This window comes from Mesorhizobium sp. M0136, assembly GCF_040322515.1.
Lineage (GTDB): Bacteria > Pseudomonadota > Alphaproteobacteria > Rhizobiales > Rhizobiaceae > Mesorhizobium.
Genome location: NZ_JAMYTP010000034.1, coordinates 1 through 44,279, shown reverse-complemented (window position 1 = coordinate 44,279; position 44,279 = coordinate 1). Strand labels below are relative to the sequence as shown.

Sequence of the window (44,279 nt, the reverse complement as noted above, 5' to 3'; positions counted from 1 at the left end):
ACGGCGACAAGCTGAAGGTGGTCGATCCGGGCGCGCTGATCCTGCGCCATGCCTGCACCGGCTGCGGCGTCCACATGCACGGCCCGGTCGAGCGCGACCACGCTTTCAAGGGGCTGTCCTTCATCCATCCGGAACGCTTCCAGGAGGATGGCTGGTCGCCGCCGGGCTTCACCGCCTTTGTCTCGTCGATCATTGAATCCGGTGTCGATCCGAGCCGCATGGACGGCATAAGGTCACAGCTGAAGTCGATCGGGCTCGAACCTTATGATTGCCTCAATCCTGGCCTGATGGACTATATCGCCACCTGGACGGCCAAGAGATCCGGCGCGTTGCCGGCCTAGTAGCCGCTCGACTATCATCGATCGAGCCGGGCGACGCCGCCCGGCACGATCACGTGCAGGTGCGGACGGTGGGTCATCGCGGAGCCTTGCCTGTGAAGGACGGCGGTGATGCCGATACGGGGCGCCGAGAGCGTAGGCCTCGACGCCCTAGTTTTCAGGCATTGCCCATTTCAATCGCCTCGACTGCGCCATTGGCCTGCGCCCAGCGCGAAGATCGGCCACGGCTTTTGGTCGAGGGAATGGGCAATTGGATCCCATCCTATCGGCGGAGAGATAGACACTCGAAGATCGGGCCCATTAGACTAAGTTTTATGGGCCTGATAGATAATGATTATCATGAGCTGCCAATGATCGGCGAGCATGCCAGTGCGGTGGAGGGGCTTCCACCCATCCACAAGGACCCCTTCGATCGGATCCTGATTGCTCAATCGATTGTGGAAGGCATCAGATTGCTGACCGTCGACGATCTGGTCGCGCAGTATCCTGGGCCTGTCCGTCGTCTCTGACCGAGGTGGCCCGAGCGGTGGGCTAGGCGGTTGAAGTCAGCTATCGCTTCAGACCACCCATGAACGCCTTTACGCGAGCAGAGTCGACCTGGTTCCACCAGACGCCGTCGTGCTTCAGCGCGCTGGCGATGATGACCCCGTCGACAATGGCGAGGATGTCGTTGGCATTGTCCGGCGTCACGCCGCTTCCGACCAGCGTCGGCAGGCCGGCGGCCTGCTTGATCATGCTTATGTAGCCCAAATCCGCGGCGTGGCCGGTGCGCTGGCCGGTGGCGATGATGGCATCGGCATCGAAGAAGACCAGGTCCTTGACCAGTTCCTCCACCGGACGGTCGGCGACGATGGCATGTGCGCCGTGTTTGACATGGGCATCGGCGAAGATGCGGATGCCGTTGGCGCGCAGCCTGGCGCGGTAGCGCGCCGCGCGGCCCGACTCGCCCTCGACAAAACCCTCATTGGCGACATAGGCGTTCGCCCATTGATTGACGCGGACGAAACCGGCGCCGGCAGCGCTGGCGATCGCCAAGGCCGGGATCGCGGCATTGGCCAGCACGTTGATGCCGACCGGCCTGCCGAGCTCACGGCGGATGCGGTCGGAAACGACCGCCATATAGGCCGCCGTCTCCGGCCCGATATCGTCAGGCTTGGCGAAAGGGATGTCGCCATGGTTCTCGACGATGACGCCGTCGCAGCCGCCGTCGAGATAGACTTTGGCGTCATCGAGCCCGCGCTGGTAGATCACCTCCACGGCCTCGCCGTCATAGCGCGGCGCGCCGGGCAGGGGCGCCAGGTGAACGACGCCGATCACTACCTTGGTGCGGCCGAAAAGGTGCAAGAGCGCGTCGCCGCCGGATTGGCCGATCTGGATCATGAGAGCTCCATTTGCTCGATGAGCACCGCCATCTCGGAGGCGGAAGGACAGGATGCCAGCGTGCCCGGCCGTATCACGGCGATTGCGGCGGCCGCCAGCGCAAGCTCCAGCGCCGAGGTGACCAACATGCCCCGCGCAAGCCCGCCGGCGAGACAGCCGCAGAACACATCGCCGGCGCCGCTGGTGTCGAGCGCCTCGACCTGCGGGGCCGGCAAACGAAGCGGCTCTTCCTGGCCCGGGCCAAGCACGAGACAGCCTGCCGCGCCGAGCGTGATGATGACGGTGCCTGCACCTTTGGCCACCAGCGCGTCGGCGGCTGCTGTCATGTCATCCCGGCCGGTCAGGGTTTTCGCCTCGGATTGGTTGACAACCAAAAACTCCGCCAGGCCAAGATCGGGAACGGATGCCGCATCGATCGGGCTGGCGTTGAGAACGGTGCGTGCGCCGTTTTCCTTTGCTGCTCTGAGGCTGGCATCGGTCGCGGCGGCACGCAAATTTCCCTGGCAGACGAGGATGTCGCCGGGAGCGATCCAGCGGACAAGTGCTGTTTGCGCCACCGGATCGAACGCTTCGCTGCAGGCAACGCCGCTGACGATGAAATTCTCGCCGCCTCGATCGACGACGATGGTCGAGCGGTCGCTCGGCAGCTCGAATTCGCTGACCTCGAGGTCTGACAGTTCGCTGTCGAGGCGGCTCCTGATCCATGTGCCTTCGCGGTCCTTGCCGAGCGCCGTCCAGAACGTCACCTCTGCACCAGTCCGCGCTGCTGCGACCGCTTGGTTGGCACCCTTGCCGCCGAGCCCGTCGGCATAGCTCACGGCATTCAAAGTCTCGCCCGCGGCAGGGAGGCGGCCGACGCGAAACATGGTATCGATGCAGGCATTGCCGACGACGTGGACATGCATGGCTCAGCTCTCGCCGGTCGCCCAACCCAGCATCTGTTCGAACAGGGTCTTGTAGCCTGGCCAGGCGATGAACTGCGGCGGCAGCCAATGCGGCCCGACATCGGATGTCCAGGCCACGGTGCGGCCCTTGCCGTAATGGCCGGTGACAAGCAGCGGCAGCGAACCATAATCCGACGATACGCTGGCCAGAACTTCCACATCGTCCTTCAGTGTCACCTCGTTGAAGCCGAGCAGGATCGGCCAGTCCGAACCGAGGCCGCTGAGGATAGGATGTGTCGACCCTGGTTTCGGCACCGGGGCAAAGCCTTCGGGAACCTCGACGCGGTCGTCGTAGGCCAGGCAGTTCACCGGCAGCACGTCCTCGATTGGCGTCTTGCGGTAGCGCGCGCCGCCATTGATGCCCTGGAAGCTGTAGTAACCGCCGAACATTAACAGACCGCCGCCGTCGCTGACGTAATCGCGGAGCAGGCGCAGGCGGTTCGGCGTCGGCTTGGAGTGGACCCAGGTGTCGGGATGCAGCAGCAGGGTGTTGGCGCCAATGTCGGAGAGCACGACCGCGTCATAGGCCGACAGCGCCTCCATCGTCTGAGGAAAGCCGCGCTGCGCCTCGTGCGCCGGCATGAAGGTGACGTCGAAATCGGTCGCCTTGAGCGCGCCCAGCAGTTCGTCGGCGCCGGTGTGATAGGTGACAGTCGGGAACTGGTCGAAACCCTTGATGTGGGTCGCGGTCGACACCCAGGATTCGCCGGCAAGCAGGATCTTCTTCTTGGACATTTGAACTCCCGTGTAGTTCCAGGCCGCTTAGAGCCGCGCGAACACGCTTTTCGGATTGGCGATCAGCATGCGGTCGATGGCCGCCTGCTCGACGCCATGCCGTTTCAGGCGCGGTATGAAATGCTTCAGGATATAGCCATAGCCGAAGCCGCCGAAGCGCGTCAGCATGATCTTGAGGAACACATCCTGCGACAATAGCAGGCGGTCGCCGAAGCCGGCCTCGACAAGGGCGGCGATGGCGCGTGCGTTCTCCTCGTCGGAGGGCGATTGCGCATCCTGGTCGGCATAATAATAGTCCATGCCGATCATGTCGTATTCGAGGAACGCGCCGCGCCGGGCGAGGCTTTTCTGGTAATCGGGATCGTCGTGGCTCGGGTTCATGTGGCAGAGCACCGTGTGGCGAAGATCGGCGCCCTCGGCCTCGACGATATCGAGCACGTCGTGCGCCAGCCGCTCCCAGCCAGGCAGATGGATCGACAGCGGCACGCCGGTGATGCGCGAAGCGCGCGCCGAAGCTCGTAGCGACTTGCGTTCCTCTGCGGTGAAATCCTTGCTGACGCCGACCTCGCCGATCAGCCCGGCCATGATCGGCGGCTGCGTCTCGCCGCCGCCGACATCGTTGACGATGAACTCGGTCACGGCGTCGACATCCATGGCCTTCAGCCATTCGGGATGAGTATGCTCGAGATAGAACCCGGTGCCCATGACGATCTTGAGGCCGGACATGCGGCTGATGCGGGCGAGCTGTTCGGGGTCACGGCCGATGCCGATATTGGTGGCGTCGGCGACGGTGTGGCCGCCCAGCGCGCGATAGCGCTGCAGTTCCGACAGCGCCAGGTCGGCGTCGTCGAGCGAGACATTGTCGCGGTTGACGTAAGGGTTCATGCGCAATTCGCCGATGATCTCGATGTTCACCGGCTGCTCGGCGATCGCCATGTCATTGGGATGGCAGGGGCATTTCCAGCTGCGCGCGCCGTCGAGCAATATGTGCTCGTGCATCAGCGTGATGCCCATCTCCTCGACCGGAACCGGGCCGAGCACGGTCATCACTTGGCCGGTTTCGACCCCGATTGGCAACCGCTGCCTGGGCGCTGCGTCATCGAACAGACCACTCATCGGCTCAACGGCTCCGCACGGCGCCGCGGAACAGGCGGAAGTTCAGCCAGATGGCGATCAGGATGATCGTTCCGGTGACGATCGGCGTCAGGAAGGGCGACAGATGCGCCAGGATCAGGCCGTTGCCGATGACGGCCACGGTCAGCGCGCCGAGCACCGTACCGATGATCGTTCCACGGCCGCCGAACAGGCTGGTGCCGCCGAGCACGACGGCGGCGATGACTTCCAGCTCGAAACCCTGTCCGGCATTTGAAGATCCCGATCCAAGCCGGGCAGCAATGATGATGCCGGCAAGGGCCGCCGCGGTGGCGGAAATCACATAGACGAAGAGCGTCGTCTGCCGCGTGTTGACGCCGGCACGCCGCACCGCCTCGGCGTTGGCGCCGATGCCGGTGACATAGCGGCCGAACGGCGTCTCGTTGAAGGCGAGATAGGCGATGGCCAGGATCGCCAGCGCGATCAGCGCCGGCACCGGCACGCCAAGAAACCAGGCGCGGCCGAGCACGGTGAAAGCGCTTCCGGGCTCGATGGGGATGGAATAGCCGCCGGTGATCAGCAGCGCCACGCCCCGGATCACCGAAAGCCCGGCAAGCGTGACGATGAAGGACGGGATGCCCTCATAGGCGACGAAATAGCCCTGCACCGCGCCAAGCAGGGCACCGAGCGCGAGCATCACGAGGATAACGACTGGCCACGGCAGGTCAAACTGCAAAAGTGTCGCCGACAGCGTCGCCACCAGCGCCAGCACGGAGCCGACCGAAAGATCGATGCCGCCGGTGGTGATGACGAAAGTCATTGCCGCGGCAACGATCAGCAGAGGCGCCGACTGCCGCAGGATGTTCAACAGATTGGGCGATGTCAGAAACGCGTCGGTCGCAACCGAGAAGATGATGCATACGACCAGAAAGAACAGCGCGATCGAGACGACACTGCCATTGGCGAGGAGCGCATCGCGCCAGGTGCCCTTGCGTACACGTGAGGGCTGGGCGGCGTGGATCGCGTCGCTCATGCCGGCGCTCTACCGCGGTAGCCGTTGGTGGCGGAACGCGCATTGAACTTGCGGCCGACGATCAGATTCACCACGTCCTCGATGTTGGTCTCGCCGATCAGCCGCTCGGCTACGTTGCGCCCTTCGTACATGACCTGGATGCGGTCGCAGACGAGGAACAGATCCTGCAGCCGGTGGGTGATCAAAATGACGCTGACACCGCGCGCACTGACCGCGCGGATCAGTTCGAGCACCGCCTCGACTTCGGCCACGGCAAGCGCTGCCGTCGGCTCGTCCATGATCAGCACGGCCGGCTCGAACGAGGCGGCACGGCCGATCGCGATCGACTGGCGCTGCCCGCCGGAGAGGTTTTCGACCTTGAGTCGCGTGTCGGCAATGACAATGCCGAGCCGATCGAGCATCTGGCGCGTCTCGTCATGCATGCGCTTTTTGTCGAGAAAGGAAATGCCTGCGATGCGGCGGCGCGGCTCGCGGCCGAGAAACAGATTGCCGGCGACGTCGACCGTGTCGCATAGCGACAGGTCCTGGTAGACCATCTCGACGCGCGCCGCACGTGCGTCCGCCGGCGAGCTGAAGATCACCGGCTTGCCGTCGATTTCGATGGTGCCGGCGTCGGGAACCACTGCCCCCGACAGCACCTTGCTCAATGTCGACTTGCCGGCGCCATTGTCGCCGACCAGCCCCAGCACCTCGCCCGGCTTCAGCGTCAGCGATACGTCATCGAGCGTCTGGATGGCGTTATAGCGCTTTGAGATGCCGCTCATTCGCACCCGATAGGTCTGGCCACTGCTCATCTGGGATTCCACGCGATTGCAAGGTGCCCGCGGCGCAGCCTCAGGCGACGCCGCGGCCCGGTCGCCGACGCAGTTTACTTGAACATCGCGCGGTATTGGTCGACATTCTTCTTGGTCACGATCGTCACCGGGATGTTGATGATCGGATCGATTTTCTCGCCCTTCTTGAGCTTGCCCAGCGCTTCGACCGCAGCCTTGCCTTCGCCGGCTGGATCCTGCTGCACGACCGCGACCACCCAGCCGTCGTCGATGCCCTGAACGGCCTGCTTGGTCAGATCCCAGCCGAATACCTTGACGTCGCCGGTGCGGCCCTGGCTGGTCACGGCCGAAACTGCGCCGAGCAAGGCCGGCTCTCCGGTTGCATAGAGCGAGTTCATGTCCGGATTGGCAGTCATCAGGTTTTCCGAAGCGCTCAACGCGGTCTCCTGAACGTTCTGGCCGTCGACCGTGTCGAGGAAGGTGACGGCCTGGCCGCTTTCGGTCACCGCCTTCTTGAAGCCGTCGAGCCGCTGGTTCTGGATGAATGAATTGAGTGCGCCCACGATACCGATCTTGGCCTTGCCGCCCATCTCGGTCTTCACATAGTCGGCGTAGAATTTTCCGATGTCCTCGCCGGCCTTGGTGTTGTCGACGCCGATGAACGAAATATTGTCGCCGTCGGGGATCTGCGCGTCGATGGCTATGACGGGAATGCCGGCCGCCTTGGCTGCGGTGATCGCAGGCTTGACGCCGTTGACGTCGATGGCGACTAGAATGATGCCGTCGACTTTCTGCGTGATGTAGTTCTCGATCGCGTCGTTCTGCGCGCTCGGCACATTATTGGCGTTGAAAATGACCAGCTTGGCGCCAGCCGAGTCGGCTGCCTTTTGCGCACCCTCGTTGATCTGGTTGAAGAACAGGGCCTGCTGGTTGATGTTGACGAGAGCGAACGTATCGGCAAGCGCCGATCCCATGGCTGCCGAGCCCATGGCAATGGCGGCGGCACAGCCGGCGAGAAGTTTGAACAGACGCATTTCGGTTCCCCTTGCTTGCGGACCAGACCTCTGCTGGTCCCGTTGGTGCTACAGCACGAGGCAACCATTCAAGAGACTTGAATATTTGTCAATCCAAATGAACGCCGAGCGTTGCTCAGAAAGTCGCCGGCGTGTTGACCCAGAAAATGCTAGCGCGTTCCTCGCCGATGTTGCGGTAATGATGCGGCAGCTCCGACCTGAACACGAAGGCATCGCCCGTGGCGAGAGCATGGCTCTTGCCGTCGACGATCAACTCGATCCGGCCGGCGAGCACATAGCCGACTTCCTCGCCGGCATGCTGGATCGGACCTTCGCTCGAGCCCTCTGCCTCGATGTGATGGATGTTGCATTGTAGAAGGTGGCCAGGCGAATACGGAATGATGCGTTCGAGCGAAATTCCTTCGCCACGCCGTAGCGCGTCGAGCGCAATCAAAGGCCTTGCGCCCGCCCGGAATACGATCGCCTCGTCGTCATCGACTTGCTCGAACATCCAGCCGATGTTTGTGTCGAGAACCTCGACCAGACGGTGAAGCATGGGCAGGGACGGCGAAGCCTTGCCGTTCTCGATCTTGGACAGCAGGCTTTCCGAGCAATTCGCAGCCTCGGCCAGCGTCTTCAGCGTCATGCCGCGTGTCTGGCGGGCGAGGCGCAGCCGAGTTCCAAGTCTCGCGGCATTTACGGTGGCGTCCGTTTCTGACTCTGGCCGCCGTCGATCGATTTTGTTCATCTGTTCGCCAACCATTCAACGGTCAAGGGCAACTATCGCGCGAGCAAAAGACCTCGGCCGAGGATTTGCAAGTGCTGATGCATCAAATTCGAGACTGCAGCCGCAGCTACCGCATCCGGCGAATGCCGCTGCCGCATGAACCGTGCTGATGATCCCGCGCCAGTAATCCCCTATCGCTTGGCTGCCCATCGGGGCCGAAATCGTCACCACTACCGCGTTGCGTCACGTGGCGAGTGGGACTTGGGCAATGCGGGCGAGGCGGGCCACACAGCCAATCTACACAACCACGGCCGTGCCGACACGATAAAATCTAGACTGTCACCGAATTTGCGGAGTCCGCCAGAAGTCACCCGCGGCAGCGCCCCTGGAGTTACGCGCCGGGGCGCGCTGGCTCTCGGTAGCGGCGATGCACTCAATGAAATCCCTGGGGCAGTCGCGCACCGCCTGAGCTTCGACAATTTTGAAGAAAGTCCGACAGAATTAATGGACTAGACCTTGCGGATGTGGATTGCGGAAGCGACGCGCGGCTAATGCTTTAGAAGTATAGACACATCGACACGAGGTGCGAAGAAGCAACGCCAATACAGCTGATTGGTTACAGCATATTTATTTTCGCATATGTGGTATTGACCGTCCGGGGATTCCTGTACACGGTCCCGTGGGATGGTGAAATTATGCGGCAAATAGGTGTACCCGCCGTCTACCCTGGACCGCACCGAAGACCGAGGTATGGCGCGGCAATCTGAACCGCCGCAGCACTTGAATTTGGTCTGCGGGTCAATCTTATCTTCGTACCAATCATGGGCGTTAGCGGCTGTAGCGGCGGCGATACACATCGCCGTGAAGATGAGCCTTCGCATGGCATTCCTCAAGTATCTGGCAGGCGCTGCTCGTTGGGGTTTCCATGTATATTAGCGTTCCATTGAAAATACCATTGGCCTCCGATCGACTTAACGCAGCTCCAGCCAGCGGCGTCGCAACGGAAGACCGCGTTGCGTCACGTCAGGACGACATTTGCGCCGAACAAAGGTCTGCTCTTGTCGCTCCGGGTTTGAAAGCCTACCGTCTGCTCTGCGCCGCATGTCGGCCGCAGAGATCAGCTTCCCCGCGTCCTGAAGCAGACATCGCAAGCGAGGACTCCGGAGGTCGCGGTTGCGCCCTTAAGCCCCGCCTGGCCGACCAGATAGAAGATCGCATTGGCCTCGCCGCCCGGCATCGTCTCGCTGGATGCGGCTGTTGGGCTGGATTGCTGGCTCAGAGCGAGCAAGGGTCTCCGCTGTACCTCGACGCCGAGGTCGCGCAGATGGTGGCCGTTGCCGCGCCGCGCCGATTTTCTGGAGTGATAAGCCGCGCCCGACGCGGCGAATTCGTAACCCTACTCGGCGGCCGTCTCCGCTGGCGCCCCTGCCGGCCGCGAAGGCTCGGCCTCGGCACGGGGCTTGCGCCGTGAAAACAGCGACCTGAGCGTGACGTAGAACACCGGCGTCAGGAACAGGCCGACGAAGGTGACGCCGAGCATGCCGGAGAATACCGCGGTGCCGAGCGACTGGCGCATTTCTGCGCCCGGGCCCGTTGCGATCATCAGCGGCACGACGCCGAGGATGAACGAGAAGGCGGTCATCAGGATCGGCCGCAGCCTGAGCCGGCAGGCTTCGACGGCAGCCTCGGCGGCCGACAGCCCGCGTTCCTGCGCCTGCCGCGCGAATTCGACGATCAGGATCGCGTTCTTGGCGGCAAGCCCGATTAGCACGATGAGGCCGATCTGCACGAGGATGTTGTTGTCCAGCCCTCGGAACGACACGCCGAGCAACGCCGCGAGCACGCCGAGCGGCACCACCAGCACAATGGCGAACGGCAGCACCAAGCTTTCATATTGCGCCGCCAGCGCCAGGAACACGAACAGCACCGAAAGTCCGAAGATATAGAGAGCGGCATTGCCTGTGTTGCGCTCCTGATAGGCGAGCTCGGTCCATTCATAGGAGGTACCGGCCGGCAGCGTCTTTGCCGTGATCCCTTCCATCAATGCCAGCGCGTCGCCTGTGGAAACGCCGGGCGCGGCGTTGCCCTGCAGCGGCACCGAGACGTACATGTTGTAGCGCTGGACCAGCGCCGGGCCAGTGGCGTCGCGGATCTCGACCAACGTGCCGAGCGGAACCAGCGCGCCGGTCGCGGAGCGCACCTTCAGTTTCAAGATGTCGGCGCGATCTAGGCGGAACGCCTGGTCGGCCTGCGCCCGCACCTGGTAGACGCGCCCGAAAGCGTTGAAGTCGTTGACGTAGGCGGTGCCCAAATTGATCGACAGCGTCTCGAAGATGTTGGGGATCGGCACGTTCAGGATGCGCGCCTTGTCGCGATCGATCGCCAGGAAGAATTGCGGGCTCGACACGGAGAAGGTGGTGAACACGCCCGTCAGCCCCGGCGTCTTGTTGGCCTTGCCGGCGATTTCGTAGGCAAGCGCCAGGATCTGCCGCATGTCGGCGCTGTTGCGCTCCTGGATCTGCAGCTTGAAGCCGCCGGCATTTCCGACGCCGCGGATCGGCGGCGGCGGCAGTGCGATAATGAAGGCTTCCTTGATGCTTTGCAGGCTGCCGAACAGATTGCCGATGACCTGGGTCGCCGACTGGTCGGCTTTCAGTCGCTCGTCAAACGGTTTGAACCTGGCGAAGATCACTCCCGCATTGCTGGCGTTGGTGAAGGTCGCGCCGGAGAAGCCGGCGAAGGCGACTGCGTAGTCGACGCCGGGCGTTTTCTGGATGATCTGCGACGCCTGCTGGATGACCGCATCGGTCCTCGACAACGAAGCGCCGTCCGGCAACTGGACGACGACGATCGCATAGCCCTGGTCAAGCGACGGAATGAAACCGCGCGGCACCGCCTGCACCATGTAGACCGTGGCGTAGATGAGGCCCGCGAAAACGGCCAGCATGGCGGCGATCGTTATCCACGAGCCGATCAGCACGCGGATGATGCTCGAATACCAGTGGGCGACCCTGTCGAAGCCGCGATTGAAGCCGTCGGCGAGCGCCCGTCCGAACCGCGCCAGGAAAAAGCGCGGCGGCGCCGCCGCGGCGTGGTGCGGCTTGAACAGCAGTGCGGCCAGCGCCGGCGAAAGCGTCAGCGAATTGAATGCCGAGATCGCCGTCGACACCGCGATGGTGATCGCAAACTGCAGGTAGAACTGCCCAGAAATGCCGGGGATGAAGGCTGTCGGTACGAACACGGCTATCAGCACCAGCGAGATCGCGATGACCGCGGTTCCGACTTCGTCCATGGTCAGGTGCGACGCCGGATTGGGCGCCAGCCCTCTGGCGATATTGCGCTCGACGTTCTCGACCACGACGATCGCATCGTCGACGACGATGCCGATCGCCAGAACGAGGCCGAACAGCGTCAGCATGTTGAGCGAGAAGCCGGCGGCGTAAAGCACCGCCAGCGTGCCGATCAGCGACACGGGGATCGCCACGATCGGCACGATCGCCATGCGCCACGATTGCAGGAAGACGATAATGACGATGATGACCAGCAGCATCGCTTCCAGGATTGTCTTGTAGACCTCCTGGATCGACTCGGCGACGAACTCGGTCGGATTGTAGACGATGTCGTAGCTCAGCCCCTTCGGGAAGTCGCGGGAAAGCTCCTTCATCTTGTCCTGGATCTCCGCGGCTGCGGCAAGCGCATTGGTGCCCGGCCGCTGGAAGATGGCGAGCGCCACCGCCGGTTTGCCGTTGAGATAGGAGTTGGTGACGTAATCCTTGGCGCCGAGCTCGATGCGCGCCACGTCCTGCAGCGAGATCAGGCGGCCGTCGGCGGCCGATTTGACGATCACGTATCGGAAATCGCGTGCGTCCTTGAAGCGGCCTTGCGTGGTGACCGTGTACTGGAACGCCGTGCCGGTGCTGGTCGGCGGCGCGCCGATCGAGCCACCGGACACCTGGACGTTCTGGTCGCGCAGCGCCTGCACCACATCGCCCGAGGTCATCCCCAGGGCGGACAGTTTTTCCGGATCGAGCCAAATGCGCAGCGAATATTCGCGTTCGCCGAAGATGATGAGGTCGCCGACGCCGTCGAGTCTGAGCAGTATGTCGCGCACCCGCGAGCGGGCGTAGTTCGAGACGTAGAGCTGGTCGTAGGTATTGTCGGGCGACAGCATGTGCACGACCATCATCAGGTCGGGCGAGCTCTTGGTGGTGGTGATGCCAAGGCGCCGGACTTCTTCGGGCAGGCGCGGCTCGGCGACCGACACGCGGTTCTGCACCAGCACCTGCGCCTGGTCGAGATCGGTGCCCAGCTTGAATGTGATGGTCAGCGCCATCGCCCCGTCGCCCGACGAATAGGACGACATGTAGAGCATGCCCTCGACGCCGTTGATCTCCTGCTCGATCGGCGTTGCCACCGTCGCTGCGACCGTCTCGGCGTCGGCGCCCGGATACTGCGCGCGAACGACGATGGTCGGCGGCGCGATCTCGGGATATTGCGCGACCGGCAGCTGGGTATAAGCAATCCCGCCGAGGATCAGCAGGACGACCGAAACGACCGATGCGAAGATCGGACGGTCGACGAAGAAATGTGCGAACCTCATTGCTGCAACTCGGCGATCTCGGCCTTGGGCGGCAACGTTACCATCTCGACCTTCACCTTGGTGCCGGGCCTGGCGTGCATCAGCCCGTTGACGATGATCGTCTCGTTGCCGGTCAGGCCCCCGCGGATCACCCGGTAGCCGTCAAGAAGCGGGCCGGTGCGCACGGGCTTCGCCGACACCATCCCGGCCTCATCCACCAGGAACACGATGCGGCGATCCTGATCGGCGCCGATCGCCTCGTCGGGCACCAGCACGCCGCTATGCGGCAGCGACCCCGGCACGTTGATGCGCCCGAACATGCCTGGCTGGAGAATGCCGTCGGTGTTGGGAAACCTTGCACGCACCCGCATGGTGCCGGTCGCGTTGTCGATCCGGTTCTCGGCAAAATCGAGCTTGCCTTTGAATACCGCCTCCGTGCGGTCGGCGACGCGAACCACCACCTCGAGCCCGCCGGCGCCTTCCTGCATGCTGCCGCCGCGCTCCTTCGCGTCGCGGGCGTAGCTGAAATACAGACGCTCATCGACGTCGAAATAGAAGTCAATCGGATCGCGCGTAACGATGGTCGTCAGCAAGGTGGAATCCGGCTGCACGAGGTTGCCGACCGACACCAGCCGGCGGTCGATGCGGCCGGACAAGGGCGCCTTGATCTCGGTGAATTCCATGTTCAGGCTGGCCGTCGTCAGCGCAGCCGTCGCGCCCTGCATCTGCGCCTGCGCCGAAAGGTATTCCCGCCGGCGGTCGTCGAGCGTCGCGGTTGAGATATTGCCGGTCTTGGCGAGTTCGTCGGCGCGATCCAGCTGCATCTTGGAGAATTCGAGCAGACTCTTGGCGACGTCCACTTGCGACTTGGCGGCATCATAAGCCGCCTGGTACGGACGCTGGTCAATGGTGAAGAGCAGGTCTCCCTTGTTGACCAGTGCGCCGTCCTGGAAGCTGACCTTGTCCAGATAGCCGCTGACGCGCGAACGGATGGCGACCTGGTCGACGGCTTCGAAGCGCCCGACGAACTCGTCGTCTTCGACGATTTCACGGACCACCGGCTTGGCCGCCGTCACCACGGGTAGCTGCTGGTCCTGCGCAAACGCAGTGCTGAAAGCCATGCCGAGCAGGAATGTCGCCGACACGGCTGCGCGGGCAAGCCAGTCGGCCGATCGACGGGCTCGCCCGCCCGCGTCGCGATGCAATTGCCCATTCTCTAGGGTGTCCATTTGCGTCCCCGCTCGCTGGACCCGGAGGCCGGTTGATCCGCTTCTACGTTCAGGCTACTCGTCGAAATCAGAGCACTGCAGTGTTGTGCATGGCAAGATGATCATTTTCCATGTGAGCTGAAATGTCCACCCTGTGGCTGCTCCGCCACCCAGGACTGGCGACGCAGATCCACCGGGCGATCCGGGATGGCATTGAGACGGGGAGCGGCTAGACCTGGGAGCAGACCTTGGTCCCGTCGGGCTGAACGTCCGCAATCCTTCTTCAAACGTTAAAGCCGCACCGCTTCCGGCCCGAAACGGTCATTCCGGATGACAGGCTGCGTGAAGCGGTCCGCGCGGTGCAGGGTGGCGCAAGACCATGGTTCAGTCGAAGAAGCCCGCATCTTCTTCCCGGAGATACTTCCTGGCTGCCTCGGCGTCGATATCGAGGCCCAGCCCCGGCGCTTCCAGCAGGTCCACCATGCTGTCCTTCACGATCTGCGACGGCAGGCCGATTACGAGGTCCTCCCACCAGGGGTCGGAAGCGCTCGGGTATTCAAACGCGAGGTAGTTGGCGGGCAGGGTGGCGCAGACATTGATCAGCGCGCCGAGACCTAGAAGGCCGTTCGCGGTGCCGTGCGGTGCCATCAGGATCGAGTGCATATAGGCGTGCTCGGCGACCCATTTGAGCTCGGCAATGCCGCCAATATCGGCCGGATCGGGGCCGATGACGCGCACCGCCTGCGTTTCGATCAGCTCCTTGAAATTGTGCCGCAGATAGATCTGCTCGCCGGTATGAATTGGCGTCGAGGTGGAGGTGGTCAGCTCCCGATAGGCCTGCGGATTGACCCAAGGCACATAGTCGCCGGTCAGCATGTCCTCGAGCCACATCAAATTGTACTTCTCGACCGCGCGAGCGAACTTGATCGCATCGGGCAGCATCCAGCCAGGGCCGCAGTCGAGCGCCAGGCTGACCTTGTCGCCCATCACTTCCTTCATCGCGATCACGCAGTCGAGCATGTGGTTGAAACCGCGTTCGCTGATTACGCCCTGATCCATGGCACCGTGATAGCCAGCCTTCTTCTGCGTCACGCCGTAATGGAAGCCCTCGACGGTGTCCTTCATGTTGGAGTGGAACGAGATCCCTTGCTTGATCATGAAGAAGTTCTGCGGCTGCTCCATCATCCATTTCACGTCAGCGGCGTAATCCTCCGGCCGGTCCCCCGTTCGCTTCTGGCGGATCGAGCCGTTATAGACGCGCACCTTGTCGCGCACCTTGCCGCCGAGCAGTTTGTAGGCCGGCACGCCTGCGGCCTTGCCGGCTATGTCCCACAGCGCATGCTCGATAGCGCTTACCGCCGCGCCATAGGGCTTGAAAGAGCCGCGTTGGCGGATCTTCAGCATCACCCGCTCGACGTCGGTCGGGTCCTCGCCGATCAGCGCCTCGCGGAAATGCAGCACCCAGGGTTTGAGGTAGGTCTTGGTGAACTCGACTTCGCCAAGGCCATAGAGGCCCTCGTCGGTAACGATGCGGACGATGGGATGTTTGCCGATGACGGCGCAGCGGAGGTCGGTGATCTTCATCTTCGGTTCTTTTCGCCTCAGCTCCAGGTGCGGTCCCAGGAATACTCGTTGTCCCAGTGATCCGTGGGCTGCCAGATGCCGGTGACACCTGGCTGCAGATGCTGCGAGATCACCTCGTCGACGACGTCGTCAATCCCCAGGCCAGGTTTGTCCGGAACAGTGATAAAGCCGTCCTTCACGAGCGGCTTGGGAACGCCGGTGACGATATCGTCCCACCAGTCGACATCGGCAGAGTGGTATTCGAGCGCCATGAAGTTTTCGGTCGCGGTCGCGACATGTGCCGCGGCCATTGCGGCGATTGGACTTTCGGCCATATGGATGGCCATTGCGACGCCGTGGTCCTGCGCCATGTCGCCGATCTTCTTGGTCTCGAGGATGCCCCCGCTGGTGAGCAGGTCCGGGTGGACAATGGAGACGCCGCCGCTCTTGAGCAGGGGCTCGAAACCCTCCTTAAGGTAGATGTCCTCGCCGGTGCAGATCGGCACCGTGGTGGCGGCCTGCAGTTGCCGGTACTGCTCGGTGTACTGCCATGGGATCACATCCTCGAGCCAGGCCGGCACGTATTTTTCAATCCGCCTGGCGAGCCGAATTCCGTTCTGCAGCGAGATGTGGCCGACGTGGTCAATGGCGAGCGGAATATCCATGCCGATCACATCGCGAACCTCGGCAATGTACTGCTCAAGCAGGTCGAGGCCCTTGTCGGAAAAGTGGAGGCCGGTAAACGGATGGCGGACGTTGTGCAAATCGTAGGCGGCATTGCGGGCGCGTCGCTCCTCAAGGGTCTTGACGGGGCCGCGGCCGGGATGGACGCGGTACCCTTCAAGTGAGCCGGCAGGGGACACGACCGCACCGGGGACATCCGCGATCTGCATCAGCCCCAGATCCATCTTGAGGAAGGTGAAGCCGAGCGCCATGCGCTGCTTGAGACGCTTGCCGGTCTCGGTGCCGCTCGGCACGGTAGCGTCGGTGTCGCAATAGACGCGCACCTTCTCCCGAAACCGGCCGCCGAGCATCTGGTAGACGGGCACGCCGTAGGCCTTGCCGGCGAGATCCCACAACGCAATTTCGACCGCCGAGACGCCGCCGCCTTGCCGGCCGTGCCCACCAAACTGCTTGATCCGGCGAAACAGGCGGTCGATGTCGCAAGGGTTCTCGCCAAGCAGCCGGCTCTTCAGCATCAGCGCGTAGGCGGCACTGGCGCCGTCGCGCACCTCGCCAAGCCCGACGATGCCCTGGTTGGTGTAGATCTTGAGCAGGGTCGAGGTGAACGGCGCGCCGACGATTTCGGCTACCCGCATGTCGGTGATGCGAAGCTGGGATGGCTTGGAGTTCACGTTCACCCGATTGAGCGCTTCGTCGGCGCCACCTGTCTTTGCCATGACTTATCCTCGTTTCGGCTTGTCGCCCCGCACCCTGCGCCGGCACACAGTGTTGCTAGCCCAGCTTGATCTCGTGGGCCTGCAGGTAGTCGCGGTCCATCTCAATGCCGAGACCAGGCTTCGACGTCAGCTTGAGGCTGCCGTTCGAAATGTCGAGTGGTCTGTCGATCAGGTGATCGTATTTGCCCAGGTTCCACTCCGATGTTTCGAGTTTGTAGAAGTTGGGAACAGTCATCATCACCTGCGCTCCCGCAACCACGTTGATTGGTCCCGCGGCGTCATGTGGCGAGACCGGCACGTAGTAGGCTTCGCAGAGCGCAGAAATTTTCTTGAGTTCGGTAATGCCGCCGGTCCAGGTAACGTCGGGCATGATGTAGTCGGCGAGCCTGTTCTCAAGTACCGGCACGAAATCCCATTTCGTGTGGCCGCGCTCGCCCCATGAGATAGCGGTATTGACCTTCTCACGAACCTGCTTGAGCGCGTTAAGGCTCTCGGGCGGGCAGGGCTCCTCAAACCAGTCGATCTGGCCGGCCTCCTCGAGGCTCCGACAGAGGCGAATGGCGGTGGGGACGTCGAAGCGGCCATGCGCATCGATGAGAATGTCGACATCGGGTCCTGCCGTTTCGCGGATCAGAGCCGTGAGTTCGGCGGCTTCGCGCTCGTCCTTGCGGGTCATGCTGCCGTCGAGGTAGCCGTCCCGCTGTTCGCGGGGCAGGCCATCGGCGCTGCGGCCCTGGTGGGGGTAGGGATCGAACTTGAGCGCAGTGTGTCCGGACTCGACAATGTCTAGAATTTCGCGGACCACAGCCTCTTTGCTGGTGAATTTGGCCTGGTTGGGATGAGTGTAGAGCGCGATTTCATCGCGTACCGGCCCGCCCAGCAGCTCGTAAATCGGCTTGCCGAGGACTTTGCCCCTGATGTCCCAGAGAGCTATGTCGATGGCGCTCACGCATTCGACGGCGGCGCCGCGGCTGCCCATGTAGGTGAAGCTGCGGAAGATCTTGTGCCAGAGATGCTCGATGCGCGCCGGATCCTCGCCTGTCACGGCGACGCCGATCTGCCGCAGGATCGTGCAGAGAGCGCGGTTGGCGAGCCTTGTCGTGGTGGTGATCTCTCCCCAGCCACTCACTCCCTCGTCGGTCGTCACTTCGACGAACAGGAACTCTCCCCAGTAGGAAGCATCGGACTTGATCAGCCACGGCCGAATGCTCGTGATTTTCATCTCAACTACCTTTGCCTGAAAATGGTCAGCTAACGATGTTCTGGACTGGACATTCTATCCGGCCCGAGCGGCGTTGCGCGCTCGCATCTGTTCCAGAATATGCCGGCCCGAACCCTCGACATGGCGGGAAACGAGTTCGGCCGCCTTGTCGGCCTCTCCCGCCTTCACAAGCGCGATGAGTTCGCGGTGCTCGCGCATGATCGCGGCACGTCGCGCCAGCGTGAAATTGAAACGACGGCTCACGGCTCGCAGCACTTCGCGATGCTTCCACCAAAGCTCGGCGGCGTGGCGGTTGTAGTGCCGTTGGTACATCACCGTGTGGAAAGCGGTATCCAGCTCACTATGCCTGAATGTGTCGGCGAAGTTGTTCTCTTCGATCAGGCCCTGGAGACGTTCGAGTTCGGCGATGTCCTCGCCGGTAGCCATGTTCACAAACCATCGTGTCAGGGCTGGCTCGATCAGAACACCGATCTCGTAGATATCCCGGACAAAATCCTGATCTATGGGTCGGACGCGCGCCCCGCGGTTGGCGACAAAGGTAACAAACCCTTCGCCGCGCAACAGTTGCAGGGCTTCGCGCACAGGATTGGTCGAAGTGCCGTGACGCCGGGCGAGATCGGTGACGACAAGCCGTTCGTTGGGGGCGAGCCGTCCCTCGATGATGTCTTCCCGGATCAATTCATAAAGCGAGGCGCCCTCGCTCGAGGCTCCGATGGGATCGGTCCCCACCGGTGGCATCGCTTTGAAATCGCTTGTTTCGGCCAAGGCCGGCTCCCCATTTTAATACATACCTTGCCCGATATCACACACGGCTTTCGCAAACAATGTACGATTCTGCGCGTTGACAGGCAATCCATGATCTGAAAACGTACCAAGCGATCGAGCGGATACACTGATCTGAAAGAAGCATCCTCGCGATCGAAACGAGCAAGGACCGCTTTTGGGCGGCATGGGAGAACCAGGGAGGATACCTATGACGAGAATTGCCCTCGGCAGTGCCGTCCTGCGCGGCACTGTCGCCACTGCTTTGATCGCATCCCTGACGTCTACATCGGCGCTGGGTGCACCGCCGGTCGACCTGAGCAAGTGGTCGCCGGAATATGTGCGCTCGATTGCGGGCACACAGGATTTTGACACGGCGGCCGATTGCGCCAAGGTCACCCCGCTCGATTACAAGGGGCGACTGACTTTCTGGTATCAGGGCGTGTTCGAGGGCGACCCCGACCTCCTGCGCCAGTACTACAAGGATTTCTTCGAGACCTTCCGCAAAACCTATCCGAACATCCAGCTCGAGGAACAAGCCCTCACCTATAACGATCTTCTCGACAAGTTCCGGACCGCGCTCCTGGGCAATGCCGCGCCGATGGCGGTTCGCCTGCAAATCCTGGGTGGCACCGAGTTCGCCTCAAAGGGCTATCTGCAGCCGCTCAAGCCAGAGGACGTGGGGTATTCGACCGAGGATTTCTGGCCCGGCGCCATGAAGGCCGTGACCTGGGAGGGCGTGACCTACGGCATTCCGACCAACAACGAGACGATGGCGTTCATCTGGAACGCCGACATCTTCAAGCGTGCCGGCCTCGATCCGAACAAGCCGCCGGCAACGTGGGACGACGTGGTCAAGTATTCCAAGCAGATCCACGATAAGCTCGGCATTGCCGGATATGGCCTCGTGGCTCGCAAGAATGCCGGCAATACGCCGTACCGCTTCATGCCACAGCTATGGGCCTATGGCGGCGGCGTCTTCGACGAAGCGACGCCGAATCCAACCTATGAGCAGGTCCAGCTCGATAGCCCGCAGAGCAAGGCAGCGCTGCAAGCGTCCTACGACATGTATGTTCGTGACAAGTCGGTTCCGGTTTCGGCACTCACCAACCAGCAGGCCGATAATCAGCCCCTGTTCGTCGCCGGCCAGCTCGGCATGATGATCTCGCACCCGTCCGATTACAACGTGATGCTCGACCTGCAGAAAAAGGCGACGGGCACCGACAAGGACAAGGCGCAGACGGTCATCGACAACATGCGCTACGGCCTGATCCCGACCGGCCCCGACGGTAAGCGCGCCGTCGTGTTCGGCGGCTCGAACATTCACATCCTGAAGCCCGAATATGTCGAGGGCGGCAAGGTAGACGAGCCGGCTGCAAAGGCCATCATCTGCATGTGGACGAGCCCTGAATGGTCGCTGAAGATGGCCTACGCCGGCTCGAATCCGGGCAACCTCAACGGCTTCAAGACCAAGTGGATGAAGGAACGTCTGGACAACATCAAGTTCCTCGATGTCACGACCTCGATGCTGCCATACGGCATCCCGTTCCCAGCGCTGCCGCAGGCCCCCGAGATCATGAACATCATCATCCCGGACATGCTGCAGAATGCCCTGACCGGAGCGATGACCGTCGACCAGGCAGCGGACGACGCAGCCAAGAGGGTGAGAGAGCTGATGGGCGGACTCTAGCCCAAGCCTGACCGGCTGGGCCGATGGTCCAGCCGGTTCGTTCCGAAGAATAAGGGCACCCACAGTGACGATCGTAACCGGCAAGGCCGAGGCTCGCCGAAGAGTGCAACCCGGCAGGTCCGGCGCGCTGCGCAAGATCTGGCAGCATCGCGCGGACTACGCGTACGTGCTCCCGGCGATCGCCGTGATGCTCATCGTGATCGCCTATCCGATCTACTACACGGTCGAGCTGTCGTTCTTTAAGACGCCGCCTGGCCTGCAGCTCCGCGACAAAACCTTCATCGGCCTCGACAACTACACGACCATCCTCACCAGTCAGGTGTTCTGGAAAGTCACCTGGAACACACTGATCTGGACTCTGGGGTCAACTTTCATCTCTTTTGTCTTGGGGTTTGCCACAGCGCTGGCGCTCCACCGCGACTTCATCGGCCGTGGTGTCTTGCGCGCTGTCCTGATCATCCCTTGGGTCATCAGCGCCGTCGCCGCCTCCTACATCTGGAAGTGGATCTACCATTCGGACTTCGGAATCATCGGCGCGGTGCTGGTTGGCCTCGGATTGGCCGACCAGCCGCCGAATTTCATCGACAATGTCAGCACGGTGCTGCCCTCCCTGATCGTCGTCAATATCTGGCGCGAGTTTCCGTTCGCCATGATCATGATGATGGCCGGCCTGCAGACAGTCCCTGACCAGTTGCTGCGCGCTGCAAAAGTCGACGGTGCCAATGCATGGCAGCGCTTTTGGCACGTCACCTTCCCGCACTTGCGCAACGTCTCGGTGGTGACGATGCTGCTGCTCGCGGTGGCCAACTTCAATTCCTTCATCATCCCCTGGATCATGACCGGCGGCGGGCCGTCGAATGCATCGCATATCTGGATAACCCATATTTATGAGCTCGCCTTCGGACGGCAGCGCTGGGGCGTGGCATCGGCCTATTCGGTGCTCCTGTTCCTCACACTGATGACGCTGGGCTACTTCTACGTCCGTGCGTTAAGCGGCAACGAGCGGAAAGAGGGGAGCGCATGAGCACGATTGCCGAGACAGCCCCTCGAGCCCAGGCCCGTCGCCGCATGCGCGTCGACGGATGGCGGTGGGCCGGGCGCATATTCCTCGTGTTCATGCTGCTTTATACCGCGTTGCCGATGATCTGGATGCTGATCACCTCGATCAAGTCTGGATTCGCGGCGACACAATTTCCGCCGCAATGGTGGCCGGACGAACCTACCCTCGCCAGCTACCAGAAACTGCTCGATCCGCAGAACAGCGTCGGCCAGGACTTCCTCCGCTTCTTCTGGAACAGCCTTTTCGTGTCGACCGTCACGACAATTCTTTCGGTGATCGTGGCTGTCCCTGCGGCCTACGCGTTTTCGCGCTTCAGTTTCCCCGGCCGGAATTTCCTGTTCTTTGCCGTGCTGCTGCGCAATATGTTCCCGGCGGTGATCTTTCTCGTACCGCTCTTCATCCTGATGCGCGCCATCGGTCTGATAAACACACACGGCTCGCTGATCCTCACCTATCTCACCTTCGGCCTGCCGCTGGCGATCTGGCTGCTCAAGGGCTTTTACGATAACATCCCGGTGCAGCTTGAGCAGGCGGCGCGCATTGATGGCGCCACACGGTTCCAGGCCTTCATCATGATCGTGATGCCGCTCTCGACGCCGGGGATTATCGCCACCGCAATCTATTCCTTCATCGGCGCGTGGAACGAGTACATCTACGCCTACACCTTCCTCTCCAAGAACGAGCAGTTGACGCTGCCGGTCGGCATCCAACGCTTCTTCTCGGAAAATACGACGGACTTTCCGGGCCTGATGGCGGCGAGCTTCATGATGAGCGTGCCCGTCGTGGTGCTGTTCCTGGTCCTGCAACGATACTTTGTACGAGCCCTTACAGAAGGCGCGGTCAAGCACTAGGGAGTTGCCGATGGCCCACGTGGTCCTCCAAGATCTCGTCAAGAGCTATGGCAGCTTCAAAGCTGTCAACCACGTCTCACTGACGGTCAATGACGGCGAGTTCGTTGCGCTCGTCGGCCCTTCAGGCTGCGGCAAGACAACCACGCTCAATCTCGTCGCCGGGCTGACCCCGATTACATCGGGCGACATCATCATCGGCGAGCGGGTGGTCAACGACCTCGACCCCAAGGACCGGGACATCGCAATGGTGTTCCAGAACTACGCGCTCTACCCGCAGAAATCGGTCTACAAGAACCTGGCGTTCCCGCTTCAGATGCGCAAACTCCCCAGGGACGAGATCGACAAGAAGGTCAAGGAAGCGGCGCGAGTGCTCGACATGACGCATCTGCTCGAGCGCAAGCCGCGCGAACTTTCGGGCGGACAGCAGCAGCGTGTGGCCCTTGGCCGTGCCCTCGTTCGCGACCCCGCCGTGTTCCTCATGGACGAGCCACTGTCTAACCTCGATGCCAAACTGCGCGTGCAGATGCGGTCAGAGATCAAGCGTTTCCACCAGGACCTCAAGGCGACGATCATCTATGTGACGCACGACCAGCTCGAAGCGGTGACCATGGCTGACAAGATGGCCGTGATGAATGGCGGCTACCTGCAGCAATACGATTCACCGGCGCAGGTCTTTGCCCATCCGGTGAACATGTTCGTGGCCAGCTTCATCGGCAGCCCGGCGATGAGCCTCATTCCGCTAGAGGCCTCGATGGCAAACGGCAACACGGTGCTGACCGGCGCCGAGGGCTGGCGCCTTGAGCTCTCAGCGCGCAATGCCCAGAAGGTGGCGAAAGCGACGACCCGGAAAGTCGTGCTCGGCGCACGTCACTCGACGATCAAGCTCCACAAGAGTGCGGTACCAGGCAGCGTCCCAGCCAAGGCCTACACGGTGGAGCCGACCGGAGACGTCACCTTCGTGCAGGCGTTCCTGTCCGGCGCCATCGTCAACGTCAGCGTGCCGCCAAACATTGCCGTCGCGCCCGACGAGCAGATCTGGCTCGAGTTCGACCAGGAGCGGATGCATCTGTTCGACGGCGAAACTGAAATGGCCCTCAAGGCCAACTGAGATAGGGCGAATTCGCGTGAAACGTGGGCGTGGATGACTGAGAAGCTTAAGATCACCGCGATCAAGCCCTATCCGGTGTGGGTAGGAACCCGCAATCAGATGCTCGTCAAGATCGAGACCGACCAAGGCATCTTCGGCTGGGGCGAGAGCGGCTTGAGTGGTCGCGAGAGGGCCGTGGCCGGCGCGGTCGAGCACTATCGCGAGTTTCTCATCGGCCGCGACCCGATGCAGATCGGACGGATCTGGCAGGAGGTTTACCGCAGCCAGTACTTCGAAGGTGGGCGAGTCCTTCAGGCGGCGATTTCCGCCATCGACATCGCCCTTCACGACATCAAGGGCAAGGCGCTGGGGGTGCCGGTCTATGAGCTGCTGGGCGGCAAGCAGCGCGACCGCATTCCCACCTTCGCCTCGACCGGCGACGAGGCCGAGGGCGATGTCGCCATCGAACGGGCCCGCGAACTTCGCGCACAGGGGTGGCAGGCGATCCGCTTCTTCCCTTTCGGGCAAAACAGCAAGGACATCTTCGAGCCGCGCGAGTCGATCGGCGCTACCGCGAGTATGTTGAACAAGGCGCGCGAGGCGCTGGGCGGCGACGTGGTCCTCGGCCTCGACTATCATCATCGGCTGTCGGTGGCAGAGGCGGCGAGCTTCTGCAACAAGCTCGGCCGCGGCGTGCTTGATTTCCTCGAGGAGCCGATACGGGCCGAGACGCCGGAGGCCTATGAATCACTGCGCACGATGACCGACATCCCCTTTGCCATCGGCGAGGAATTTGCCAGCAAGTGGCAGTTCCTGCCCTACATCGAGCGCGGCATCCATCAGTTCAACCGGATCGATGTCTGCAATGTCGGCGGGCTCACCGAGGCGATGAAAATCGCTGGCTGGAGCGAGGCGCATTATGTGGACCTGATGCCGCACAATCCGCTTGGTCCAGTGTGCACGGCCGCGACCGTGCATCTCGCTGCAGCGGTACCCAACTTCGCGTGGCTCGAGACCAGGGCGCCCGAAACAAAGCTGGGCTTCGACAATTCCGACTTCTTCCCCGTGCAACCACGGCTCGACGGGACCGATTACCCGATCGGCGATCTGCCGGGGCTCGGCGTCGAGGTCAACGAAGTTGCAGTCCAGGCGCAAAGTCTGCGTTTCTGGGAAGCGCCTCACCTTAGGCGCCGCGACGGTTCTGTTACGAACTGGTAGTTCCATTCAATCGGAGTCCACAATGACGCATACTTCCGACATCATGCGGCCGCCTAAAGACCTGATCGACGCACTCAGGGAGATCGGCGCCGCGACGGTTGCCGGCACGCTTGGCCACATGGGCTTCCGCAATCCGCACATGGTCGGTCCGGTGGCGCAAAACCACGGGAAGTCGATCGTCGGGCCGGCGCTGACGCTGCAGTTTCTGCCGCAGCGACCGGACCTCTTCACCGAGGGAGAATATGCCGATCCGGAGACGCAACTGCACCGGCACGTGCTCTATCACGCGCAGGAGGGCGATGTCGTCGTGGTCGACGCGCGCGGCGACATGAGCTCGGGCGTCTTCGGCGATATGATGTCGACGTATTTCAAGGGCAGGGGCGGGGCGGGTATCGTCATCGACGGGTGCATGCGCGACCGGCCCAATGTCGCAAAGCTCGATTTGCCCCTATGGCTGCGCGGCTGGACGCCAAACTATCATGTGCAGACCAGCATCTATCCCAATGCCGTCAACGTCCCGATTGCCTGCGGCGGTGTCACGGTGATCCCCGGCGACATCATCGTCGCTGACGACGACGGCGTGGTGGTGCTTCCCGTCGTGATGGCCCCGAAGGTGATCGAAGAATCACGGAAGCATCACGATTGGGAGGAGTTTTCGCGAGCGAAGCTCATGGAGGGCGGGCCGTTGCAACGGTACTATCCGCTGCATGACGATGCCCGCGGGGAGTACGAGGAGTGGCGCAAAGCAAACCGCCCCGAGAACCCGAGTTAGCGCATCGGCTACCTCGTGGCGGGCGACAGAGCTTCTGGCGGCTTCGCCACGGTGCTCCCGCAGAGGAGGTACGTGGGCGGCGAAGTGCCGCTTGGAAGACGCCTTCCCAAAAAGACAGTGCAGGCCGTGAATTGCGCCATGCATCGCCAACTCCCAAGCTGGCCCGGTCACTCACTTGGTAGGGAGGCGTGCATTTTCTGGCGCGGTACCCAGCTCCGAGCGTATCAGGCGCCTTGGTCTCATCCATTCGCTGCGCGCTTTTTCGGACAGTACCAATCCATGGCCAGGTCGATCGGGCGCATAGGCGTAGCCGTCCCGGATTTCGACGGGCTGCTCCACCAGATGATCGAAGTTCTGAAACGAATATTCCAGCCATTCGACTTCAGGAAGCGCGACCGCCATGTGGACGCCGATCTCCAGAAAGGTGTTGCCGATGCTGACCGGGATGCCGAGCTCGGCGGCCAGCCAACCGATGCGCATAACATCGGTGACTTGACCGTGGACATTCAGGATGTCGGCTGCGTGGGCTTCCAGAAGAAGCCGTTTGCCTTGAAGATCCAGATACTCGCCGCTGTTGATCTGAGTCCATGTTATTGCCTGCCTGAGCATTCTCAATCCTTCGTGGTCGTGACGCAGGATTGGATCCTCGACCCAGAGAAGATCGTGACCGGCATCGCGGATCGCCACCAATTTCATTAGCGCTTCCTTCGAAGACCATGCCTCGTTCGGGTCGATCATGATTTCCGAGCCTGCCGGCACACAGGATTTCAACAGCTCCAGGCGCCGCAGATCGCGACCGAAATCCGGGTGGCCGACCTTGATCTTGAAAGCGAAATAGCCAAGCGACGCCGCGTGGGAAAACAAGGAAACGAAAGCATCGTCGTCGAGGTGAAAATCGAGGCCACTGGCGTAGGCTTTCACACGGTTGCGACGACTGCCGAGCAGCACGTGAAGGGGCAGGCCAGCTTCCTTTGCCGCAAGGTCCCAAAGCGCTACCTGAACGGCTTCATGAAAAGGCAGGGAGTACGGCCGCTGATTGCCGCCGCGCGGGCGGTTCACCCGATGAACCAGGGCGATCGCCTTGTGTCCTTTCAGGGCCGGCCAAACCTCGTTTTCGAAAACGGTCTCAATCTCGATCTGGTCGGGCAGGGGATTGAAGAGCGTCTGGATGAAGCCCAGTCCCACCTCACCACTTTTCGAAACGAGTTCCAGCGCGGCGACGTTTACATCGTCGGCTCGAACCTGACTGTCCCCGATTACCCGGTCGCGGGCGAACTGAAATCGGGTTATACGAAAATGCGAAAGGCTCATCACAGGGGCTTTCTGATCGTTTAGTTTAGGAAACTGATCTATCAGTCTACATGTCTCAGTACCGAATCAACGGAGGTGCCGCAAGTGGCGGGCAAAGCAAAAGCCATCTCTCATACCCCGGGGGCGGCCACCCGTATGAGCGATGTTGCCTATGAACGAATTCTGGAACGCTTGTTCGACAGGCGCGTTCCGGTCGGGGCATTCGTTTCGCAGAGCGAACTGTCCGCGATCGTCGGCGTGCCCGTCGCCCCGCTTCGTGACGCTCTGCGCAAGCTTGAAGCGGAAGGAATTCTCACCATCCATCCACGCTCCGGAATCCAGTTCATAAAACCTGGCATGGAGCTCACGCGCGCCACCTACCAATTCCGCGCCATCATCGAGCGCTCGGCAATTCGCGTCTTTGCCGAGCAGGGCGATGAAGCCATCATGAATGCCTTGGAAATGCGGCACTCCCGGCTGGTCCGGCGCATCGAACGGGAGGGTGTGGGAAAGGAGCAACTAGAGGAGATGGATGCGCTTGAGGGAGAGCTGCATGGCGCAATCATCGGCGCGCTGCGCAATCCCTTGATCGACAGCACCTACCGGCGCATGCACAATTATCTGCGCCTGTTGCGGCTGGACAGCAAACTCACCTCGCCGATCATGATCCGGACGCTCAAGGAGCACCTCGACATCCTTGAGGCTTGCAGCACCAGGAATGCCGACGCTGCAGAAGCAAAGCTGCAGTCCCATTTCCAGGCGGCCATGCAGCGGAACCTTGGTCTGGTCTGACACGTCGTCGTTTGCCATTTGCCTCTCCCGCGCGGTTGCACGGCTTGGGAAATGATGTTACCCAACACTCCAACTGATCGATCAGTCTGCTGATCTGATATCTTGGAGGAGGTCGCATGCAGTTGAACAAGAGGCAGTTTCTCGTGGGTTCGGCGGCTCTCGCGATGGCAGGGCGCATTGGTGGTGCCCGTGCCGCGAGTGCCATCAGTTACTGGCACCACTTCACCAGTCAGTCGGAAATGGCCAGCTTGCTCAAGATCATCGGGTTGTTTCAGGCGGCGAATGCAGATGTGGCGGTAACCCAGGAGAACATCCCGAACTCGGAATATATGGCCAAGGTTTCATCGGCCGTGCTGGCCGGCGGGCGCCCCGATACCGCCATGGTGATCGCCGAGCGCTTCGCCGATCTTACCGCGATGGAGGGATTGATCGATCTTACCGAGCGCGTGAATGGGTGGGCGGGCAAGGCGAACTTTCCCGACAACCGCTGGACCGGGCTTTCCACCAATGGCGCCATCTATGCGGTTCCCGCCTTCGCCTTCGTTGACTGGATGTACTACCGCGCAGACTATTTCGAGGAAGCTGGGCTGGCGGGGCCACCGCGAAATTTCGACGAATTCCTGCAGGCGTCCCGCAAACTGACCAATCCTTCGAAGGGCAGGTATGCGTTCGGCATGCGCGCCGGCGCTGGCGGGTTCAAATATGTCATCGATGTCATGGAGGCGTTCGGCTCGCCGATCGTCAAGGACGGGCAGCCGGCCATCGACAGGGCCGCGGCGATCGAAGCGATAACGTTCTATTCCGATCTCTTCCTGAGGGAAAAGGTCGTGCCGCCGAGCGCGCCCCACGACAGCTACCGTCAGATCATGGAGGCCTTCCGCACCGGGCAGACTGCGATGGTGTGGCATCATACCGGTTCGCTAAACGAAATCTCGAGTGCGATGAAGCAGGGCGAACAATTCTCTACCGCGCCTATGCCGGCCGGTCCGAAGGCGCATATCGCTCGCGTCGCGTACGCCGGCAACGGCGTCATGAAGGAAGACAATATCGAGGCTGCCTGGCGGTGGGTGAGTTTCTGGGGCCAAACAGACGCTGCCTTGGCCCTGCTCGAGGGGACCGGCTATTTTCCGGCTTCCGCCGCTGCGCTGCAGGATCAGCGGATCACCGGCAATCCGATCTATAGTGCGGCGACGGAAACGCTCAAGTTCGGACGCCTGCCGAACAATTTCGTCGGCGCCGCGGGCTGGTCCGAAAATGTCGTCAATCCCGCTTTCCAGTCGGTGCTGACGGGTCAGTCGACGCCGGAACAGGCGGTGGACCGCATGATTCAGGGCCTGGAGGCGGCGCTCCGCTGATCCCCGCACCTGCAGCCGTGCTCAGAACGCTACGGGACGGTGCTTTCGCATCGCAGATTCATGACAACAGCCTCGAGCAGATATCTCTCTTTGCGGGCTCTCGGCGAACTGTCCGAGACCCGATACTGGATGTATCTGCTGCTCCTTCCCAGCCTCGCCCTTATCCTTCTCGTGATCGCCTATCCAACGCTTTACGGCATGGCCATCAGCTTTCGCGAGATGCGTCTGACGCGTCCCGGGTTGGATGGCTGGGTGGGCGTCAAACATTATGTGGCGATGTGGTCAGACCCGGTCTTCTGGATCGCATTGAAGAACACAGTCGTGTGGGTTGCTGCCGCGGTCGCGCTGGAACTGTCGCTTGGTCTTCTCGCCGCGACAGCTCTCAATAGGGATTTGCCAGGCACGAAAATCTTCGCCGTGCTCATCCTGCTTCCCTATTTCCTGCCCAACGTCGTGGCGGGCCATATGTGGGCCTTGCTGCTCGATCCGCGGCTCGGAGTGATCAACGATCTTCTTGTCCGGATAGGCGTCCTGCAGTCCTACAAGGCGTGGTTTGCTGATCCCAACACTGCCCTTGCGGCGACCATTCTCGTCGAGGCCTGGCATGGGTTTCCATTCTTCGCGCTGCTGCTGCTCGCGGGCCTGAAGGGTATTCCCGAGGATCTCTATAAGGCAGCGGCGGTCGACGGCGCGGGCCTGGCGGCGCAGCTCAGGTTGATCACTTTGCCCATGCTCAAGACCGTCATCGCGGCGGCGGTGATCCTGCGCGTCATCGGTCTGGTCAATTCGCCCGATCTGCTCCTCATTCTCACTGGCGGCGGACCGGGAGATGCCACGCAGGTGCTGTCATTGTATGCCTTTCAGACCGCCTACAAGGAATTCAATTTCGGCTACGCATCCGCCCTGTCGGTGGTGATGTTCGTGACCCTGATGATCTTCGCGGCCGGCTACATCCGCATCTCCAGGATTACCAAAGGACAGGGCGATGATTGAAAGTAGGCGTCAACGGCGCATGATCGCGAACATCGCCACCTACATCGTGCTCGCAAGCCTGACGGTGTTCTGCATCGGTCCGATGATCTGGATGTTCCTGACATCCCTCAAATATGAGGCCGACATTGTCACCCAGACGATGCAGTACCTTCCGAGCCGCGTTACCTTCGACAATTACGTCGCCATCTGGACGCAGTCAGGTTTCCCGCGGCTTATAGGCAACAGCCTCGTCGTTACCTTCCTGACGGTGACGGTCTGCGTCGTCACGGGCACGCTTGCCGCCTATGCATTCTCTCGCTTCGCGTTTCGAGGCCGGGATCAGCTCATGCTCGGCTATCTTGTCGTTCGCATGTTCCCGGCAGTCATGATGATCATTCCCCTTTACGTCGTTATGCGCGGTGTGGGGCTCGTGGACAGCCGTTTCGGCCTAGCGCTTGCCTATACGAGCTTCCTGCTGCCGCTGTTCGTATGGATGCTCAAGGGGTTCTTCGATTCCGCACCTAAGGAACTCGAGAGCGCAGCACGCATCGACGGCTCGACAAGGCTTGGCGCCATGGTCCGTATCGTCATGCCCCTTGCGCGGAACGGCCTGGTCGCAAGTTCGGTGTTCATTGCCATCGCGGCCTGGAACGAGTTCCTGTTCGCCCTGATGCTCACGACCGGGCAGGGGTCCCGCACCTGGCCCGTGGGCCTGCAACTAATGGTCGGAGAGTTCCAGCTTCCCTGGGGCGTTCTGGCGGCAGGCGGCATTCTCAGCATCATCCCGGTCATCGTGCTCTTCGCGATCGTCCAGCGAACCATGGTCCAGGGGCTGACCGCAGGCGCCATCAAAGGTTAGGAGTAGTCGCATGGCGACACTTTCCATCAGGGACGTGCGCAAGTCCTATGGCTCCGTACAGGTTCTTCACGGGGTCGACATCGAGCTCGAGGACGGAGGCTTTCTGGTTCTGCTCGGGCCGTCCGGATGCGGCAAGTCGACCTTGCTCAACATCATTGCCGGCCTCGACGACACCTCCGGCGGTGACATCCTGATCGGGGGACGCTCGGTCCTCGACCTTGCACCCAAGGACCGCAATATCGCGATGGTGTTCCAATCCTACGCCCTTTATCCAACCATGTCGGTCGCGAGGAATATCGGCTTCGGATTGGAAATGCGTGGCGTGGGCGCCGACCAGCGCAAGCGCGCCGTGGAAGATGCCGCGCGAATGTTGCAAATCTCCCATCTGCTCGACCGACGCCCCGCCAACCTTTCGGGCGGACAGCGACAACGCGTTGCGATGGGCCGCGCGATCGTGCGTGACCCGGAGCTGTTCCTCTTCGACGAGCCGTTGTCCAATCTCGATGCCAAGCTTCGCGTGGAAATGCGCACGGAGATCAAGCGGCTGCACGAGCGTCTCGGCACGAGCATCGTCTATGTCACGCATGATCAGATCGAGGCGATGACGCTGGGCACCAAGGTGGCCGTCATGAAAGGCGGCTACATCCAGCAATTGGACGACCCGCGCACCATCTATGAACGGCCCGCCAATATGTTCGTGGCAAGTTTCATCGGATCTCCGGCAATGAACTTCCTTGCCGGACGACTGGTTCCGGATTCGGAGGGTGTCCGGTTTCAAGCGAGCGGAGTATCGATCGTGTTGCCGACGCGGAACCGGCCGGTGGACTCTGAGCGACCGGTGGTGCTGGGCATACGGCCTGAAGAGCTGAGGACCGTTCCGCGCAATCGAGCTTCGATCATGGGGGAGATCGATGTGGTAGAGCCCACCGGGCCCGAAACCATGGTGACGGTGCAGGTTGGCGAACACGCGATCATCGCGCGCCTGCCGCCGAGGTTTGCCGGCCGGCGCAAAGAGCCAATATGTCTTGCCGTGGATCCAGCGAGCGTCAACCTTTTCGATCCGGATAGCGGACAGCGCATCGACATTTAGGGCGTGGATAGCGGCTGGACGCAGTGGCGCAGGGTTCCGCGATCTCGCCTCGAAACTCATCTGGAGCGAGTGCGGACCGCTTGCCGTCAATCTGCGACGAGTAACCGGCATCTCGGCAGGGTAGTCAGCAGGCCGTGGCGATCAGTTTTGCCAGGCAATCGGCAGCCTCAGTCCCCGGCACGCCAAGATCTCTGACACTGTCCATGTGGTTGCGGTTCGAGAGCACATGCGAGGTTACCAACGATCCCTGCCGCAGCAAGCTTGCTTTGAATCGATCGGCTTGCTGATGGAAGGGTGGCGTCTCGTTGGCTCCGACCAGAACCGCCGTCTTGGTTTGGGGATCATGCCGATAAGCGAGAGGTGTGAACATGGCGACTTCCTCGTCGGTGATTCCAATCTCGTTGGCAAGAAAGGAATCCTGGAGCGGCTTCAAATCGTAGAGCCCGCTCAACAGAAGGGCTGCCCTCACATTCGAGGGGGTATGCTCTCCCTCGAAGAGAAACGTTGCAAGATGTGCTCCTGCCGAATGACCACTGACAGTCAGGGCCATCGGGTTTCCACCATGATCGGCGATGTTGGCCAGGACCCACTGCTTGGCGCGGCGCACCTGGTCGACGATCGTCGCCATTCGGACCTTGGGCATCAGAGCGTAATCAAGGATGACGGCAATGGCCCCGGCCTGGGTAATCGTCGTCGCCATATATGAATAATCGCGCTTGGAGAACATTCTCCAGTAGCCGCCGTGGACAAAGATGTGCACTGGCAGGGCCGTTCTTTTGCTCGCGGGAAAGAACAGGTCCATGGTTTCGGTCGGATCCGGTCCGTAGGCCACGTCAGCGGTCATCGCAATGGTGGCGCGGGCGGCCTCGCTGCGATCAATGAAGTCCTGCACGATTTCGTCAAAATCCGCGACGTGGTCGCGGATGCGAAAGGGATCGCCTTGCATTCTTCTGCTCACATGCTGATGGCGAGGTATTTCGCCTCCATGAATTCCGCAATGCCGTGATGCTGCCCTCCCTCGCGGCCAAGCCCGCTCTGCTTGACGCCGCCGAAGGGGGCTGCCGGATCGGACATCAGCCCGCGGTTGAGAGCAATCATCCCGGCCTCGATCCGGGAGGCCACCCGCATGCCGCGCGCCAGATCGCGCGTGTAGATGTAGGCAGCAAGCCCATATTCAGTGTCATTGGCGCGCGCGATGACCTCGGCCTCGGTTTCGAAGCTGGAGATTGGCGCCACCGGCCCGAATATCTCCTCATGCGCCATCTTTGCCTCGCCTGGCACGTCGCGAAGCACTGTCGGAGGGTAGAAGAAGCCACGTCCGGCCAGGACTGAGCCGCCGCACATGACCCGCGCGCCGCATGCGACCGCGTCGGTGACAAGGCGGTCTATCTTCTCGACCGCCTTTTTCGTGATCATTGGCCCGCATTCCGTGTCCGGATCAGTGCCGGGGCCGACCTTGAGCGACGACATCCGCTTTTCGAGGCCATCCGAGAAGGCTTCGTAGATGCCGGATTGCACGTAGAGGCGGTTCGCGGCCGTGCAGGCCTCGCCGGCGTTGCGCATCTTGGCCACCATTGCGCCATCGAGCGCCGCTTCGAGATCGGCGTCGTCGAACACGATAAAAGGGGCATTGCCTCCGAGCTCCATGGAACACGAAACGACATGCCTGGCAGCTTCTGCCAGCAGAGCGCGACCCACACCCGTCGAACCGGTGAAGGAGAGTTTGCGCACCCGCGGATCGGCCAGCATGGCGGCTGTCAAAGACCCGGGACTGGAGGTTGTCAGGACGTTGACCACCCCCGGTGGAACGCCTGCGTCCTGGTAGAGCGCGGCCAGCGCGTAGGCGGTAAGCGGGGTCTCACTGGCCGGCTTCAGGATCACCGTGCATCCAGCGGCAAGTGCCGGCGCGATCTTGCGCGTCGCCATTGCCGCAGGAAAATTCCAGGGCGTGATCAGGACGCAGATGCCGATCGGTTCGTAGTCGACCACGATGCGGTTGGTGCCGGAGGGCGCAGTACCGAATTCACCGGTAATGCGAACCGCCTCCTCGGCATTCCAACGGAAAAACTCCGCAGCGTAAGCGATCTCGCCTCGGGCATCCCGCAGGGCCTTGCCATTTTCCAATGCGATGAGAGTAGCCAGCGCTTCCGATCGTTCCGTCATCAGTTCAAAGCAGCGTCGGAGGATCTCGGAGCGCTTTCGCGGCGACGTTGTCCGCCAGCCATGGGCTGCCTTGGCAGCGGCGGCAACGGCGGCGGCCGCGTCCTCCAAGGTCGCATCGGGTACGGCAGCGATGATGGCTTCCGTCGAGGGATCGATAACCGGAATTACCTTGCCATCCGCGGACTGCCGCCATTGGCCGTCAATATGGAGCCCGTGCGAAATTGTGTGGAAGTCGCTGACGCCCTGATCATCCGACAGAACCTGTGAAAACGTGTTCATCTCGATATTCCCGATTGTTTACACAGCGCAGCTGGCGAGGTCGCCATCAAAGGCGGCCTGGACCAGGCGTCGCATGGACCTCAAATCGAATGGCCGCGGATTGTTCTTGATGAGGCGCTCGATACCGATCGCTTGTTCCGCCGTCCAATCGAGCTTGTCGGCGGGCAACCCTAGCTCGGCCAACGAGGGGGTGATCCCGATTGCCCCAAACAGGCGACTGACCTCGCCAATGGTCGCGTCGGCCAACTCGTCGGGCGTCCGGCCCTTTCCATCGAGGCAGAGCGCGCTGGCGATCTCGGCCATCTCGGTCGCTGCGGCTGTTCTGTTGTACTTCATGACATACGGCAACATGGTGGCGACACCCAATCCGTGAGCGGTGTGGGTTATCGCGCCGACCGGGTATTGTACGGCGTGCGCTGCCGCCGTGCCGGCCGTTCCGAACGCGCAGCCGGCTGCAAGTGCGCCCATCATCACGTCGGCCCGGGCGTCCTCGTCAGAGGGCCGGCGGTATGCCGTTTCGAGGCTTCGGCCAAGCAGCTTGATCGCCAGCAGGGCGAAATGATCGGTCAAGGCGGTTTTGCCGATAAAGACATGTTTCTGCGGAAGGCCGGGGTCGGTTCCGCGCCTGGCGGCGGTGAAGGCCTCGATTGCATGCGTCAGCGCATCGGCGCCTGCGATCGCCGTCAATCCCGGCGGGCATGTCATCGTCAGTTCAGGGTCGCATATGGCTGCGGCCGCGATCAGATAAGGGCTGGATATGCCGACCTTCAGTGTGCGATCCGGATCCGAGATCACGGCAACCGGGGTCACTTCAGAGCCGGTTCCGGCTGTCGTCGGCACCGCGATCAACGGCAGCGTTGGACCGGGCACCTTGAACTCGCCGTAGTAATCCTGGAGCTGACCGCCGTGGCTGATGAGCAACGCGGCGCATTTGGCCATGTCGAGACAACTGCCGCCGCCAATGCCGATCACCATGTCGGGCGCGAACTTCCGCGCCTCCTCGACGCAGACGGCAACCGTGTCTCGGGGAACGTCGGGTAGTACTCGGTCATGCACCAGCACATCTATCGCGGCGGCTCGCAGCGCCGCGACAATCTCCGCGAACGAGCCCGTTGCGGCAAAACGTTCATCGGTGCAGACGAGCGCGCGACGCCCGAGCCTGGCCGCGACAACCGGAATGACGTGGCGTTGGCCCTTCCCGAAGAGGATTTCGCGCGGCAGCCTTATGGCAGCGAAAAGGCTCATGACCTGCATCCTATGATGATGTCTGGAAAGGCTGCAGGCGCGGCAGGCTGCTCCCGCAGGGCCACCGCTAGCGCCATTGTTTCGTCGGGTAACCGTGGCAAATGATATCCTCTATAAAATCGTATATGATATAGGATTGTATTGGCCGGAGCATCGTGTTAGCAACTCAATGTGTCAAGAGGCAAAACATGCAGGTCATTAACCTACTCAATGCGGACGATACGAACATCGGCGGCGGGCGTATCCAGCGCTCCAGCAGCCTGGTTGAGGACGTCTACGAAGCGATTTTTGCGCAACTCATGTCGCTGAAGATTGCGCCGGGCTCGCGCATCACGGTCGACAGCCTGGTCAAGGAATTCAACGTCTCCCACACGCCGATCCGCGAGGCGCTCGGCCGGCTCGAGGGCGAAGGCCTGGTGCTGAAGACGCATCTGATCGGTTACCGCGCTGCGCCGCAGATCACGAAACGACGGTTCGACGAACTCTACGAGCTTCGCCTGCTGCTAGAGCCTCATGGTGCAGCCAAGGCAGCGGTGCTCATGGATGAGGTAAAGCTCGCACAACTTCAGAAATCGGCCGGCGTCATGGCGCGCCATGAGGGCAAGGACGAGCGCCTGCGGTATTCCAACTTCGCCCGCCAGGATGCCATTTTCCATGACAAGGTCATGGAATTCGCCAACAACGAACTTGTGCGCGAGACACTGGCTCACCAGCATACCCACTTCCACATATTTCGCCTGATGTTCCATTCGCGCGTCACCGAGGACGCGCTTGACGAGCATGAGGCCATTCTGGCCGCTTTCGCTGCGGCCGATCCTGCTGCTGCCGAGCAGGCGATGCGTCGCCATATCGAGCATTCCCGCGACCGTTTGTTGTTGGCGTTCGACTGAGACTGTCCCGATGTTCCCGTACCCGCCATCGACGATCATCGCGCAGGCCAGTGCCAACGAAGACTACTTCCCCGATTCAGCCTTCTAGAAACTCAAGCTTACCGGGCGAGTACAGGTCTCGCCCGGCCCCGTTGTCACAGGAAAGGAAGTACCATGCCAGGCAAAAAGATCCTGATGCTGACCGGTGAATTCACCGAGGAATACGAAATCTTCGTCTACCAGCAGGCTATGGAAGCGGTGGGCCACACCGTTCACGTCGTGTGCCCAGACAAAAGCGCCGGAGACCTGATCAAAACATCGCTGCACGATTTCGAGGGCGATCAGACCTACACCGAAAAGCTCGGCCACTATGCACTGATCAACAAGACCTTCTCCGACGCCGAGAAGCAGCTGGAGCAATACCACGCTGTTTACTGCGCTGGCGGTCGTGGGCCCGAATACATCCGCACGGACAAGCGCGTGCAGGCGATGGTGCGCCACTTCCACGAAAGCAGGAAGCCGATTTTCACGATCTGCCACGGCGTGCAGATCCTGATCGCGGTAGATGGCGTCGTGCGTGGCAAGAAGGTCGGCGCACTGGCGGCATGCGAGCCGGAGGTGACGCTTGCGGGCGGCACCTATATCGACCTGTCTCCAACGGAGGCATATGTGGACGGGACGATGGTTTCGGCAAAAGGTTGGACGGCGCTTGCTGCGTTCATCCGCGAATGCCTGAAGGTGCTGGGAACCGAAATCCGCCACGCGTAGACCTTTGCTCCGACGCATCTCAAACGGGGGTGCGTCGGTTCCAAAAGTCTATCGCTATGCATTGATGCTCGTTTCATCAAATCGGGTAAGCGAACGCATCAGTGTTTTCCTTGCTGAAGCCAGATGCGCTCGGCAGGCCACTTCAATCCGAGTGGAGTTGCGGCTCTCAAGCGCATCGATATAGGCGATGTGTTCGTGGATCGCGGCAAGGTTGCGCTGCTTTTCGTCCTGCTTGTTCCATTGATAGTGGTAGTGAAAAATGAAGGTGATGATGTCGTAGAAATCGTCGATGAAGCGGTTCGGAGATGCCTCGTTTATGAGCCGGTGAAACCGGTTGTCCAGGCCGGAGAAGTCGTGAAAACGGCTTTCAATCCGCTCCAGCAGGTCGGCATGCGCCGTCTTGAGCGCGGCGAGTTTCGACCATAGCGGGGAACGGTCCGGCTGCAGTGAAAACAGGTGTGCCGAACGCAGTTCGAACATGACCCGGATCTCGAAGAGCTCAAGTGCAAAGTCTTCGGTGAAACCCTTGAAAAGCCAGCCTGTATTCGGCCTTTTCTCGATCAGCCCAAACCGGCTGAAGCGGATCAGGAATTCGCGAATTCCGTTGGTCGCGACGCCGAATTGGCGCGCAAGCTCGAGCTCATTGATGCTGGTGCCGGGCCTGGTGTCACCCCGCAGCATCCACTCCATGAATTGCTGTTCGACATGCTTGGCGCGAGGCGTGGTTTCGGCGTCCGGATAGTAGTCGTTGTCGCTGACCGGGCGGCCCGTCGACCTGAGGCCGTGGCGTTCGGTGATAAGTTCGCGGTGAACCAGTTCCCGCAAAACCTTTCTGACGGTTGTGCGGCTGACGCACATTCGCCGTCTAAGCTCATTTTCGGAAGGAAGTTCACCGGCCAGTTGCCCGTCGCGCAACATATTCGCAGCTCGATTGAAGGCCTTCTTGTAGACGGTGTCGGTTCTCATCGGATTTTCCTTGGGAACAATACCTTGTCCTTTTTAGCATGAACTTTATCCATAAAAAACAACTTGACCCGGCCGGACCGGTTGTTTTTTATCGATAAGAAGAGGACCTGAACACAAATTGAGTTGTTGACGACGCGGCTCGTACGGGCCGCGGCGGGGAGAGGAAATTTGCCTGAAACGGGAAACACCGGCACGACTGTCGGCGAGGCCGCGTTGCCAGCATCCAGGAAGTCAGAGGCCGTTCCCGGCCTTGCGCTCGGCCTGATGCTGCTGAGCGCTGGTCCGGTGGTCATCCTCGTGCTGCTGATCGCCGTCCTCAGCTTTCTGTCGCCCTATTTCCTGACAGGTCGCAATCTCGGCAACATCCTGGCCCAGACCGCCGTCATCTCGGTTGTCGCGATGGGTCAGCATCTGGTCATCCTGACACGCGGCATCGATCTCTCCGTCGGTTCGAACCTTGCACTGGCTTCCGTTGTCGGCGCGCTGAGCTTTCATGCCGGCGCCCCCGCCTTCGTTGTGATCGCGGTGATGGTTGGCTGCGGTGGCGCGGTCGGCGCCCTCAACGGGCTGTTCTACGTCTTCGGCCGACTGCCGCACCCCTTCATCATCACGCTGGCAACATTGAGCATCGCCAAGGGGCTGGCCCTGCAACTGGCCGATGGCCGCGCCATCCCTGGCATGCCGGATTCGATCGATGCGCTTGGCCGCGAGGCGGTTTGGGGCCTGCCTGGATCGGTTTTCGTGGTTGCAGGCGTTGCCGCGGCCCTTTTCATCATGGCCAAAACCATGGTCTGGGGGCGCTGGATTTATGCCGTCGGCGGCCGGCCCGATGCCGCGCTGCGCATGGGCATTCCCGTGTCCTGGGTGCTGGTTTCGGTCTATGTGATCTCAGGACTGTGCGCCGGTATCGGTTCCGTCATACTTGCCGGCCGTACCGACGCTGGTTCGCCGCTGTTCGGCAATCTGCTCGAACTGGACACGATTGCGGCGGTGATCATTGGCGGCGCCAGCTTTCTTGGCGGTCGCGGCCACCTCGGCCATGCCCTGATCGGCGCCATCATGATCGGCGTCATTCGCAACGCGCTCAACCTGCTCAACGTCAACGTCTTTTTCCAGCTCATCGTCATCGGCGTGGTCATCGTGATCGCGGTCGAGTCCGACGTGCTGCGCAATTACCTCGAAGGGCGTGTGCGTGTCTTGCAAGCCGGGAGGCAGTCATGAGCGCCGTTGCGGTCAAAGTCGATCACGCCGCCGCCTCCGACCATCCCGTTTTGGCGGTACGCGGTGCTACCAAGCGTTTCGGTTCGGTGCTGGCCCTGGACGATGTCAGCATCGAGGTGCGGCGCGGTGAGATCGTCGGCCTGCTCGGCGACAATGGCGCAGGTAAGTCGACGCTGACCAAATGCATCAGCGGGGTGCACCAACTCGATGCCGGCGCGATCCTGTTGGACGGCGCGCCAACGCAGATACGCTCCCCTGCGGATGCGCGCTTCGCCGGCATCGAGACCGTCTACCAGGATCTGGCGCTGTTCGACAATCTGACACCGGGGCAGAACTTCTTCGCCGGCCGCGAGCTGGCTGGCCCGCAATGGCTTCCGCGCGGCCTGCGGTTTCTGCAGCAGCGCCGGATGGACGCCGAGACCCGCGCTCTGCTGGCAAATCTGAAGGTTACGTTGCCGCGGCTGGATACCGTCGTCGCCATGATGTCTGGCGGTCAAAGGCAAGCGATCGCCGTGGCCCGCTCGACCGTGTTCGCCCGCAAGGTTGTCATTCTGGATGAGCCGACCGCCGCACTCGGCCTGCGTGAATCACGCCAGGTGCTCAATTTGGTCGCTGCGCTCCGCGACCAAGGCAATGCCGTCATCCTGATCACTCACAACATGGAACACGTCGTCGAGCTCGCCGATCGCGCGGTGGTGCTTCGCCAGGGCCGCAAAGTCGGCGAACTGGTGCCGACCAAGGGCAACAAACAGGAACTGGTTTCCATGATCGTTGGAGCCTGACCCGTTCGAAATTTGGGGACCTTTCCGGTCCGCAAATGCCTGAAGCGTCTCCCGCCGGGAGACGTCTCAATCCAAGGGAGGAATACAAATGCCAATGAACCGAAAACTGTTCGCAGGGCTGGCGATCGCGATTGCGCTTTCCGTGCCGGCTTCGGCCGCAGACAAGATCAAGGTCGGCCTGATTACGAAATTCCCGGTGCCGTTCTACTCGACCATGGAGGACGCCGCCAAGAAATACGCCGCCGCTCATCCGGAGATCGAACTGGTCACAGGGCAGGGCCAGGCGGCTACCGACATTGAAGGCCAGATCGCCCTGATCGAATCCATGATCACGCAAGGCGTCAAGGGGCTTGCAATCACGCCGGTCGACCCGACGGTCGCGCCGGCGCTCGACAAGGCGGTGTCCGCCGGCATCAAGGTGGTTCTCGTCGACAACAGCATTCCTAACTGGAAAGGCCAGACGGCATTAGTCTCGACCAATAACCTCAACGGCGGCAAGATCGCCGGAGAGTATCTCAAGACAGTGCTCAAGAGCGGTGACAAGATCGGTATCTTGCAAGGCGTTCCCGGCGTGCCGGCTCTGGATGACCGGGTCACGGGCATGATGGAGGGACTGGGCGACGTCAAAGTCGATGTCGTCGGCAAGGGTGCAACCAACTGCACGCTGGAACTTGGTACGTCAGTGACGGAAGACATCCTGACCGCCAATCCCGATCTCAAGGCGATCTACTCGGCCTGCGGCCCGCCGATCCCTGGCGCCGTCAAGTCGATCAGCAATGCCGGCATTGCCAACGACAACCTCATAGTGGTCGGCTTCGACGCCTGCTGCGGTGAGATCGAAGCGATCAAGTCGGGAGCGGAGGACGCCAGCGTAGCTCAATTTCCCGCGAAAATGGGTGAGCTTGGCATCGACACTGTCGTCAAGGCCATCCGTGGCGAATCCGTCGAGGTCAATGTGGATACCGGCGCCGGACTGGTGACGCTGCAGAACGTCAAGGACTTCGAGTGATCCACCAGCGGTCCGGTGGATTGCACCGCCGGACCACTTCCTGTTGCGGGACTCCAGCTTAGCAAGGGCGTGAACTGCAGTCATGGACCCCACCATCAAAGTCGTGCGATACGCCGAGCCGGGTTATCGGCGCCGGGCCGATCGGCCTCGGCACCGCGCTCTTTGCGCGCATAGCGCAACTCAACGTGACCGTCATGGACGTCGAGCACGGCACTAGCCTCCTCGAGCAGTCCTTTGACGGTCTTGTCGTGCACGGTGTAGGTTCCGTCAGAGTTGACCACGACTTCTTCCTCCGACCACGCCGAATCCAAAACAAGTGCGCCATCCGGCGTCGGGCGAACCGCCACGTGGGGTGTATTCAGCACGGCACGGAGGTCGGTCTTGATCGGCCTGGTCTTCAAGAGAAGTGAAATTGGCGTGGCGTCGGGGACACGAACTCCGATCTCTGCGAGCATGATAGGCGTCGCTGGCCGTCGGGCCTGGTCCTGTCACCCGGCGATGCACGGCGTCCAGAATTCGAAGGTCGAGAACGTCGCGCGGAGCGATTAAGACCTCGGAGGTTTCCTCCTACAGTCGCCGCGCCACAACCGAGCCGACATGCCGCGGTGGTAGCCACGCCGATAGGTGTAGTTCATGACTGATGGCCCTCTCTAGACGCTACTGTCCCTGTGCCAACTCTCTCGCTCCAGGCGTTTCAGATCGGCGGCCACCATTTCCGCCACGAGGTCGCTGAACGTCGTCTTAGGCGACCAGCCGAGCTTTGAGTGGGCTTTCGCCGGATTTCCCATCAGGAGATCGACCTCGGTCGGACGGAAATGGCGTGGGTCGACTCGGACGAGGATCTCTCCTGTCTTGTCATCCCGGCCGATCTCGTTCACCCCCTTACCTTCCCAGACGATGACGCGGCCGACTACCCGAAAGGCACGTTCCACGAACTCGCGCACCGAATGGGTTTCGCCCGTGGCGAGGACGAAGTCGTCAGGCTCGGCGTGCCGAAGAATCCGCCACATGCCCTCCACATAGTCGCGAGCATGTCCCCAGTCGCGTTTCGCGTCCAGATTTCCAAGATAGAGGGTGGCCTGAAAGCCTCGCTCGATACCTGCAACCGCACGTGTGATCTTGCGGGTCACAAACGTCTCGCCGCGCGTGGGGCCCTCATGATTAAATAGTATGCCATTGGAAGCGAACATTCCGTACGCTTCACGGTAATTGATCGTGATCCAATAGGCATAGAGTTTGGCCGCCGCATAGGGAGAACGCGGGTAGAACGGCGTCTTCTCCGTCTGGGGCACCTCCTGGACTTTGCCGAACAGCTCGGAGGTTGATGCTTGATAAAAACGCACCCGCTCTTCCATCTTCAGGATGCGGATGGCTTCAAGCAGCCTGAGTGTGCCAAGGGCATCGGCGTTGCCGGTATATTCCGGCGTCTCGAAACTTACCTGGACATGGCTTTGGGCCGCAAGATTGTAGATTTCGGTAGGGCGCGTCTCCTGAATGATGCGAATGAGATTGGTAGCATCGGTCAGGTCGGCGTAGTGGAGCAAGAAGCGTGCGTCCGGTTCGTGCGGATCGACGTAGATCTCGTCGATGCGTTCAGTATTGAAGGAGGAGGATCTGCGTTTCAGTCCGTGGACAGTATAATCGTTCTCCAGCAGCAGTCTGGCAAGGTAAGCACCGTCCTGACCGGTCACACCAGTTATGAGCGCAATGCGATCTGTCATCGGGTCCCATCCGATCGTTGAGGGCTGTGGTGGCGCCGTCAACCGACGGTCCGCCTCCGCACTCCTCTAATGAAAGGCGAAAGCGCTTTGTTCGACCAGAGTGTCATTGTGGCAGGCACGCCAGCAAAGTAGGTAATCCCACCGCTCAATGCCCATCACACCTACTTCCCGTGCGTCCCCGTTCTGCTTGGCTAGCCTCTTCGGCCTATGCTCCTATGGCATGGGGCCTGCCGTGAGCCATCAGTTCACAAGAGCTTGCGCCACCGCTTCTTCGCGAGCTGCTTGCCGGCCATGCTGTCGTCGGTAATGCCGCAGGAGAGACATGGAACAGGGTGTTCCCTGGCCCCGTATCGCTTCCACTGTTCGGTAGGTTTGTTCCACTTGTTTGGCCAAGATGACGCTTCCAGCCCGGAGATGCACGCACGATAAATTCGAGGTCGTCGTGTCGCTGGCCGGCTTCACACCAGTTCTTAATGGAGAAGCCCTTTGGCAAGTTCGCGCAAGTCCTGGAACGCAACAACAACGTATGAGGCCAGAAAGCTGCACAGATAGAAGCTTGGTGGGGCGCCGCGCTCCCACCGGAGAACCAGGGCGCCGAGTTCAAGGCTCGGTCGCGTTTGTGCTAGCCATGCCAAGGTCCCGGCCAAGGCGAGGCTACCCAGAGCATTCGTCGGGTAATGCAGCCCCAAGTAGACTCGCGCAAGCTCTATCATCAAGGTCCAGGCCAGGACGAGGAGTCCGAGTTCGAAGTGAACGAGAAGAATGGCGATCGCTAGACCCGCGAACAGAACCGCTCGCTCGCTGGGGAACGCCGGGGTGCCGGCGAAGGGCGCTGAGCGCAGAACGGCAGCGTCGCCCAGAACATCCGGGACATGGAGCCCAAGTGCGGAGTCAAAAATCGGCTTTGGCGTCGTCGGCAGAGTGTCCTGCAGGAAATGCGCTACGAGCGCTGCGAGGACAGCTGCGCAGACGCCGCTCACCAGCCTTGCCCTCGATTCCGGCCCGTCATGGGCGAACCAGCAATACCAAAGCAAGGACACCGCTATAGTGCCCTCGGTTGTTGGGTAGACGGCACCCAAAGCGAGCCGGCTGGTGAAGGGCTGATTGCTCGCTACGGTGTTGACGGCCTTTGCGAGGGGCCTGTCGATCCAATCCGGGTTAAGGGCCAGGAAAGTCGTACCCACAAAGAGGAGGCAAAGCGCGGCAGCATGTGTCAGGCAATGTAAATCGGATAACGTTCGCGCCATCGGTTCGGCCATCTCAACTCTCGGGTTCGGTCGGCGGAACAACTGGAGTCCTGCTACCTAAGCGGTCGCAGAAACCTCGCGGCGCACTGAGGCTACAGAGCGGCCGAAGAAGGCAAGATCGTACGCATCCGGTGAAGACCGCAGACGTGCATATCCGATGCCATGAGGACCTGAGCACCGCGGTGCTGGGGTCAAGCTTTCGAT

At 61.5% G+C, this 44,279-nt stretch carries 39 protein-coding genes and 2 pseudogenes; 18 read left to right on the top strand and 23 right to left on the bottom strand.

The features are described 5' to 3' along the window. Window positions 1-341 (top strand): annotated as a pseudogene (locus tag NKJ35_RS28080) (S-(hydroxymethyl)glutathione synthase); the annotation flags it as partial. A gap of 35 nt (window positions 342-376) precedes the next feature. Here NKJ35_RS28080 and NKJ35_RS28075 read toward each other — a convergent pair. Beyond that, a pseudogene (locus tag NKJ35_RS28075) lies at window positions 377-463 on the bottom strand (transposase); the annotation flags it as partial. Between the two features lie 117 nt (window positions 464-580). Between NKJ35_RS28075 and NKJ35_RS28070 the strand changes: the two are divergent. Then, a complete protein-coding gene (locus NKJ35_RS28070; RefSeq protein ID WP_502904684.1) occupies window positions 581-847 on the top strand; it encodes a type II toxin-antitoxin system VapC family toxin in 267 nt (88 codons plus the stop codon). Between the two features lie 40 nt (window positions 848-887). Here the strand turns inward: NKJ35_RS28070 and NKJ35_RS28065 are convergent, their stop codons facing one another. The 14 genes from NKJ35_RS28065 to NKJ35_RS28000 all read right to left on the bottom strand — a co-directional run bounded on the left by NKJ35_RS28065 (window position 888) and on the right by NKJ35_RS28000 (window position 18,772). Further along, window positions 888-1,718 carry a BtpA/SgcQ family protein gene (locus NKJ35_RS28065; protein ID WP_352650760.1) on the bottom strand — a complete coding sequence of 277 codons (831 nt, stop codon included), beginning with the start codon at window positions 1,716-1,718 and terminating at the stop codon, window positions 888-890. Then, on the bottom strand, window positions 1,715-2,623 hold the full coding sequence (locus NKJ35_RS28060; RefSeq protein ID WP_352650758.1) for a ribokinase: 909 nt from the start codon (window positions 2,621-2,623) through the stop codon (window positions 1,715-1,717). Before NKJ35_RS28060 ends, NKJ35_RS28065 begins: the two co-directional genes overlap by 4 nt. A gap of 3 nt (window positions 2,624-2,626) precedes the next feature. Then, on the bottom strand, window positions 2,627-3,397 hold the full coding sequence (locus NKJ35_RS28055) for a glutamine amidotransferase (RefSeq protein ID WP_352650756.1): 771 nt from the start codon (window positions 3,395-3,397) through the stop codon (window positions 2,627-2,629). Window positions 3,398-3,424: 27 nt separating this feature from the next. Further along, window positions 3,425-4,513 carry a phosphotriesterase family protein gene (locus tag NKJ35_RS28050; protein ID WP_352650755.1) on the bottom strand — a complete coding sequence of 363 codons (1,089 nt, stop codon included), beginning with the start codon at window positions 4,511-4,513 and terminating at the stop codon, window positions 3,425-3,427. Window positions 4,514-4,517: 4 nt separating this feature from the next. After that, complete coding sequence (locus NKJ35_RS28045; protein ID WP_352650753.1) at window positions 4,518-5,522, bottom strand: ABC transporter permease; 1,005 nt, start codon at window positions 5,520-5,522, stop codon at window positions 4,518-4,520. Further along, window positions 5,519-6,316, bottom strand: a complete 798-nt coding sequence (locus tag NKJ35_RS28040) for an ATP-binding cassette domain-containing protein (protein ID WP_352650751.1) — start codon at window positions 6,314-6,316, stop codon at window positions 5,519-5,521. The genes NKJ35_RS28045 and NKJ35_RS28040 overlap by 4 nt, the downstream gene beginning before the upstream one ends. 74 nt (window positions 6,317-6,390) lie before the next feature. Continuing rightward, on the bottom strand, window positions 6,391-7,329 hold the full coding sequence (locus tag NKJ35_RS28035) for an ABC transporter substrate-binding protein (protein ID WP_352650750.1): 939 nt from the start codon (window positions 7,327-7,329) through the stop codon (window positions 6,391-6,393). Window positions 7,330-7,444: 115 nt separating this feature from the next. Next, on the bottom strand, window positions 7,445-8,056 hold the full coding sequence (locus NKJ35_RS28030; RefSeq protein ID WP_352650748.1) for a cupin domain-containing protein: 612 nt from the start codon (window positions 8,054-8,056) through the stop codon (window positions 7,445-7,447). Between the two features lie 1,375 nt (window positions 8,057-9,431). After that, window positions 9,432-12,635, bottom strand: coding sequence for an efflux RND transporter permease subunit (locus NKJ35_RS28025; protein ID WP_352650746.1), 3,204 nt, complete (start codon window positions 12,633-12,635; stop codon window positions 9,432-9,434). Beyond that, complete coding sequence (locus NKJ35_RS28020) at window positions 12,632-13,735, bottom strand: efflux RND transporter periplasmic adaptor subunit (protein ID WP_352650761.1); 1,104 nt, start codon at window positions 13,733-13,735, stop codon at window positions 12,632-12,634. Before NKJ35_RS28020 ends, NKJ35_RS28025 begins: the two co-directional genes overlap by 4 nt. Before the next feature lie 471 nt (window positions 13,736-14,206). Continuing rightward, complete coding sequence (locus NKJ35_RS28015; RefSeq protein ID WP_352650745.1) at window positions 14,207-15,406, bottom strand: mandelate racemase/muconate lactonizing enzyme family protein; 1,200 nt, start codon at window positions 15,404-15,406, stop codon at window positions 14,207-14,209. Window positions 15,407-15,423: 17 nt separating this feature from the next. Beyond that, a complete protein-coding gene (locus NKJ35_RS28010) occupies window positions 15,424-16,785 on the bottom strand; it encodes a mandelate racemase/muconate lactonizing enzyme family protein (RefSeq protein WP_352650744.1) in 1,362 nt (453 codons plus the stop codon). A gap of 55 nt (window positions 16,786-16,840) precedes the next feature. Continuing rightward, window positions 16,841-18,007 (bottom strand): mandelate racemase/muconate lactonizing enzyme family protein, encoded by a 1,167-nt coding sequence (locus tag NKJ35_RS28005; RefSeq protein ID WP_352650742.1) that lies wholly within the window; start codon window positions 18,005-18,007, stop codon window positions 16,841-16,843. A 54-nt stretch (window positions 18,008-18,061) separates the two neighbouring features. Further along, complete coding sequence (locus NKJ35_RS28000; protein ID WP_352509048.1) at window positions 18,062-18,772, bottom strand: GntR family transcriptional regulator; 711 nt, start codon at window positions 18,770-18,772, stop codon at window positions 18,062-18,064. A gap of 208 nt (window positions 18,773-18,980) precedes the next feature. Between NKJ35_RS28000 and NKJ35_RS27995 the strand changes: the two genes are divergently transcribed. The 6 genes from NKJ35_RS27995 (at window position 18,981) to NKJ35_RS27970 (ending at window position 25,447) form a co-directional block, all read left to right on the top strand. After that, window positions 18,981-20,459: an ABC transporter substrate-binding protein gene (locus NKJ35_RS27995; protein ID WP_254819841.1), complete on the top strand. Its 1,479-nt coding sequence runs from the start codon at window positions 18,981-18,983 to the stop codon at window positions 20,457-20,459. A 64-nt stretch (window positions 20,460-20,523) separates the two neighbouring features. After that, the gene (locus tag NKJ35_RS27990; RefSeq protein WP_352480360.1) at window positions 20,524-21,483 is read left to right on the top strand and encodes a carbohydrate ABC transporter permease; all 960 of its coding nucleotides are present in this window, start codon (window positions 20,524-20,526) and stop codon (window positions 21,481-21,483) included. Then, window positions 21,480-22,370 carry a carbohydrate ABC transporter permease gene (locus NKJ35_RS27985; protein WP_352509050.1) on the top strand — a complete coding sequence of 297 codons (891 nt, stop codon included), beginning with the start codon at window positions 21,480-21,482 and terminating at the stop codon, window positions 22,368-22,370. The genes NKJ35_RS27990 and NKJ35_RS27985 overlap by 4 nt, the downstream gene beginning before the upstream one ends. A 10-nt stretch (window positions 22,371-22,380) precedes the next feature. Further along, the gene (locus tag NKJ35_RS27980) at window positions 22,381-23,478 is read left to right on the top strand and encodes an ABC transporter ATP-binding protein (protein WP_352650740.1); all 1,098 of its coding nucleotides are present in this window, start codon (window positions 22,381-22,383) and stop codon (window positions 23,476-23,478) included. A 33-nt stretch (window positions 23,479-23,511) separates the two neighbouring features. Next, window positions 23,512-24,675 (top strand): mandelate racemase/muconate lactonizing enzyme family protein, encoded by a 1,164-nt coding sequence (locus NKJ35_RS27975; RefSeq protein WP_352650739.1) that lies wholly within the window; start codon window positions 23,512-23,514, stop codon window positions 24,673-24,675. Window positions 24,676-24,697: 22 nt separating this feature from the next. Beyond that, window positions 24,698-25,447, top strand: coding sequence for a ribonuclease activity regulator RraA (locus tag NKJ35_RS27970; protein ID WP_352650737.1), 750 nt, complete (start codon window positions 24,698-24,700; stop codon window positions 25,445-25,447). A 171-nt stretch (window positions 25,448-25,618) separates the two neighbouring features. Here NKJ35_RS27970 and NKJ35_RS27965 read toward each other — a convergent pair whose 3' ends face one another. Further along, a complete protein-coding gene (locus NKJ35_RS27965; protein WP_352650735.1) occupies window positions 25,619-26,758 on the bottom strand; it encodes a mandelate racemase/muconate lactonizing enzyme family protein in 1,140 nt (379 codons plus the stop codon). Window positions 26,759-26,893: 135 nt separating this feature from the next. Here NKJ35_RS27965 and NKJ35_RS27960 point away from each other — a divergent pair, with 135 nt between their 5' ends. From NKJ35_RS27960 to NKJ35_RS27940, 5 genes are all read left to right on the top strand, one after another. Then, window positions 26,894-27,529 (top strand): GntR family transcriptional regulator, encoded by a 636-nt coding sequence (locus NKJ35_RS27960; protein WP_502904685.1) that lies wholly within the window; start codon window positions 26,894-26,896, stop codon window positions 27,527-27,529. A gap of 116 nt (window positions 27,530-27,645) precedes the next feature. After that, the gene (locus tag NKJ35_RS27955; RefSeq protein WP_352650732.1) at window positions 27,646-28,884 is read left to right on the top strand and encodes an ABC transporter substrate-binding protein; all 1,239 of its coding nucleotides are present in this window, start codon (window positions 27,646-27,648) and stop codon (window positions 28,882-28,884) included. A 60-nt stretch (window positions 28,885-28,944) separates the two neighbouring features. Continuing rightward, on the top strand, window positions 28,945-29,877 hold the full coding sequence (locus NKJ35_RS27950) for a carbohydrate ABC transporter permease (RefSeq protein WP_352650730.1): 933 nt from the start codon (window positions 28,945-28,947) through the stop codon (window positions 29,875-29,877). Beyond that, window positions 29,870-30,715, top strand: coding sequence for a carbohydrate ABC transporter permease (locus NKJ35_RS27945; protein ID WP_352650728.1), 846 nt, complete (start codon window positions 29,870-29,872; stop codon window positions 30,713-30,715). Before NKJ35_RS27950 ends, NKJ35_RS27945 begins: the two co-directional genes overlap by 8 nt. Window positions 30,716-30,725: 10 nt before the next feature. Next, the gene (locus NKJ35_RS27940) at window positions 30,726-31,805 is read left to right on the top strand and encodes an ABC transporter ATP-binding protein (protein ID WP_352650726.1); all 1,080 of its coding nucleotides are present in this window, start codon (window positions 30,726-30,728) and stop codon (window positions 31,803-31,805) included. Window positions 31,806-31,929: 124 nt separating this feature from the next. Here NKJ35_RS27940 and NKJ35_RS27935 read toward each other — a convergent pair whose 3' ends face one another. Genes NKJ35_RS27935 through NKJ35_RS27925 form a run of 3 tightly spaced genes read right to left on the bottom strand, consistent with a single transcriptional unit; the run spans window position 31,930 to window position 35,492 of the window. Further along, window positions 31,930-32,751: an alpha/beta hydrolase gene (locus NKJ35_RS27935; protein ID WP_352650724.1), complete on the bottom strand. Its 822-nt coding sequence runs from the start codon at window positions 32,749-32,751 to the stop codon at window positions 31,930-31,932. A gap of 8 nt (window positions 32,752-32,759) precedes the next feature. After that, complete coding sequence (locus tag NKJ35_RS27930; RefSeq protein ID WP_352650722.1) at window positions 32,760-34,247, bottom strand: NAD-dependent succinate-semialdehyde dehydrogenase; 1,488 nt, start codon at window positions 34,245-34,247, stop codon at window positions 32,760-32,762. 18 nt (window positions 34,248-34,265) lie between these two features. Further along, entirely contained in the window at window positions 34,266-35,492 is a 1,227-nt protein-coding gene (locus tag NKJ35_RS27925; RefSeq protein ID WP_352650721.1) for an iron-containing alcohol dehydrogenase, read from the bottom strand. 188 nt (window positions 35,493-35,680) lie between these two features. Between NKJ35_RS27925 and NKJ35_RS27920 the strand changes: the two genes are divergently transcribed. Further along, on the top strand, window positions 35,681-36,382 hold the full coding sequence (locus NKJ35_RS27920) for a GntR family transcriptional regulator (protein ID WP_352650720.1): 702 nt from the start codon (window positions 35,681-35,683) through the stop codon (window positions 36,380-36,382). Window positions 36,383-36,535: 153 nt separating this feature from the next. Beyond that, complete coding sequence (locus NKJ35_RS27915; protein WP_352650719.1) at window positions 36,536-37,129, top strand: DJ-1/PfpI family protein; 594 nt, start codon at window positions 36,536-36,538, stop codon at window positions 37,127-37,129. Between the two features lie 54 nt (window positions 37,130-37,183). Here NKJ35_RS27915 and NKJ35_RS27910 read toward each other — a convergent pair whose 3' ends face one another. Then, on the bottom strand, window positions 37,184-38,095 hold the full coding sequence (locus NKJ35_RS27910; RefSeq protein WP_352650717.1) for a GntR family transcriptional regulator: 912 nt from the start codon (window positions 38,093-38,095) through the stop codon (window positions 37,184-37,186). Window positions 38,096-38,263: 168 nt separating this feature from the next. Between NKJ35_RS27910 and NKJ35_RS27905 the strand changes: the two genes are divergently transcribed. The 3 genes from NKJ35_RS27905 to NKJ35_RS27895 all read left to right on the top strand — a co-directional run bounded on the left by NKJ35_RS27905 (window position 38,264) and on the right by NKJ35_RS27895 (window position 41,107). After that, window positions 38,264-39,316, top strand: coding sequence for an ABC transporter permease (locus NKJ35_RS27905; protein ID WP_352650715.1), 1,053 nt, complete (start codon window positions 38,264-38,266; stop codon window positions 39,314-39,316). Then, complete coding sequence (locus NKJ35_RS27900; RefSeq protein WP_352650714.1) at window positions 39,313-40,098, top strand: ATP-binding cassette domain-containing protein; 786 nt, start codon at window positions 39,313-39,315, stop codon at window positions 40,096-40,098. Before NKJ35_RS27905 ends, NKJ35_RS27900 begins: the two co-directional genes overlap by 4 nt. A gap of 94 nt (window positions 40,099-40,192) precedes the next feature. Continuing rightward, the gene (locus NKJ35_RS27895; protein ID WP_352650712.1) at window positions 40,193-41,107 is read left to right on the top strand and encodes a sugar ABC transporter substrate-binding protein; all 915 of its coding nucleotides are present in this window, start codon (window positions 40,193-40,195) and stop codon (window positions 41,105-41,107) included. A gap of 95 nt (window positions 41,108-41,202) precedes the next feature. Here the strand turns inward: NKJ35_RS27895 and NKJ35_RS27890 are convergent, their stop codons facing one another. The 3 genes from NKJ35_RS27890 to NKJ35_RS27880 all read right to left on the bottom strand — a co-directional run bounded on the left by NKJ35_RS27890 (window position 41,203) and on the right by NKJ35_RS27880 (window position 44,087). Next, the gene (locus tag NKJ35_RS27890) at window positions 41,203-41,562 is read right to left on the bottom strand and encodes a hypothetical protein (RefSeq protein WP_352650711.1); all 360 of its coding nucleotides are present in this window, start codon (window positions 41,560-41,562) and stop codon (window positions 41,203-41,205) included. A 195-nt stretch (window positions 41,563-41,757) separates the two neighbouring features. After that, window positions 41,758-42,828 (bottom strand): GDP-mannose 4,6-dehydratase, encoded by a 1,071-nt coding sequence (gene gmd, locus NKJ35_RS27885; protein WP_352650710.1) that lies wholly within the window; start codon window positions 42,826-42,828, stop codon window positions 41,758-41,760. Window positions 42,829-43,298: 470 nt separating this feature from the next. Continuing rightward, complete coding sequence (locus tag NKJ35_RS27880; RefSeq protein ID WP_352650708.1) at window positions 43,299-44,087, bottom strand: phosphatase PAP2 family protein; 789 nt, start codon at window positions 44,085-44,087, stop codon at window positions 43,299-43,301. Between the last annotated feature and the right edge of the window lie 192 nt (window positions 44,088-44,279).

Excerpts from the sequence above, each read along its gene's own strand:
- NKJ35_RS28070 (WP_502904684.1), top strand. The coding sequence starts at position 581 with ATGGGCAATTGGATCCCATCCTATCGGCGGAGAGATAGACACTCGAAG.
- NKJ35_RS28065 (WP_352650760.1), bottom strand. The coding sequence starts at position 1,718 with ATGATCCAGATCGGCCAATCCGGCGGCGACGCGCTCTTGCACCTTTTC.
- NKJ35_RS28060 (WP_352650758.1), bottom strand. The coding sequence starts at position 2,623 with ATGCATGTCCACGTCGTCGGCAATGCCTGCATCGATACCATGTTTCGC.
- NKJ35_RS28055 (WP_352650756.1), bottom strand. The coding sequence starts at position 3,397 with ATGTCCAAGAAGAAGATCCTGCTTGCCGGCGAATCCTGGGTGTCGACC.
- NKJ35_RS28050 (WP_352650755.1), bottom strand. The coding sequence starts at position 4,513 with ATGAGTGGTCTGTTCGATGACGCAGCGCCCAGGCAGCGGTTGCCAATC.
- NKJ35_RS28045 (WP_352650753.1), bottom strand. The coding sequence starts at position 5,522 with ATGAGCGACGCGATCCACGCCGCCCAGCCCTCACGTGTACGCAAGGGC.
- NKJ35_RS28040 (WP_352650751.1), bottom strand. The coding sequence starts at position 6,316 with ATGAGCAGTGGCCAGACCTATCGGGTGCGAATGAGCGGCATCTCAAAG.
- NKJ35_RS28035 (WP_352650750.1), bottom strand. The coding sequence starts at position 7,329 with ATGCGTCTGTTCAAACTTCTCGCCGGCTGTGCCGCCGCCATTGCCATG.
- NKJ35_RS28030 (WP_352650748.1), bottom strand. The coding sequence starts at position 8,056 with ATGAACAAAATCGATCGACGGCGGCCAGAGTCAGAAACGGACGCCACC.
- NKJ35_RS28025 (WP_352650746.1), bottom strand. The coding sequence starts at position 12,635 with ATGAGGTTCGCACATTTCTTCGTCGACCGTCCGATCTTCGCATCGGTC.
- NKJ35_RS28020 (WP_352650761.1), bottom strand. The coding sequence starts at position 13,735 with ATGGCTTTCAGCACTGCGTTTGCGCAGGACCAGCAGCTACCCGTGGTG.
- NKJ35_RS28015 (WP_352650745.1), bottom strand. The coding sequence starts at position 15,406 with ATGAAGATCACCGACCTCCGCTGCGCCGTCATCGGCAAACATCCCATC.
- NKJ35_RS28010 (WP_352650744.1), bottom strand. The coding sequence starts at position 16,785 with ATGGCAAAGACAGGTGGCGCCGACGAAGCGCTCAATCGGGTGAACGTG.
- NKJ35_RS28005 (WP_352650742.1), bottom strand. The coding sequence starts at position 18,007 with ATGAAAATCACGAGCATTCGGCCGTGGCTGATCAAGTCCGATGCTTCC.
- NKJ35_RS27995 (WP_254819841.1), top strand. The coding sequence starts at position 18,981 with ATGACGAGAATTGCCCTCGGCAGTGCCGTCCTGCGCGGCACTGTCGCC.
- NKJ35_RS27985 (WP_352509050.1), top strand. The coding sequence starts at position 21,480 with ATGAGCACGATTGCCGAGACAGCCCCTCGAGCCCAGGCCCGTCGCCGC.
- NKJ35_RS27980 (WP_352650740.1), top strand. The coding sequence starts at position 22,381 with ATGGCCCACGTGGTCCTCCAAGATCTCGTCAAGAGCTATGGCAGCTTC.
- NKJ35_RS27975 (WP_352650739.1), top strand. The coding sequence starts at position 23,512 with ATGACTGAGAAGCTTAAGATCACCGCGATCAAGCCCTATCCGGTGTGG.
- NKJ35_RS27970 (WP_352650737.1), top strand. The coding sequence starts at position 24,698 with ATGACGCATACTTCCGACATCATGCGGCCGCCTAAAGACCTGATCGAC.
- NKJ35_RS27965 (WP_352650735.1), bottom strand. The coding sequence starts at position 26,758 with ATGAGCCTTTCGCATTTTCGTATAACCCGATTTCAGTTCGCCCGCGAC.
- NKJ35_RS27960 (WP_502904685.1), top strand. The coding sequence starts at position 26,894 with ATGAGCGATGTTGCCTATGAACGAATTCTGGAACGCTTGTTCGACAGG.
- NKJ35_RS27955 (WP_352650732.1), top strand. The coding sequence starts at position 27,646 with ATGCAGTTGAACAAGAGGCAGTTTCTCGTGGGTTCGGCGGCTCTCGCG.
- NKJ35_RS27950 (WP_352650730.1), top strand. The coding sequence starts at position 28,945 with ATGACAACAGCCTCGAGCAGATATCTCTCTTTGCGGGCTCTCGGCGAA.
- NKJ35_RS27945 (WP_352650728.1), top strand. The coding sequence starts at position 29,870 with ATGATTGAAAGTAGGCGTCAACGGCGCATGATCGCGAACATCGCCACC.
- NKJ35_RS27940 (WP_352650726.1), top strand. The coding sequence starts at position 30,726 with ATGGCGACACTTTCCATCAGGGACGTGCGCAAGTCCTATGGCTCCGTA.
- NKJ35_RS27935 (WP_352650724.1), bottom strand. The coding sequence starts at position 32,751 with ATGCAAGGCGATCCCTTTCGCATCCGCGACCACGTCGCGGATTTTGAC.
- NKJ35_RS27930 (WP_352650722.1), bottom strand. The coding sequence starts at position 34,247 with ATGAACACGTTTTCACAGGTTCTGTCGGATGATCAGGGCGTCAGCGAC.
- NKJ35_RS27925 (WP_352650721.1), bottom strand. The coding sequence starts at position 35,492 with ATGAGCCTTTTCGCTGCCATAAGGCTGCCGCGCGAAATCCTCTTCGGG.
- NKJ35_RS27920 (WP_352650720.1), top strand. The coding sequence starts at position 35,681 with ATGCAGGTCATTAACCTACTCAATGCGGACGATACGAACATCGGCGGC.
- NKJ35_RS27915 (WP_352650719.1), top strand. The coding sequence starts at position 36,536 with ATGCCAGGCAAAAAGATCCTGATGCTGACCGGTGAATTCACCGAGGAA.
- NKJ35_RS27910 (WP_352650717.1), bottom strand. The coding sequence starts at position 38,095 with ATGAGAACCGACACCGTCTACAAGAAGGCCTTCAATCGAGCTGCGAAT.
- NKJ35_RS27900 (WP_352650714.1), top strand. The coding sequence starts at position 39,313 with ATGAGCGCCGTTGCGGTCAAAGTCGATCACGCCGCCGCCTCCGACCAT.
- NKJ35_RS27895 (WP_352650712.1), top strand. The coding sequence starts at position 40,193 with ATGAACCGAAAACTGTTCGCAGGGCTGGCGATCGCGATTGCGCTTTCC.
- NKJ35_RS27890 (WP_352650711.1), bottom strand. The coding sequence starts at position 41,562 with ATGCTCGCAGAGATCGGAGTTCGTGTCCCCGACGCCACGCCAATTTCA.
- gmd (WP_352650710.1), bottom strand. The coding sequence starts at position 42,828 with ATGACAGATCGCATTGCGCTCATAACTGGTGTGACCGGTCAGGACGGT.
- NKJ35_RS27880 (WP_352650708.1), bottom strand. The coding sequence starts at position 44,087 with ATGGCCGAACCGATGGCGCGAACGTTATCCGATTTACATTGCCTGACA.